37 protein-coding genes and 3 tRNA genes (1 of these 40 only partly in view) are annotated in these 45289 nt (G+C 58.0%); 17 read left to right on the top strand and 23 right to left on the bottom strand.

Features of this window, described 5'->3' with window-relative positions:
• Both ABRP95_RS05115 and ABRP95_RS05120 read right to left on the bottom strand, forming a co-directional pair.
• On the bottom strand, positions 1 to 679 hold the 5' portion of the coding sequence (locus ABRP95_RS05115; RefSeq protein WP_349839051.1) for a D-alanine--D-alanine ligase family protein. 389 nt of this gene lie to the left of the window's left edge; the window shows 679 of its 1068 coding nt (coding positions 1-679); the start codon lies at positions 677 to 679; its stop codon lies beyond the left edge, outside the window.
• 22 nt (positions 680 to 701) lie between these two features.
• Complete coding sequence (locus tag ABRP95_RS05120; RefSeq protein WP_349839052.1) at positions 702 to 1700, bottom strand: NAD(P)H-dependent glycerol-3-phosphate dehydrogenase; 999 nt, start codon at positions 1698 to 1700, stop codon at positions 702 to 704.
• Positions 1701 to 1850: 150 nt separating this feature from the next.
• Between ABRP95_RS05120 and ABRP95_RS05125 the strand changes: the two genes are divergently transcribed.
• Positions 1851 to 2849, top strand: coding sequence for an NUDIX hydrolase (locus tag ABRP95_RS05125; protein ID WP_349839053.1), 999 nt, complete (start codon positions 1851 to 1853; stop codon positions 2847 to 2849).
• Between the two features lie 29 nt (positions 2850 to 2878).
• On the opposite strand, the gene ABRP95_RS05130 is transcribed toward ABRP95_RS05125, so the two are convergent.
• From ABRP95_RS05130 to leuC, 3 genes are all read right to left on the bottom strand, one after another.
• Positions 2879 to 3667: a hypothetical protein gene (locus ABRP95_RS05130; RefSeq protein WP_349839054.1), complete on the bottom strand. Its 789-nt coding sequence runs from the start codon at positions 3665 to 3667 to the stop codon at positions 2879 to 2881.
• A gap of 138 nt (positions 3668 to 3805) precedes the next feature.
• A complete protein-coding gene (gene leuD / locus ABRP95_RS05135) occupies positions 3806 to 4396 on the bottom strand; it encodes a 3-isopropylmalate dehydratase small subunit (protein WP_296088524.1) in 591 nt (196 codons plus the stop codon).
• Positions 4397 to 4418: 22 nt separating this feature from the next.
• Positions 4419 to 5840, bottom strand: a complete 1422-nt coding sequence (gene leuC / locus ABRP95_RS05140; protein ID WP_349839055.1) for a 3-isopropylmalate dehydratase large subunit — start codon at positions 5838 to 5840, stop codon at positions 4419 to 4421.
• A gap of 52 nt (positions 5841 to 5892) precedes the next feature.
• Between leuC and ABRP95_RS05145 the strand changes: the two genes are divergently transcribed.
• The 4 genes from ABRP95_RS05145 to ABRP95_RS05160 all read left to right on the top strand — a co-directional run bounded on the left by ABRP95_RS05145 (position 5893) and on the right by ABRP95_RS05160 (position 12177).
• The gene (locus tag ABRP95_RS05145; protein WP_284770526.1) at positions 5893 to 6576 is read left to right on the top strand and encodes an IclR family transcriptional regulator; all 684 of its coding nucleotides are present in this window, start codon (positions 5893 to 5895) and stop codon (positions 6574 to 6576) included.
• A 215-nt stretch (positions 6577 to 6791) separates the two neighbouring features.
• A complete protein-coding gene (locus ABRP95_RS05150; RefSeq protein WP_284770527.1) occupies positions 6792 to 7085 on the top strand; it encodes a hypothetical protein in 294 nt (97 codons plus the stop codon).
• Between the two features lie 233 nt (positions 7086 to 7318).
• Complete coding sequence (locus ABRP95_RS05155; RefSeq protein WP_284864723.1) at positions 7319 to 9991, top strand: YhgE/Pip domain-containing protein; 2673 nt, start codon at positions 7319 to 7321, stop codon at positions 9989 to 9991.
• Positions 9988 to 12177: a YhgE/Pip domain-containing protein gene (locus ABRP95_RS05160; RefSeq protein WP_284770529.1), complete on the top strand. Its 2190-nt coding sequence runs from the start codon at positions 9988 to 9990 to the stop codon at positions 12175 to 12177. The genes ABRP95_RS05155 and ABRP95_RS05160 overlap by 4 nt, the downstream gene beginning before the upstream one ends.
• Positions 12178 to 12504: 327 nt before the next feature.
• On the opposite strand, the gene ABRP95_RS05165 is transcribed toward ABRP95_RS05160, so the two are convergent.
• From ABRP95_RS05165 to gltX, 4 genes are all read right to left on the bottom strand, one after another.
• A tRNA-Glu gene (locus tag ABRP95_RS05165) sits at positions 12505 to 12577 on the bottom strand.
• A gap of 226 nt (positions 12578 to 12803) precedes the next feature.
• Positions 12804 to 12876, bottom strand: a tRNA-Glu gene (locus ABRP95_RS05170).
• Between the two features lie 38 nt (positions 12877 to 12914).
• Positions 12915 to 12986: transfer RNA gene (locus ABRP95_RS05175), tRNA-Gln, on the bottom strand.
• A 227-nt stretch (positions 12987 to 13213) separates the two neighbouring features.
• Positions 13214 to 14707: a glutamate--tRNA ligase gene (gltX, locus tag ABRP95_RS05180; protein ID WP_349839056.1), complete on the bottom strand. Its 1494-nt coding sequence runs from the start codon at positions 14705 to 14707 to the stop codon at positions 13214 to 13216.
• A 233-nt stretch (positions 14708 to 14940) separates the two neighbouring features.
• On the opposite strand from gltX, the gene ABRP95_RS05185 reads away from it, so the two are divergent.
• The 7 genes from ABRP95_RS05185 to ABRP95_RS05215 are packed head-to-tail and all read left to right on the top strand — an operon-like array spanning position 14941 to position 24574.
• Positions 14941 to 17355, top strand: coding sequence for a choice-of-anchor M domain-containing protein (locus ABRP95_RS05185; protein ID WP_349839057.1), 2415 nt, complete (start codon positions 14941 to 14943; stop codon positions 17353 to 17355).
• Positions 17356 to 17411: 56 nt separating this feature from the next.
• The gene (locus ABRP95_RS05190; protein ID WP_284770531.1) at positions 17412 to 19004 is read left to right on the top strand and encodes a choice-of-anchor M domain-containing protein; all 1593 of its coding nucleotides are present in this window, start codon (positions 17412 to 17414) and stop codon (positions 19002 to 19004) included.
• Positions 19004 to 20509, top strand: coding sequence for an anchored repeat ABC transporter, substrate-binding protein (locus ABRP95_RS05195; RefSeq protein ID WP_284852324.1), 1506 nt, complete (start codon positions 19004 to 19006; stop codon positions 20507 to 20509). Before ABRP95_RS05190 ends, ABRP95_RS05195 begins: the two co-directional genes overlap by 1 nt.
• The gene (locus tag ABRP95_RS05200; RefSeq protein ID WP_284782963.1) at positions 20502 to 21392 is read left to right on the top strand and encodes a choice-of-anchor M domain-containing protein; all 891 of its coding nucleotides are present in this window, start codon (positions 20502 to 20504) and stop codon (positions 21390 to 21392) included. The genes ABRP95_RS05195 and ABRP95_RS05200 overlap by 8 nt, the downstream gene beginning before the upstream one ends.
• The gene (locus ABRP95_RS05205) at positions 21379 to 22113 is read left to right on the top strand and encodes an anchored repeat-type ABC transporter ATP-binding subunit (protein WP_284782962.1); all 735 of its coding nucleotides are present in this window, start codon (positions 21379 to 21381) and stop codon (positions 22111 to 22113) included. The genes ABRP95_RS05200 and ABRP95_RS05205 overlap by 14 nt, the downstream gene beginning before the upstream one ends.
• On the top strand, positions 22110 to 23030 hold the full coding sequence (locus tag ABRP95_RS05210) for an anchored repeat-type ABC transporter permease subunit (RefSeq protein ID WP_284782961.1): 921 nt from the start codon (positions 22110 to 22112) through the stop codon (positions 23028 to 23030). Before ABRP95_RS05205 ends, ABRP95_RS05210 begins: the two co-directional genes overlap by 4 nt.
• The gene (locus ABRP95_RS05215) at positions 23027 to 24574 is read left to right on the top strand and encodes a choice-of-anchor M domain-containing protein (protein ID WP_349839058.1); all 1548 of its coding nucleotides are present in this window, start codon (positions 23027 to 23029) and stop codon (positions 24572 to 24574) included. Before ABRP95_RS05210 ends, ABRP95_RS05215 begins: the two co-directional genes overlap by 4 nt.
• Before the next feature lie 25 nt (positions 24575 to 24599).
• On the opposite strand, the gene ABRP95_RS05220 is transcribed toward ABRP95_RS05215, so the two are convergent.
• A complete protein-coding gene (locus tag ABRP95_RS05220; RefSeq protein ID WP_296088496.1) occupies positions 24600 to 25628 on the bottom strand; it encodes a CE1 family esterase in 1029 nt (342 codons plus the stop codon).
• A 187-nt stretch (positions 25629 to 25815) separates the two neighbouring features.
• Here ABRP95_RS05220 and ABRP95_RS05225 point away from each other — a divergent pair, with 187 nt between their 5' ends.
• Complete coding sequence (locus ABRP95_RS05225; RefSeq protein WP_284782954.1) at positions 25816 to 26919, top strand: isochorismate synthase; 1104 nt, start codon at positions 25816 to 25818, stop codon at positions 26917 to 26919.
• A 10-nt stretch (positions 26920 to 26929) separates the two neighbouring features.
• Here ABRP95_RS05225 and ABRP95_RS05230 read toward each other — a convergent pair whose 3' ends face one another.
• From ABRP95_RS05230 to ABRP95_RS05270, 9 genes are all read right to left on the bottom strand, one after another.
• Positions 26930 to 27448 carry a class I SAM-dependent methyltransferase gene (locus tag ABRP95_RS05230; protein ID WP_410756180.1) on the bottom strand — a complete coding sequence of 173 codons (519 nt, stop codon included), beginning with the start codon at positions 27446 to 27448 and terminating at the stop codon, positions 26930 to 26932.
• Between the two features lie 106 nt (positions 27449 to 27554).
• Positions 27555 to 28367, bottom strand: coding sequence for a fumarylacetoacetate hydrolase family protein (locus ABRP95_RS05235; RefSeq protein WP_284782948.1), 813 nt, complete (start codon positions 28365 to 28367; stop codon positions 27555 to 27557).
• A gap of 115 nt (positions 28368 to 28482) precedes the next feature.
• Positions 28483 to 29502, bottom strand: coding sequence for a 3-isopropylmalate dehydrogenase (locus ABRP95_RS05240; RefSeq protein ID WP_284770541.1), 1020 nt, complete (start codon positions 29500 to 29502; stop codon positions 28483 to 28485).
• A 135-nt stretch (positions 29503 to 29637) separates the two neighbouring features.
• On the bottom strand, positions 29638 to 31224 hold the full coding sequence (gene serA, locus ABRP95_RS05245) for a phosphoglycerate dehydrogenase (RefSeq protein WP_349839059.1): 1587 nt from the start codon (positions 31222 to 31224) through the stop codon (positions 29638 to 29640).
• Between the two features lie 64 nt (positions 31225 to 31288).
• Positions 31289 to 32200, bottom strand: coding sequence for a hypothetical protein (locus ABRP95_RS05250; RefSeq protein WP_237801087.1), 912 nt, complete (start codon positions 32198 to 32200; stop codon positions 31289 to 31291).
• Complete coding sequence (locus ABRP95_RS05255; RefSeq protein ID WP_349839060.1) at positions 32184 to 33974, bottom strand: GmrSD restriction endonuclease domain-containing protein; 1791 nt, start codon at positions 33972 to 33974, stop codon at positions 32184 to 32186. The genes ABRP95_RS05250 and ABRP95_RS05255 overlap by 17 nt, the downstream gene beginning before the upstream one ends.
• Positions 33975 to 34101: 127 nt before the next feature.
• Positions 34102 to 35115 (bottom strand): ketol-acid reductoisomerase, encoded by a 1014-nt coding sequence (ilvC, locus tag ABRP95_RS05260; RefSeq protein ID WP_284853773.1) that lies wholly within the window; start codon positions 35113 to 35115, stop codon positions 34102 to 34104.
• 102 nt (positions 35116 to 35217) lie between these two features.
• Positions 35218 to 35733 (bottom strand): acetolactate synthase small subunit, encoded by a 516-nt coding sequence (gene ilvN / locus ABRP95_RS05265; RefSeq protein WP_349839061.1) that lies wholly within the window; start codon positions 35731 to 35733, stop codon positions 35218 to 35220.
• A 3-nt stretch (positions 35734 to 35736) separates the two neighbouring features.
• Positions 35737 to 37587 carry an acetolactate synthase large subunit gene (locus ABRP95_RS05270; RefSeq protein WP_284782929.1) on the bottom strand — a complete coding sequence of 617 codons (1851 nt, stop codon included), beginning with the start codon at positions 37585 to 37587 and terminating at the stop codon, positions 35737 to 35739.
• A gap of 308 nt (positions 37588 to 37895) precedes the next feature.
• Between ABRP95_RS05270 and ABRP95_RS05275 the strand changes: the two genes are divergently transcribed.
• Together ABRP95_RS05275 and ilvD are read left to right on the top strand one after the other, a co-directional pair.
• The gene (locus ABRP95_RS05275) at positions 37896 to 38438 is read left to right on the top strand and encodes a PH domain-containing protein (RefSeq protein WP_284770548.1); all 543 of its coding nucleotides are present in this window, start codon (positions 37896 to 37898) and stop codon (positions 38436 to 38438) included.
• 51 nt (positions 38439 to 38489) lie between these two features.
• Positions 38490 to 40343: a dihydroxy-acid dehydratase gene (gene ilvD, locus ABRP95_RS05280; RefSeq protein ID WP_284770549.1), complete on the top strand. Its 1854-nt coding sequence runs from the start codon at positions 38490 to 38492 to the stop codon at positions 40341 to 40343.
• On the opposite strand, the gene ABRP95_RS05285 is transcribed toward ilvD, so the two are convergent.
• The 3 genes from ABRP95_RS05285 to ABRP95_RS05295 all read right to left on the bottom strand — a co-directional run bounded on the left by ABRP95_RS05285 (position 40340) and on the right by ABRP95_RS05295 (position 42135).
• Complete coding sequence (locus tag ABRP95_RS05285; protein WP_284770550.1) at positions 40340 to 40651, bottom strand: transcriptional regulator; 312 nt, start codon at positions 40649 to 40651, stop codon at positions 40340 to 40342. The two genes, ilvD and ABRP95_RS05285, sit on opposite strands and share 4 nt — an antisense overlap.
• The gene (locus ABRP95_RS05290; protein WP_349839062.1) at positions 40641 to 41096 is read right to left on the bottom strand and encodes a cb-type cytochrome C oxidase subunit IV; all 456 of its coding nucleotides are present in this window, start codon (positions 41094 to 41096) and stop codon (positions 40641 to 40643) included. Before ABRP95_RS05290 ends, ABRP95_RS05285 begins: the two co-directional genes overlap by 11 nt.
• Before the next feature lie 148 nt (positions 41097 to 41244).
• A complete protein-coding gene (locus ABRP95_RS05295; RefSeq protein WP_296088463.1) occupies positions 41245 to 42135 on the bottom strand; it encodes a DoxX family membrane protein in 891 nt (296 codons plus the stop codon).
• 193 nt (positions 42136 to 42328) lie between these two features.
• Here ABRP95_RS05295 and ABRP95_RS05300 point away from each other — a divergent pair, with 193 nt between their 5' ends.
• On the top strand, positions 42329 to 43426 hold the full coding sequence (locus tag ABRP95_RS05300; RefSeq protein ID WP_284796609.1) for a glutathione S-transferase family protein: 1098 nt from the start codon (positions 42329 to 42331) through the stop codon (positions 43424 to 43426).
• Here the strand turns inward: ABRP95_RS05300 and ABRP95_RS05305 are convergent.
• Positions 43395 to 44267 carry an ArgP/LysG family DNA-binding transcriptional regulator gene (locus ABRP95_RS05305; protein ID WP_284770554.1) on the bottom strand — a complete coding sequence of 291 codons (873 nt, stop codon included), beginning with the start codon at positions 44265 to 44267 and terminating at the stop codon, positions 43395 to 43397. The genes ABRP95_RS05300 and ABRP95_RS05305 overlap by 32 nt on opposite strands.
• 69 nt (positions 44268 to 44336) lie before the next feature.
• On the opposite strand from ABRP95_RS05305, the gene ABRP95_RS05310 reads away from it, so the two are divergent.
• On the top strand, positions 44337 to 45062 hold the full coding sequence (locus tag ABRP95_RS05310; protein ID WP_349839063.1) for a LysE/ArgO family amino acid transporter: 726 nt from the start codon (positions 44337 to 44339) through the stop codon (positions 45060 to 45062).
• The last annotated feature ends 227 nt before the right edge of the window (positions 45063 to 45289 follow it).

The following is a 45289-nucleotide window of genomic DNA, read 5'->3' on the forward strand; positions in this document are numbered from 1 at the left end:
CTTCCACCTCGCGGCCGACGATCTCTGGCTCGACCAAAATCTTGGCATCGTCTTCCAGGGCAATGCGTACAGCTTCTGGGAATTCTGCCCAGTCGCTCACCTTGGATACTCCAATTGAAGAGCCCCCGCGGGCGGGTTTGACGAAGACCGGCAGGCCGAGGCTGTCTTTTTCCTCTGCGGTTAATTCCGTTCGCCCTTGGACAATAACCTCTGGTGCCACTGGCAGGCCCGCTGCGGATAGAATCTTCTTAGTAAATTCCTTGTCCATTCCCACCGAGGACGCCAATACACCAGGGCCCACATAAGGGATGCCGGAGAGCTCAAAAAGCCCCTGCATGGTGCCGTCTTCGCCATAAGGTCCATGGAGAATAGGAAAGATAACGTCGACCTGGGCATACAGCGATCCATTACTAATCGTGCGGATTTCGCCCTTGCGCGAAGGATCCGCAGAAAGCGCCAATTCCGTGCCGCGCTTGACCTCAGGCATGACGCCATCGACGATTTCTAGCCCCTCGGTATCGCCCGGCGTCCACGTGCCCTCGCGCGTAATGCCGATGGGCACCACCTCGAATTTTTCCGGATCGAGGTGCTTCATAATTGCGCCTGCAGATACGCAGGACACGGAGTGCTCGGTACTGCGGCCACCGTAAAGGACGGCCACGCGGGTCTTTTCAGTCATGGGCGATAATTTTACCTTTCTGCTACTCCGACTTCTTGGAGCGACCCATAAGGGCGATAATCATATCGTCTACCGCCATTCCCTGATGGCACACACCGTAGACGGCTTCCGTAATGGGCATCTCTACCCCAGCCTGCTGGGCCAAGCGGAAGATGGAATCCGAAGAAAACACACCCTCTGCCACTTGGCCATTGGTGGCCGCCTTCGCTTCTTCAAGGCTACCACCTTGACCGAGGCGATAACCGAAGGTTCTATTGCGCGAGAGCGTGGAGTTACACGTGGCCACCAAATCGCCCAAACCCGCCAAGCCGGAAAAAGTGAAAGGCTCCGCGCCCAATGCCGTGCCAAGGCGGGTAATTTCCGCTAGGCCGCGGGTGATCATCGTGGCCATGGTGTTATTGCCCAGCCCCTTGCCTGAGGCCATGCCGCAGGCCAAGGCGATGACGTTTTTGCAAGCACCACCGATTTCAGCGCCGATGACATCGGTATTTGTGTAGGGCCGCAAGTAGGGTGCGGCGATGGCCGCCTGTACTGCCTTGGCGCGCTCTTCGTCAGTGCAGGCGATGACCGTAGCCGCAACCTGCCCCTGCGCTACTTCTTTAGCCAGGTTGGGTCCAGATAGCACCGCCACGCGCTGCGGATCCACGCCGGCTGCATCCACGATAACTTCACTCATGCGCTTGAGCGTGCTTGTTTCTACACCCTTGGAAATGGAAACCAGCGTGGAATCCTCAGGCAGTGCGGGCGCCCACCGTTCCACGTTGGCGCGCAGAGACTGCGATGGCACGCCGAAGACCACGATATCCGCGCCGGAAAGCGCCTCTGCTTCGTCGTGTGTGGCGCGCAGCGCCGCGGGAAGGTGAATATCCGGCAAATAATCCGGGTTGGTGTGCGTTTTATTAATCGCGTCCGCCAATTCGGTCCGTCGTGCCCACAGGGTGACATCATTTCCTGCGTCCGCGAATACCTTGGCCAGGGTGGTGCCCCAGGAACCGGCACCCATCACCGCTACATTTACCATGGCTTCCTCCAAACGTTTTTCCTATTATTTCCACCTTAAGGCATTTATCACTCTGGGCGTGGCAAGGATGCGGCAGGGATCTCCCGCGTGGAACAATGATTATGAGGTTAATGCCGATTTTTAACTCACCGAAGAAAGGCACGAAAAGCTATGCCGAGCGCGAAGAAGATGCACGAGACCGATAAAGATAAAAAGTCCGAAAAATTCATTTCCGGCCGGCACCAAGAAATTCCGGTGGATCCCGCCAAAGAATTTCCCCGCACTACCCTTGCCGCCGGCGCAGTAGTTTGGCGCGGCGACGCCGCGAACCCTGAAATCGCACTCATCCACCGCCCACATTATGACGATTGGTCCCTGCCCAAGGGAAAGGTGGACCCAGGCGAATCTCTGCCCACCACCGCGGCCCGCGAAATTGAGGAAGAAACCGGTTTTCACGTGCGCCTGGGCAAGTTGATTGGCAAGGTCACCTACCCCGTGCAGGGGCGCACCAAGGTGGTCTATTACTGGGCGGCGTTCTACCTCAGCGGCACCTATACCCCCAATGATGAGACCGATGAGCTGCGTTGGGTCCCCATTGACCAAGCACAGCAGCTTTTGTCCTATGACGTGGACAACGACGTCGTCGCCAAGGCACAAAAGCGACTGCAGCTCGCCCCCACAACGCGCGTCTTGTACGTTCGCCACGCCCACGCCCATGACCGTAAGAAGTGGGAGGGCGATGACAACCTGCGGCCTTTGGATAAGAAGGGGCGCCGCCAAGCAGAAATGCTCGTGCCCATGCTGGCCGCCTTCCATCCCACCGCGATCTATTCCGCTCGCCCGCATCGGTGCCAGCAAACCGCCGCGCCGCTTGCCGATGAACTGGGTAAAGACATTGCCATTAATAAAGACTTTGGCGACGAGGCGTGGGAAAAGAACCCGGCGGCCGCCAAGAAGGCTTTCCGCCGCGTTGTAGAAGACGGCGGGGTACCAGTCATTATCAGCCAGGGCCAGACCATCCCCGGCATCATCGAGGATTTAGCGCCGCAATTCCTCAAGAAGCCGCAGGACGAATTGAAGTTTAAAAAGGCCTCGGTGTGGGTCTTGTCCTTCAATAATGGTGAATTAACCGGCGCCGATTATCTTCCCAGCCCCCTGCCGGTGCGCTAAATAGCTCGGGCCGCGCGAGCCCCTAGCCCCTAGCCGCGCATGCCGAGGTTGCGGCGCACGAAGAGGGTGGGGGCTAAGGCCATGAGCCCCGGCAGCACGACAACACCCACCACGGTTGAGCCCAGCGCCATGTAGAGGATGATGAGCGCGATACCGACCAGCAAGGTGGTGCCGATGTTCCTCTTTGCGATATCCGTGGAAAGCTTAAAGCAGTCACCCAAGCCTAGGTCTGGGCGCGCTGCCTTGACGGCTGGGACCCACCACCAGAAGAACAGGGCGAAAAGTCCGGGAATTACCAGCAGGACTAAGCCGATGCCGATGACCACGCTGGTGACGAGGTAGGCCAGCATGATGCCGCCCATGCCTTTGAACGTGAAGAAATCCCCGAACATCAAATCCTGGCCATTGACCTGCTTGTTAGCGGCTTGGTACCAGATTGCATTTGCCCACAGATAGACAATTAACAGGGCAATTACCGCGAGGGCGAGTAATAGCAGGCCCAGTACGCCGAGGGAACCGTCCAAGACGGCTGTCTCGGTCGACGCCTCGATGGAAATGGAGCCGCCACCGGCGGCAAGGACTACGGCGATGATGAGGTATGCGACGAAAAGGACGACCATTTGCACTAATGGGGCAAAAAGCCACTGCACCCAATTGCGGCCGAAATAGCGGAAACTATCGCCAAAAATGCTGACGGCATCGATGCCGCCTGTAGCGGATGGCTCACTAAAATTCCCTGGTTTCCCACCTGAGTAGGGCTGTTGGGAGTAGTGATTGTATCCATCATGGTCGCGTGACCCAGAATAAGGCGAAGTCATACCTCAGAGCATAATGGATAAACCCGGCTTTACGCTTTCGCCGCTGATATTTGTCACTCGTCCATTGCCCCACCGCTACCCCAGTTCACGGGTGCGGTGGTGTGCGCCCCCGCCAAAGTATGGGGCGCACCTGCTGGATTATTCCGCGTGCACCGCGGGCTTGAAGCTGGCGCGAGAGTTCTCGAAACTCGTGATGGCCTCTTCATTGCGCAAGGTGATGCCGATGTCATCGAGGCCTTCCATCAGGCGCCAGCGCGTGTAGTCATCAATGTCGAATGAGTAGGTGTTTTCACCAACCTGAACGGTGCGTGCCTCCAGATCGACCGTGACTTGGGTTTCCCCGGCTTCCAACTGCTTCCAAATAAGCTCGATGTCTTCTTGTTCCATCAGCCCGGTAAGCAGACCAGACTTTCCTGAGTTGCCGCGGAAGATATCCGCAAAGCGGGAGGAGAAGACAGCCTTGAAGCCGTATTCGCGCAAGGCCCATACTGCGTGCTCTCGGGAGGAACCGGTACCGAAGTCGCGGCCGGCAAAGAGGACGGAGCCGTCTTTGAACTGCTCTTGGTTAAGTACGAAGGTGGAATCAGAGCGCCAGTTGGAAAACAGGCCTTCCGCAAAGCCTGTGCGCTTGACCGATTTGAGGTAGCGCGCGGGAATGATTTGGTCCGTATCCACGTTGGACGCCCGCAGCGGGACTCCCGTACCGGTATGGGTGATAAATTTCTCCATTATTTCAACCTTTCTCGCGTGCTTATTTCAGGTCAGCCGGGCTGGACAGGTATCCGGTGACGGCGGTAGCGGCGGCAACCTGTGGGGAAACGAGGTGGGTTCGCCCGCCAGGGCCCTGTCGGCCTTCAAAGTTACGGTTGGACGTGGATGCGGACCGCTCCCCTGGCTTCAGTTGGTCAGGGTTCATGCCCAGGCACATGGAACAACCCGCCGTGCGCCACTCTGCACCGAATTCCCGGAAAATCTGGTCAAGGCCCTCCTTTTCTGCATCAGCCTTGACCACCGCGGAGGAAGGAACCACGATCATGCGCGTATTGGCGTCGATGGTGCGGCCCTTGACCACCTCAGCTGCGGCGCGCAGGTCCTCGATGCGGGCATTGGTGCACGATCCTACGAAGACGGTGTCGATCTTGATATCGCGCAGTGGGGTTCCTGGTTGCAGGTCCATGTACTCCAAGGCTTTTTTCACCGTGGCCTTGGAATTATCATCGCCGCAGTCTTCCGGATCCGGTACGGTTTCGCCCAGCGGCAAGCCTTGGCCCGGGTTCGTTCCCCACGTGACGAATGGCGTCAGGGCTGATCCGTCGATTTCTACGACGCGATCGAATTCGGCGCCATCGTCAGTAGGCAGCGTCTTCCAGTAATCCACCGCTTTATCCCAGTCGGCGCCCTTTGGGGCGAACTCGCGACCCTTGACGTACTCAAACGTCGTTTCATCGGGTGCGACCATACCGGCACGCGCACCGGCCTCGATGGACATATTGCAGATGGTCATGCGGGCCTCCATGGACATCTTGCGGATAGCTTCACCGCGATATTCGATGATGTAGCCTTGGCCGCCGCCGGTGCCAATCTTGGCGATGATGGCCAGAATAAGGTCCTTTGCGGAGACACCTTCCTGCAATTCGCCGGTGACTTCGATGGCCATCGTCTTAAATGGCTTCAAAGATAGCGTCTGGGTGGCCATGACGTGCTCTACCTCCGAGGTACCAATGCCCATGGCAATGGAGCCGAATGCACCGTGGGTCGAGGTATGCGAATCGCCGCACACAATAGTCATGCCGGGCTGGGTAATGCCCAGCTGTGGGCCAACGGTATGCACGATGCCCTGCTGCTCATCACCCATTAAGTGCAACCGCACGCCAAATTCTTCGCAGTTCTTACGCAGGGTAGAAACCTGGGTGCGCGATACCTCATCTTTAATCTCTAAGAGGTTGCCGGATTTAATACCCTCCGTCGGCACGTTGTGGTCCTCGGTGGCCAGGTGCAATTCTGGGTGTCGCATTGTGCGACCTTGCAAGCGCAGCCCATCGAAGGCCTGCGGGCTGGTAACTTCGTGCAAAAGTTGAAAGTCAATATAGATAAGGTCTGGTGCGCCCGCGTCGCCCTGCTGGACAACGTGGTCACGCCATACTTTTTCTGCCAAGGTCAGCTTCTGGTTCATAAACATCACTCCACACTTGAAATCTCATAATTTGGGACGTAGATTTCATTATATGGGAGAGTATAGCGCAGTTTCCGGCATTAAGGTACTAGATCGTGCAATGGCCATCATGATGGCCGCGGCAAACCATCCATCGACCCTTAATGAGTTATGCGAAACCACGGGACTACCTCGAGCAACGACACACAGGCTAGCCACCGCGTTAGAGGCACACCGCATCCTCGTGCGTACCCCTGAAGGAAAGTGGAAGGCCGGTCCCGCGCTTCCCGGCAACCGCGATCACATCTTAGAAGTCGCAGGCCCCATCATGGACCAACTCCTCAACCGTACCGGTGAGTCCATTCAGCTCTATGAATTCACGGGAACCACCCGCACCTGCATTGCCACCCGCGAGCCCAAGTCCGGCCTACACAACGTGGTTCCGGTGGGGAGACAGCTACCACTAACCTCCGGCTCTGCAGCACGCATCATCGCCGGCTTCGTAGACTTCCCCCTCGACGCCGCGCAATTCAGCTCCGCCGATGTAGAAGCCGCCCGCCGCCAAGGCTATGCAGAATCCATCGAAGAACGCGAAGCGGGCCTAGCCTCCATTTCCGCTCCCGTCTTCGATTCTTCCGGCGTTTTTCGCGCAGCGTTATCCATCTCCGGTTCCGCTGAGCGGTTCCGCCCCTCGCCCGCCAAGAAATACGCCCACCTGCTCACCTCCGCCGCCCAAGAACTTTCAGAGCTGCTCTAACTTCCCCAACTCCCCACCAATGCCCTGGACCTCCCACCGGCTCAGGGCTTTAATCGCGTCTTACCCCTGTATACCCAACCCCGCCGTGGCCTATTGAAAAATATCGAAAATTTCCGGCACGCTATTGAAACCGAACTGAAAACATGATTTAATGAAAACAGAGTGAAAACGAGAAGGTCACTCCTTGACCTAAGGCACAGAAAGGATTCATGATTATGACTCACGCTACCCACACTGAACACGAGCACACCCACGGCGAAGGCTGCGGCCACGTCGCTTTCCCGCACGAGGATCACACCGACTTCGTACACGATGGCCACATCCACCGCGAGCACGAAGGCCACTGGGACGAGTGCGAGACCAACGAGCACATTGAGGCCGAAACGCACAGCGACCACACCCACGGCGAGGGTTGCGGCCACGTTGCTGTCCCTCACGGCGACCACGTTGACTACATCCACGACGGTCACCGCCACGCCGCTCACGGTGACCACTACGACGAGCACTAAGCCTCGCCAGTAAGCGCCCTGCAGCGCCCTAACGCCGCGATAATCCACCGCTATGATGCATAGATTATCGCGGCGCTTTTCTATGCAATGGACCGGCGTGAGTTAACCTTTTATTAACCCTAGCCACATTCCTGTGCGGTGCGCGATGGCCCAGGGGTGACGAAGCTGTCAATTTCACGGAAACTGCCTGCTTGACTATTAGTTAACACCGTTTCGGTGCTACGGTCTTTCGAGTGATTACTAGTTGGAAGCTTTTTCTCCAAGACTTCGTCCGCCTGTGGCGGACGCCGCAAGTCTGGGTAATTCTCATCGGATTGATGGTTACCCCTGCCTTATATTCTTGGGTCAACGTCTCCGGTTTTTGGGATCCTTACGGCAATACCGAGCACCTCAAGGTAGCCGTGGTGAACGAGGACAAGGGTGCCTCGTCAGATCTCACCGGCGATATTGACGTCGGCGGGCAGATGATGGAAAAGCTGCACAACAACGACAAGCTCGGCTGGCAGTTTATGGACCGCGGCGAAGCCGAGCACGCCGTGAAATCCGGCGATGTTTTTGCATCCATCATTGTGCCGGAGGATTTTTCTTCCGACTTTGTCAGCCTGTTCCAAGGCACGTACTCTCAGCCCACCTTGGAGTATCAGGTCAATGAAAAAATCAATGCCATCGCCCCCAAGGTCACTGACACTGGTTCTTCTACCCTCGAAACCACGATTAGCGCAACCTTTAATGAAAACGTCGCGAAATCGGTTTCCACCGAGTTGAGAAACTCTGGCGGCGACCTCAGCGATAGGATCAATAGCACCGCGGGCAATACCGCGAATTCCTTCTCAGAGACCGCCGATACTGTGGCTAATTCGCGCAATTCCTTGGCGGATGTCAACGCCACTATCGATGATGCTCGTCCCACCATCGCACAGGCGCGCACGGCGCTAGGCTCCGTGCAGACCACGATTGATGACGCGCAGCAGGCCTTAAATCAGGTCACCTCCTTGACCGACGAGGTGCAAAAGGAAGTTACTTCCTTCGCCGACGATGCCACCGCCGCCTATATCCAAGGCACGACTGCGCTTGCCGATGGCACCGCAAACGCCAATGCCAATATCGGTTCTGTCACCGGCCGGTTAAACGGCGCTCTCAACCGCGTCGATGCCGCCACCGACGGCGCCCAAGGCATCCTTGGTCAGGCTGATAAAGCCATCGACCAATTAGCCGGTGTCGCTGCCCTGCCAGCCCTTCCCCCAGAGATATCGCAGCAGATCAACCAGTCGGTTTCTGATCTGCGTGACCGCAACAATCAAAACCGCGCGGTATTAGGAGAGCTGGATTCCCTTAATAGCGATACCAACGCCACCCTTGATTCGCTGAATAAGACCTCGGAATTGCTCAATTCCATGGCCTCCCAGGCCCGCGATGATTCCCACGGACTGCGCGATGACGTGGCCAACGGCCTACCTAAGCTGAATTCTGCACTTTCTAATGTCTCCGCTACTGCTGGGCGCCTATCTGCCTCCCTCAACAGCCAAAAGGCTCTGGTTGGGCAAACGGACGGGCTTCTCGGGGGCGTCGACGGGCAGTTGACCCACGCCCAAGAAGTGGTAAAGCGCTTCTCGGTTGATCTGGATCGCGTTGAGGAAGGTCTTCGTTCCGCACGCACCGATGTTATTGCCTTGAGCAACACAGCCAATAACAACACCGTGCTGAAGTCCGTCAACGGTCTTGATACAGACCACGTGTCTTCCTTCCTCTCCTCGCCCGCAGAGATGGAAAGCCATGCAGTATTCCCTGTCACGCACTACGGCTCCGGCATGTCCTCGCTGTTTATCAACCTCACGCTGTGGATCGGTGCCTTCATGCTCCTGATCATTTTCCGCGCCGAGGTTGACCCGCAGGGCCGCCGGGATCTAACCATCAATAAGGCGTACTTCTCGCGCTTCTTGCTCCTCGGCTTTTTCGCCATTGCGCAGGCACTTATCGTTTCCATCGGTAACTTAGTCATCGGCGTTGAGCACGTCAGCGCCACCGCTTATGTCCTTACCTCTGTATTTATCAGCCTGTGCTACCTCAGCATTACCTATGGCCTCGTCTCAACATTCGGCCACGTGGGCCGCGGCATAGCGGTGGTCTTGGCCTTCATTCAGATTCCCGGGGCATCGGGCCTGTACCCCATCGAGATGACGCCGGACTTCTTCCGCGCCGTCCATCCCTTCTTGCCCTTTACTTACGGCATCGATGCCATGCGCGAGACGGTGGGCGGATTCTACGGCACCCATTACATCCGCGATATCGCCGCGCTGACTGGCATGGCGGTTGTTGCCTACCTCGTGGGCACTCTCTTAAGGCGCGGGTTGTCCAACGTCACCATGCTGGTCAATGACGAGCTGGCCAAGGGCGGGCTCGTTATCAACGAGCAGGTCCACCTGATTGGCAGCCGCTACCGCTTCACCGATCTTCTGTATGCCTCCGCGGACCGCGAGGGATACCAAAAGAGCTTGGATACCAAGTGGATGACCGCTCGGAAGAATTATTCTCAGTTGATGAAGCTCACGATCGCCATCGGAGTAGCCTTGGTGCTCGCGCTCGTGATTTGCTCCCGATTCATGCCGGACCAGAAGGCGATCCTTTTCGGCATTGCGTGCCTCGTTGCGCTGATTGCGGTCGCGGTCATTTGTTCGCTGGAATACGTAAAACAAAGTATTGCGCACGATAACCGCCTGGCGGATCTCAGCGATGAAGAAATCCAGCAGCACCTAGAGCATCAACGCCAAAACCCCAATCAGTATCGGCTAGAAGATGTCCAGTCAGATAAGCACGCGGAAATATCTTCTACCCCACAATCGCAGGGCGATACCACAGATAAGCCCGCCGTCGACGGCGAAGAATCCGGAAAGGGAGATAAGTCATGAACAATATCCTGACCATTCTCCGCGATGACCTCAAGGCCATCCGTGGCAACGTAATGACCGCCGTCATCATTTTCGGCCTCGCCATTATCCCGCTGCTATTTACCACCTTTAACGTGCTCGCCAGCTGGGACCCATTTGCCAATACCAAACAACTCAAAATCGCCGTCGCCAGTGAGGATGAGGGTCACCAAAGCGACCTTGCTTCGCTCAAGCTCAATTTAGGCGATGAAGTTTTATCCCAGCTCAGCCGCAACGACGAAATCAACTGGGTTCTTACCAATAGCGATGATGCCGTAGAGGGCACCAAGTCCGGTGAGTACTACGCTGGCATCGTCTTGCCCAAGGATTTCAGCTCCAACCTCCTCACCTTCTACGTGGAAGGCACCGAGCCAAGCAAACTTAATCTCTATACCAATGAGAAGAAGAACGCGCTGTCGACCACGATTACTCAACGCAGCGCTACCGGTGTGATTGAGAAGATCGACGAGTCCTTCACCCGCGTTGTGTCCAATGTGGGCCTTGGCGTCATTTCCTCGCTGGACCAGTACCTTGATGAGGGCGATACCCAGGCCGCGCTCAATAACGTTCACAACCGAGTCAATACCGTACAGTCGCGCCTCGATGCAGCCTCTGGCACGGTCATGGCGCTGAGTAACCTGGTAGATTCCACCATTCCGCTCACCCAGGCAGCCAATAATATCCTGAATGAAGCGGGAAACCAGGCTTCCAGCACGACCAATGACAACGGCGAGTCACCCATCGATATCCTAAAGTCCACGCTGGATGAGTCCACTGGTTCCTTGGATGCGTCCCTTGCCGCGACGACGCAGAGCTACGAGGTCCTATCCTCACAAATCGAGGAATTGCTGAACAATGCTAGCGCCACCTCCGCGCAGACCGCCCAAACCTTCCGCACTGCCGCGGACCGCGTGGGACAGCAGACCGCAGCCTTCCAGGGCGTAAAGGACAGTATCCAGAAGGAAGCCGATAAGGTCGATCTTCCAGGCCCTGTAGCGGCAGGTTATGCGGCCGTGATGGGGCAGCTGGATGCCAGCATCGCCCAGAGCAATGCGTTGCACGATTCTTTGACTTCTACGGCCGATAACATCGAAAACGGCGGGAATTCCCAGGAGTCCAAGCAACAAACGCAAGCTGCGATTGCCAGCGCCAAGCAGGCAGTCGAAAACGCCCGCAACTCCTATAACTCCAATCTGAAGCCACAACTAGCGGCTCTGGGAGATAGCGTGGGCACGGTTGCCAACGATGTTGATGCGGTCAAGCACGATATCGCAGGCATCCGCAATACCATCTCTAATGACAACGATGCCCTCGTGCGGGCGCGCGATCTAACCGCAAGTCTATCCGGTACCTTGCAGCATCAGGCGGGTCGCTTTGGCGAACTCAGCCAAAAGATCGATGAGATCCGCGACGGCGGTGACCTAAGTCAGCTCGCCGATCTCATTGGCGATGACCCCGAGCTTCTGGCCTCTCGGATCGCTTCGCCGGTCAATGTGGACCGCCAGCCCATCTACGATGTTGCTTCTTTCGGTGTTGGTATGACGCCGTTCTACCTCACGCTTTCGCTGTGGGTAGGCGCCCTGCTCGCCTGCGTGCTGGTGCACACCAACGCCGAGCGCAAGTACTTGAAGAAGAACGAAGAGCTCGACAAGAAGGATCACTTCACTAGGAACCAAGTCTTCTTGGGCCGCTTCCTTACCTTTGGTCTCATCGGCATCGCCCAAGCCACCTTCGCCGTCCTCAGCCTGATTTTCTTCGTGGAGATCGAGCCCGAGCACCCATTCATGATGCTCTTTGCCTCGTGGATAATCTCACTGGTGTTTATGTTGATAATATATTCACTGGTTATCACATTCGATAGCGCGGGCAAGGCCCTCGCGGTTCTGCTCTTGGTTATCCAAGTCTCCGGTTCTGGCGGCGCCTATCCCCTGCCGCTTCTTCCGGAGTGGTTCCAAAATGTCAGTCCGTGGCTGCCGGCCACCTACGGCATCGACGCGTTCCGCAGCGCCATCGCCGGCATTTATGAGGCCGACATCCTCCGAGAGCTCGGCATGCTCCTCCTCTTCGCCATCCCGGCGCTTATCCTCGGCCTGTTCTTGCGCCCCGCCATGGATAACTATCACAAGCGCCTCCAGAAGGCGATTAAGAAGACGAAGGTCATGGCATAGCCTTCCCCACCTTCAAACAACGCCCAGTGCAGCCTGAGAGGCTCTCTGGGCGTTCTTTTTGTAGTGACAGGCCCATCCCCCCTTCCCTTGGCGCTCACGGGGAGCACAACCCAGCCCCATTCCCGTTGACCCCGTGAGCGCAAAGGGCGGGCTGCAGCTACAGCAGGCGCTTTCCGATGCCTCCCTCGCTGCGCCGCACTTTTCCCAATGCGGCGCAGCGAGAGCCGTTTAAACGCCGCTTAATCTAATTCTCTAGCCCCGAGAAGCGCAGAAAGAAAATGCCACAAGAAAAGGCTGCGAGCGTTAAAGCTCGCAGCCATTAATATGTACCCCGTACGGGATTTGAACCCGTGTTACCGGCGTGAGAGGCCGGCGTCCTAGGCCGCTAGACGAACGGGGCTCGTTCGCACGTAGCATGCAATTCAAAAGCTGTGCTGCTTAAAGCTTGCTTGCTGCGGACTCGTTAAACAGTAAACGATGGGTAAACACAATACAAATCAGCAGATAGTACGGGGATTCGTGCCGGTAAATCCCCCAGTTAAGACCCACTTTGGTCCCGATTAAGCCGCAAGCGCACATACGGAAAATTCCTCCAACCGCAGTGGCTGGAGGAATCTTTTTATTTGTACCCCGTACGGGATTCGAACCCGTGTTACCGGCGTGAGAGGCCGGCGTCCTAGGCCTCTAGACGAACGGGGCATAGAACTAGTGAGCCTGCTTTAAAAGCATTTTCACTGCTGGCCTACCAGGACTCGAACCTAGAATGGCGGTACCAGAAACCGCTGTGTTGCCAATTACACCATAGGCCATTTGCTCACTCGCTTGGAATCGCATCCGTATCGGCGGCGCTCCCTTGCTCGCTGCAACGTGTTATAACTATAATGATCGTTGTCCAATGTGCCAAATCGCCAGCGCAACTGGCATTTTAAGGCATTTTTCTTGAGCTAAAATAAAGCGGCGGATAACATCTGTGTAGTTCGATGTTCATCCGCCGCTTTAACGGGCTGTGCCCACCATTGTTCTGGTGGCGCCAGCCTTACTCGGTCGCGGGAACGTACGGAGTTACCTCGCGGGCGGCACGCAGGCGCGCCAAGGTGGACTCTTTGCCCAGAAGCTCCATGGACTCAAAGAGCGGCGGCGAAACCTGGGCACCGGAAATGGCGACGCGCAGCGCGCCGTAGGCCTTGCGCGGCTTTAGCTCTAGGTCCTCAATGAGCGCTTTGGATAGTGCTGCCTCGATAGCGTCGGTCTTCCACTCCTCTACCGCTTCAAGGGTGTCAATGCCTACCTCGAGGGGTTGGACGGCATCGTCCTTCAGGTTCTTCTTGGCCGCCTTTTCATCCAGGGTGAGCTCAGCATCGGGCGTGATGAGGAAGCTGAGTAGCCCATAGGCATCGGCAAGCGTCTTAATGCGCGTTTGCACCAAGTCCGCAGCGAAGGCGAATTTCTCGCCGTCATAATCGGCTGGGAAGTCCGTGTACTCCGTCAGGTAATTGCGCAGGCGGAAGGCAAACTCCTCCGGCTCGAGCAGTCGAATATGATCGGCGTTGATGGCCTCGAGCTTCTTCTGGTCAAAGCGGGCGGGGTTACCCAGAACATCATTGACATCGAAGTTCTCAATCAGTTCATCCATGCTGAAGATGTCCTTATCCGCCGACAGGGACCAACCCAACAGCGACAAGTAGTTGAGCATGCCTTCTGGGATGATGCCGTTATCGCGGTGATTGAAGAGGTTAGACTGCGGGTCACGTTTGGACAGCTTCTTCTTCCCCTCGCCCATCACGAAGGGAAGGTGACCAAACTCCGGGGTAAATTCCGCGATGCCGATTTCCTTCAGCACGTCATACATGGCCAGCTGGCGCGGGGTGGATGAGAGAAGATCCTCGCCGCGCAGTACGTGGGTAATGCGCATCAGCGCGTCATCTACCGGGTTAACCAGGGTATATAGCGGAGCTCCGTTGGAGCGCGCCACCACGTAGTCAGGCTGAGTTTCAGATTTGAAGGACATCTCGCCGCGCACAAGGTCGGTCCAGGCCCAGTCCTTGTCTGGCATGCGCAGACGCCAGACGGGCTTGCGACCTTCAGCCTCAAAGGCATCGATCTGCTCTTGCGTCAGGTCGCGGTCGTAGTTGTCATAGCCCAACTTGGGATCGCGCCCGGCTGCCTTGTGCCGTTCTTCTACCTCTTCCGCGGTGGAGTAGGCAGGGTAGACATGTCCGGCATCGATAAGCTTATTGAGCACATCTTTATAAATGTCCATGCGCTGGGACTGCCGGTACGGTTCATGCGGGCCGCCCACATTGACACCCTCGTCCCAGCCCAATCCGAGCCAGGTCAAGGAATCAATGATGGCCTGATAGGACTCTTCCGAGTCACGGGCAGCATCGGTATCTTCGATGCGGAAAATCAATTTTCCGCCGGTGTGGCGGGCATAGGCCCAGTTAAACAGGGCCGTGCGCACCATGCCAACGTGCGGGGTACCAGTGGGAGAAGGGCAAAATCTAACGCGAACTTCAGTCATGGCCACCATCGTAGTGGAGCCACAGGACACAGTCCGCACCAGCCCAAACCAGCGCCTCACCCTACCACCCAAAAGTGCGTCCCCATTTACTTTATTACACGCAAAAAGGGGTAGATGATAACGAGTTCCATTATAAACACACTGGTAAAAGGGGACGGTTTTCAAAAAATTATCCAGTATTGGGAATCATTTTCTATAGTTTCGAGGTGAACTACTGACAACTGCAGAAAGGTAACGCGCTGGTGGCTTCTCCTCGTATCCGCTTCATCGCCGCATTCAGCACGATCGCGCTGATTGCCCCGGCTACCGCCTACGCCGGTCCAGACGATGGCAAACACATCGCGACCCAAACCCACGTCGATTCTCCCAAGAGTTTTTGGGAAAACGACAACTTCCTGCTGCGATCCGAATTTCCCGGCCAAACGCCGCCGCTCATCGATGACACCGTTGCCTGGATTGGCAAAGGCTATACCCGCGAAGACGAGAACGGTAAGCGCCACCAGAACTTTATGTATTCCCTGCCGCAAAACGGTACGCAGGATTACATCGGCGCCCCAGGCACCACGTACTACACTGCCCCGTCCCAAGCCTCCGCTAACCAAGAGCCCATCTGGATCGGATTCGGTTCAAAGGGGCTTCCCGTGGAAAATTTCCGCAACAACATCGCCTACCTCGATCTGTTGAGCGTGGATGGCCCAGGTGACGTGGAGCTTTTTACCAATAAGGACGATAAAGACGGCACTAATCTCAATCGCATGCTGGGTTCGTTCGAGAACTCACCACACTCTGCTTTTCTCGAACGTGGTAGCCACACTCACAACTACACGCTCTTTACCAAGCCCGGCCGTTATCGCTTGACCTTTCGCACCACCGCGCGCACGGCGGATGGCCAACTCGTGGCTAGTGAGCCGCAGACCACCAGCTACCAAGTGGGCGGGCAAAAGCCAAAGGATGAAAAGACCCCAAGCCTCAAAGAGCGCTTTGATAGCTCCTCCTCCGGTGATGCCGCCGCTGCTGGCTACAGCCTGAGCCTGGACAAAAAGCAGAACCCGGAAAAAGACGGTGACGATAAGCTCACCACCATTTCCTTCGATGCAAAGAACAAGGCATCCGGCACGCTTACGCTGCTTATCGATGGCTATTTCCTCACCGATCTGCCCGTCACCGACGGCCACGCCAAGTGGGATGAGTACATGGGCCCAGAATCGTCCAATATCCAGGCCGTCTTTACCCCAGAAGGCGATGCCCCGCGCTGGATTTCGCAGCAGGTGGAATTTACCCCGGGCTCCCCCTCCCAAACCGATTCTTCTACTACCGAAGAGAAGTGGGAAGAAGCCGAGAATCCGCGCCAGCTGGCACCCACCGAAGAGGTAACGCTGCAAGAAACCGGCTATACGGTGCGGATGCGCAAACAAGGTGAAGAAGGAACCAAAATTATCATCGACATGGATGATAAAAACTTCAGCGGCGTGATGACTGGTGGTCTCTACAAAAACAAGAACGACGAGGAATCCTCTACTTCGGTGGAAGCAGCGATTACCAAGGGCCACGGAGAAGCCACTTTTACCTACGGTAGGTACTCCGAAAACTACACTGCCAAAATCAACGTCTTCCCGCACTCCACGGTCCAGGCCGGCCACGGAAGCACGGTGCTGACCGAGTCCTACAAACTCGATGAAAACTACGAAGTAAAAGACGAGCTTTCTACCAGCGCAGAGGATAACACCGCTACCCCAGGCGGAAAGCCTGAGTCCGGCGATACGCCCGCGCCCGGCGATACGCCGGCACCATTTCAACCGCCACAGGACGAAGAAGCTCAGCGCTGCAGCGAAAAGCAGGTACTTGACCGCGGGCACGTCGATATCAAGGCACTTCCTACGGACGATGGTTTCCGCACCGTCCTGCGCGATGACACAGGACAAATTGATAAGAACTCGGTAGACCGCTCGTTGGATGACGTCGTGCTTGGCGTACACAAAAACGCGCTTACTCCTCGCGGTCAGCAGCTGGGTGATAAGAAATTCGATTTCCTTGGCAACATCGGTGACCGCTTCTACCACCTGCCACAAACGCAGAACCAAGCCATCATCTGGCCGGGGTATAACACCGAAGAATTGGATTACTCCAAGATGAAAAATGGCAAAGTCAATTTGAACCTTAAGCCCACGCACACGCCAGAGGGCGCTGAGTGGGGCGCATATATAGATAAGGCCAGGGGTGTCGGTTACGACGTCCTTGCCAATTCTGCCGAAAACGACCACACGATCGAGACCACCTTCGCATCGCACAGGCATACCCACTGGGCTTTTACCAAGCCGGGCATCTACACGTTCGAGGCAACCTATACGGCAACTACCACCGATGGCAAGGAACTTGCCTCGGAGCCACAGACGTTGACCTTTGCCATTGGTGATGACGCGGTGAAGTCCTGTTCTACGGCTGCGCCATCCGATTCCTCATCGGAAAAACCTTCCGAGAAGCCGTCCAAGCCCTCGAAACCGTCCAAGCCGTCCGAGCCGTCAGCTCCCGTAGGGTCATCGTTTAATCCTTGGACCCTGGTCTTGCCTGCGGTTCTTGGCATCACCTTCAAGGCCTTCTACAACTTCTTCCGCGACAACCAAGATCTCATTCGTGAGCGCTTTGGCTGGCGCATCTAACTAATAATCCACTGCTCAGGGGACCCCACCCCAGGCGCTTTAAAGGAAATTCAACCATGGATACCAACACCATTTCGCGCACCAGAGCCCACCGGCCTGGCAGCCGCATCATCGCGGCGGTGATTACCGCCCTTATCGCGTTTTTCGTTCCAGCCTCACCGGCCTTGGCCTTCGATGAGGTCTTTGATTCTGGCCATATCGACGCATTCTATGTCACGGCACCGGATGGCCAGCTGCACCTATCCATGCAGGAAGATGTCACCGGTTCGCACGTCCAGCGCCCTGGCGATGACGTATTGCTCCAAGTAGTGGAATCCGCATGGTCCGATGCCACCGAGGGCGTTCCCGAGATTGGCGAATCGACCTACTTCCTGCCCCAAACCCAGGACCCAAATATCATCTGGCCGGGCTGGGATACGCAGCCGGCACGCGATGGTGGCTTTACCAGTGTTGACTTCGAGTTCACCAATATCTCTGGGCCGGGCTCGGTCTATGTCTTTGAAACCTCTGGGTTCGGCAACGTCGGTGCCGTGACCAATTCCGGTTCGATGGAGCTCACCAGCGGCGAGGTTATTAACCAGCCGAGTCCTGCACACCGCCACGTCAACTGGGCTTTCAGTGAGGCTGGTACGTACGAGATGACCGTCCAAGCCTCCTCCAACGGACAAACCAGTAACGCAGTGACCTATACCTGGCAGGTGGGCGAAGGCGGCGGTGCAGGCTCCGCTCACCGCTCTGCGGGCGGTGCTGGCGATGCAGACAACTCCGGCAATGACGCTGGACATGGCAATTCCGAGGGTGGCCAAGGCGGCAACGCTGCAAACGATGGACAATCCACGGATCCAGAGTGCCGGCCGGGAATTATCCCGCAGATTAAGGACGATACAGCCTCGCCACCGCAGTGGCGCGATGCCGACGGCGCGACTTTTTACCTCTCCGATAATTCCGGCGTAGAACTGCCAGAAGATGTTGGTCCCGTATCTGCCGGCCAAGCGTGGATGATCGGTTCTACGCAGGTCGATGGCGTGCCGTGGCTCGGTGCGAATACCCAGAGCCCTTCCATGCGCGAGCACATTCCGGGTGATGTTACTTGGGAGCTCGTTGATATGAAGGGCCCTGGTGCCATGATGGTCTACAGCCAGGGTGGCCTGGGCAAGATCGTCGGCGATGAATGGTTCCGCGGCGCCAACGGTGCCGTCGAAGGTAGCTACAATATCGCGCCCAATACCCACGTGCACCCCAACTGGGTCTTCGAAAAGCAGGGCACCTACGACGTCACCATTCGCCAGGTGGCCCAAACCTCTGCCGGCAAGCAAGTAGCCGGCCAGGCAACGCTGCACTTTGTCGTGGGCGGTGGCAGGCCAGAGGGCTCCTTCGATAATGGCCACTTTGACCTGGGCGCGGAAGTAAACCCAGATGGCGGAGACTGTGGTGTTGGCGCCGCAGCCGGCGCGGGCTCTAATGGCTCCGGCGCTGGCCAGGATGGCACCAGCGGTTCCGGTGCGAACGCATCCGGTAAGGGTGGCAATGCGGCTCTCGCCAATACTGGGACCCCCACCATGCCGCTCGGAATTGGCGTGCTCGGACTGGGCATGCTGTTCCTTGGTCTGGGCATCGCACGGCTCGCTGTCGCGAGGGCAAAGAATTAATGCCAGTGCCCCACTACCGTTTCGTACCGCGCGGGCTGCAGACCGTCGGGGCGCTCTTTAGCGTCTCCCTCCTTGCGGCAGGTTGCACGACCTCGGCAGCGGTGGATACCTCGGATCGCTTCAGCGTGGTGGCGACGACGCCGATTTTGGCGGATATGGCCCGCCACGTTGCAGGCGAGGATGCCTCGGTCACCGGTCTTATCCCCAGCGGAAAGGACCCGCACACCTTTGAGCCGACGCTGCGCACGGTGCGCAACGTGGCCAATGCGGATCTTGCCTTGAGCAATGGATACCTCCTGGAACCGCAATCCCTGATAGATACCTTGCACGAATCCACGGATGCGCCCGTGGTAGAGGTCGCTGACTCGGCCTCCACCCGCGGTGCCGCCCTCGTGCCGCTGGTAGAAGATGTCTCCCTGGATGCCATCTGGTTGGGCCTGCGCATCAGCGGCGCCGAAATGCGCAACTCCGGCGTCGACTTCCGCATGGTCTCTGCCGAGGGGCCAGGCGATGTCGCTGCCTACGTGGTCTCGACCTTCGGCACGCCGGAGGTGCTATTTAATAGCGCCGATGGCATCGACGCCGGCGATGATTCGGTCACCCTCCCGGCTAATGCGCACACGCACGTCTCGTGGGGTTTTTCTGAGCCGGGCATATATAAGCTTGGCTTTCAGGCCGATGGCACGGAGGTAGAGCACCTCACCGTCGCGGTAGGCGTGAACCCGCCGGAGGATATGGATGTCATTGATTCCGGCCACGTGGATATTGCCGCTGATGTGGCAGAGGGATCTATTGATTTACGCGATCAAGACCAGCATTTTGATCCCGCGCATACCACGGTAGCGGTCCCTTCCTCGGTCCTGCAGCCCATTCCGCCGGATCCCGCTTATCGCTTCTTGGGCACCCCCGGCGCGGATACGTACCTGCTCCCCCAGGCAGTCCTGGGCAAACATATCCACGGCGAAGTGGATCCACACTTGTGGCACAACGTAGACAATGCCATTGCCTATGTCGATGTCATTGCTGAAGAAATGGCGAATGCGGATCCGTCGCACGGCGCCGATTACCGCGCCCGTGCCGAGTCTTATATCGCGGAATTGCGCGAGCTGGACGAGTATGTGGACCGCGCGATTTCTTCTATCCCGCAGAGTAATCGGCACTTGGTCACCACCCACCACGGTTATGCCTACTTAGAGCAGGGCTACGGCCTTTCGGTGGCCGGGTTTGTTACCCCTAATCCCGCCATTGAGCCTTCGCCACGCGAGGTCATTGCCCTGCGCCGGACGCTGGAGAACCTGCACCTTCCTGCGGTCTTTGTGGAGCCGGTGGAGCAAGCCAGCGCCAGCACGCTGAAGGAAGCCGCCGCGCAGCAAAACGTGGAGCTGTGCCCCATTTACGGCGACACGCTTGATGATGCCGTGCCTACTTATATCGATCTCATGAAATTCAATGCTGACTCGCTGCAGCGTTGCCTACATCCTTCGAATGGAGATAACCATGCTTAACCTTGCCTCTCGTACCGTTACCCGCGCGGCCACTCGCACGGCAGCCTGCATTGTCACTGCGGGCCTCGCCCTATCCGCAACGCCCGCCTGGGCCGGCGACCTCGCGCAAGTGGTTGGCGCGGATGAAACCGTTGCGCCAGAGGGCGAAGAAAAGGTCATCGATGCCGGCCACGTTGATATCGGCACGCTGTTAGACGGCTCCGATGTCGAGCTTTTGGCCCGCGATGATGCGGGCGACTCCCCGGTGTGGCGCCACCTCGATGACCTCGTATTTTCGGTCAGCGATGCGGCCCAGCAGACGCTGCCGGATACCGAAGATTTCAGTTTCGTCGGTGCCCAATCCGGCGAGGATGTCTGGGTGGTCCCGCAGACTGAGCAGGTCGGCGTCCCGTGGCTGGGGTGGAATACCCAGGCGCCTTCGCTTGTCGATAACGCCGCTCGCGGCGTTACTATGGAATTCCTCGGACACTCCGGCCCAGGGGATTTTTCCCTCTTTTTGCAAAACGGTGGCTTTGAGGCACCCCAGCTGCTGTGGTCAACGGCAGAAAAAAGCGAGTCTGAGTTCTGGGTAGATCTCAATACGCACACTCACGCCAACTGGACTTTCACGGAGCCGGGCACCCACCAGGTGGGAATCCGGATTAAGGGTGAAACCACAAACGGCGAGGAGTTTAGTACCGACGGCGTGCTGACCTTCGCTGTGGGCGACGGCGCAGATATCCAGGCAGCCCAGGATGCGGAGTGGAGCCCAGCAGAGGCCACGACCGAGGATTCTTCCCTCCCGGTATGGGTTTATGTTTTGGTCGGCGGCGGAATCATCGTGCTGATCGCCGGTGTTGCCGTGCTCGTGAAATCCCGCAAGCGGGGCGATGGCCATGCCTAAGCCGTGCATTCAGGTGCGCGGATTGCAGGTAGCACTATCTGGCCGCACCGTTATTGAAGATGCCAATCTCGAGGTAGGCACCGGTGAATTCATTGGGCTCTTAGGCCCCAATGGTGCGGGCAAAACCACGCTGATGCGCGCCATTTTGGGGCTTATTCCTTCCTCTGGCACGTGTACCGTCACTGGCTCCGTGGGCTATGTTCCGCAGCGCCACGAGGTGGAATGGGGCTTTCCCATTAACGTGTACCGCACCGTGCTCAGCGGGCGCACCGGGCTCATCGGGTGGTTTAAGCGCCCTGGGAAAAAGGACCATGCGGCCGCCGCGGAGGCGCTGCGCTTGGTACATATGGAGGAATTTGCCTCCAGACCCATCGAGGAGCTTTCCGGCGGCCAGCGCCAGCGCGTATTGATCGCCCGCGCCCTGGCCATTCAGCCGGAAGTCTTACTACTCGATGAACCTTTTACCGGGCTCGACGCCCCGAATACCGAAGCCCTATTAGAACTTTTCGCCGAGCTTGCGGCGCAAGGGAAATCCATCGTGATGTCTACCCATAACCTGTCTGAGGCGGCGCACACGTGCAAGCGCCTAGTGCTATTTAATCGCACGGTTATTGCAGATGGTCCCGCCGATGAGCTTTTGGCCGAGAAAAATCCGTGGACCCGCGCGTTTGGTGTCAGTGCCTCTTCCCCGTTGCTCGCTGCGATTGGAGTAGCTGCGTGATTGATATCTCATTTATCGATTTCTTGCGGGATTTGACTAATCCCCACCTCGATTTCCTCGCCAGGGCGGTGGGCATTTCGCTCATCGCCGCCATCGTGTGCGGGGTCATCGGCTGTTATGTGGTGCTGCGTGGCATGGCCTTTATTGGCGATGCCGTCTCGCACGCCGTGTTCCCAGGCCTGGCCATCGCCTTTGCGCTGCAGACCTCGGTCTTGCTGGGCGGGGCGGTTGCCGGTGCGGTCGTCGCGGTGCTCATCGCCGCGTTTTCACAACGCAACCACGTGCGCGCGGATTCCATCATCGGCATCTTTTTCGCCGCCGCCTTTGCCTTGGGCATGGTGATTATTTCGCGCACGGATGGCTATAGCGCCTCGCTCACCAGCTTCCTCTTCGGATCACTGACCGGCGTTTCGCGCACGGATATCACCGTCGCCGCAAGCGTCTGCCTGGTCGTCCTAGCCGTGGTCGTGGCCTTTGGTCCGCAGCTAAACGCCACCTGCTTGGACCGGGAGACCGCCCGGGCCATGGGCCTGCCGGTCTTCGCCCTGGATATCATCCTCTACCTGTGCGTGACCGCCGCGGTGGTCATTTCCGTAAGCACTATCGGCAATATTTTGGTTCTCGCCCTGCTGATTACCCCGGCAGCCACGGCGCGCCTGCTCACGGCCAACCTGACCACAATGATGCTCCTCTCTGCCATCATCGGCGCCGTCTGCAGCTTCTTCGGCATCTATTTGGCGTGGGCCATCGATCTTCCCGCGGGCGCAACCATCGTGCTCACGCTCACCGTCCTCTTCCTCATTGTCTGGGCCCTGCATCCCTTCTTGCGCTCCCGCCGCACACCCGGCCACTTTTCTCCTCGCGTGCCAGCCGACGCTTCCGAAAACTCCCCACGAAAGGAAACCATCGAATCATGAAACCCTTGTGCCGTACCGCTCTTGCCCTAGGCGCCGCCGGGTTCCTCAGCGTGGGAACCCTCACCGGTGTGGGTCTGCCCTCTTCCGTTATGGCCTCCGCGTATGCCGCAGAGGCCTGCAGCGCCGAGGACTTTATCCGCATTACCGAAGGCCACCAAGACATGGCGCTCAAGGATGAAAACGGGGATATCAGCTTTGTGGTCAAAGATGACCAAAAACGCAAAGAATACCAATCGGAAGAATTCGTGGTCGAGGTAGCGGAGAAGAACAAGCAGCCAATTTCAGCTCTCAACGTCCCTTCCCTGCCCGAGGAAGGATGGGTGCTACCGCAAACCCAGATTGAGGATGTTCCGTGGCTAGGTTTTAATACTCAGGAACTCTCCGAGGACTACCTCGGATCCAAGCAGACCGCGACGCTCAGCATGGCCATCGCATCTGGCCCCGAGGATGGCCGCATTGTGGCGTTCCAGAATGAGGGCATCGGCGAGCTCAAGGTGCGGATGGATACCGAGGACGGCACCGCCTGGGATTATCCCGGCAAGTCCCACGCCCACCCTGCCTTCGCTTTTACCAAGCCAGGCACCTACGCCGTGAGCTTTACTTTTGAGCTTCCCGATGGCTCCCGCCACCACTTGCATGCCGGATTCCTCGTCGGCGATGACGCGGATGCAGCGGAGCTGTGCGGTGTCGACTACGAAGAATCCGACGATGCTGAGGCCAGCGTCCCTACGGGCGGAACCTCCCGCCCAAATCAGCTAGCCAAGGATATTAAAGGCGTAGATAAGGCCATCGCGGGCCTGGATAAGGAGCTGGAAAATACCCTGAAGGAAGGCCAAAAATTCCTCGAGGGCGATAAAAAGAAAGACAAAGGCGCCAAGGATAAATCCGGCGATAAGCCAACTAAACAGGGCCAGTCCGGAGGCTCGAAAGAAGTCAAGAATTCTGGTTCGAAGCAGGGGTCCAACCAAGGCTCCAAGTCTGGGTCGAAGTCCGGCTCCACCAAGGGCTCTGCTCGCGGTTCTGGCCAGAGCAAGACTAACCAAGCCCACGGTTCTGGGGCCGGCTCTGGTGCTGCGTCGCGCAAATCGGGTGGGGGCTCGTCGAAGGGAGCATCGGCAAGCAGCGGCTCTCGCAGCGGTTCTAAGGCTGCACAATCCAAATCCGGCGGAAGTTCTGGCCAGAAATCCGCGGGCAAATCCACCCCGAAGTCCAAGAGCAGCAAGGCTAAGGACAGCAAATCTAAGGGCTCTAAATCTGAGAACCGAAGCACGGCGCCGGTGCCCAACGCATCTGCGGGTGGCAAGGACCACAACAATGAGGCGCTTGCCGGTGCCGCCTACACCGCCTCACTGACCAAGAGCAGCTTTTGGGCGGGCATCTTGGCGGGGCTCGGCGCATTCGCGCTGGTGCTAGGAATTGGTCTTTTGGTCTATGTCCAATTCTTCCGCAAAAAGAAGCTAGCCGGCGAACAGCCTGAGCAGCCAGAACAGCCAGTGCCGCCGCAGGCCGATGATGCCACGACGCAGATCCCGCGCATCGATTAGAGGCCTGAAAAAGTACCGTCTAGGGCTACACGCGTGTCTTGGTGGAAAGGAAGTCCCACACAACATTCGGGGTATCCGGCTGCCAAAACCACGTGTGTTCGGCAGGCACCTTGATCAATTCCACGTCCTTCTGGCAACCGTTGAAGTTCAGGCGCTCGGCACCTCCAATATCCGCTTGGGATTGAAAGGTCATATCGCAGCGATTGCGGTTGAGATACCCTCCCAAGACGGTGCGCACGGGAAGATAACCAGCTTCGTGCCGGTCGCCGCCTTCATAGGTCATCATCTGATCGTGGGTGCCGTGCATGATGAGTGTATGCATTGGCGCATCGCCGCAATTGGTTTCAACGGGGGTATAAAAAGCTCCAGAGACCATGGCAACCGCAGCAAATGTATCTTGAGCGTGACAGCCTAATACCGAGGTAAAACCTCCGCCATTGGACATTCCCATGGCGTAGACGCGGTTGCGATCCACGTGATAGTCCGCATCCACCGCATCCAAGATGCGCCTGATGAAGCGGATATCTTCGCCGTCATGGGTTTTGGCATATGGAGCTGCTTCCCAAGCGCGTTCGTAGCCCTCCGGGTAAATGATGATGGCCTCATCGGTGGCTGACGTATTGCCCATCCGTGCGTAACTAGAGAAATTTTCCGGGGAATCTCCCCAACCGCCAAATCCAAAAAGCACCGGGGATGGTTTTTCGGGCGAGTAATTATCGGGGATACGCACGAGGTAGCGGCGCTGTTTTCCTTCGTGTTCCATCTCGAGCGATTCCATAGTTCCCGGTGCAATGGCCGGATCAGGATTAATGCTGGGATCAGCAGAAGGCACAGGTGGAGTCGGCTCGGGATTACCCGAAACTGGTGGCTCACCGTCAGTAGACGGGTGCGCCTCAGCATCGCGAGGCGTCGATTCAGTGACACCTTCAGGGAGCAAATGCGAGCCGTCTGGTTCTGGAATCACGGGCTCGCCGGAGTGGTGGTCTTGTTCTGGCACAGGCGCCGGGTGCGTCGGTTCTACCGGTGATCCGGCACCTTCTTGTTCCTGCGCCATTGCCGGCACGCTTAAAGCTGCGCCTATCACTAGCAGTGAGGTCAAGAGATAGGTGAATCGAAGAAAAACTTTAGCCACAATAGCCACTTAAATAACAATAGTTACATCGGTTGTGCCAGCAGGTGTCCACACGCTTGGCGGAGGGTAATTTCTACCAACTTTTAACGAGGCACTAAGCTAGATCCCCATGCACGAAGACAGACCAAGCACCGCCCCCGATTTCTTGCTCTCCCGGGCAACGGGGTCTGTCCGTACCCAAGGTGCGCGGGACACCTTTAGCAGTGCCGAGGCCGCGGTTGACGCCTTGCGCCGAGGCGGGGCCGAGATGGTCGTAGGTGCCATCCCCTTTGATTCCGATACTCCCGCCGCGCTGACCGTTCCAGAATCAATCATCCGAGAAGACGGCCCGCTAGAACCACATGCGTTCTACCGCAATCAGACCCTCAATTCCCGCGTCGTGGGCTTTGACCCAGAGCCAGAAGAACACCTGCGCCGCGTTGAAGCGGCCATCGGCACCATCGAAACCTCAAAGCTAGAAAAGGTGGTTTTAGCCCGCGCGGTCGATATCGAATTTGCTTCCCCCATCGATCCCCGGCTGGTGGCCGCGCGCCTAATCGATCTCTCCGTCAACCGCGATGGCTTCATTGCGGATCTCTCCCCTGCAGGCCGCCCAGGGGCCATGCTGGTCGGTTCTTCGCCAGAGGTGCTGATCAAGCGCCAAGGCTCGACCGTGTCTGCATTCCCGCTCGCCGGCTCCACCCCGCGCCGAGCCAATAAAGCGGCAGACCACATTGCCAGCCAAGACCTCTTGCACTCCGCAAAGGATCTGCTCGAGCACTCCTTTGTGGTAGAGCACCTGCGCAGGGTGCTAGAGCCGCTGTGTAGCAGCCTCAATATCCCCGATACCCCGCAGCTCATACACACCAATGAGATGTGGCACTTGGGCACGCCGGTTACCGGTACCCTGCGGGATAAAGACCTCACCGCCCTGGAATTGGCAGAAGTAGTCCACCCCACCCCCGCAATCTGTGGCACGCCGACGGAAGCTGCGCAGGCGCTTATTGAGACCGCCGAGACCGACCGCGGCTTCTATGCCGGCACCGTCGGCTGGTGTGATAGCTCCGGCGACGGTGAATACATGGTAGCTATCCGTTGCGCAGAGGTTGCTGGCGATGGCCTCTCCGCCCGCGCCTGGGCCGGCGGCGGCGTGGTCGGTGCCTCCAATGCCCAGGCGGAGCTGGAAGAAACCACCGCCAAGCTCCAGACGATCTTACGGGCGCTGAGCCTTTAAACGGTGCGGATTAGTACCGCTTTGCCACGAGAACCACGTCGCTGGTGTGGTGAGCGCCTGCGCCGCTAGTTACATGGCGCGGCGATCGCCGCAAGGTCTGCACCGTCAATTCGGTCAGGTTTTCCGCCAGCCATTCCGGCATGGCGATCTCTTCTGACTCCATATCATGGTGAACATAGAGCAAGGTTCCGTCCGTGGCGACGAGCTTTTCTAACAGTGCTACTTCCCGTGAGTTGGCACGGACACTGCCATAATGCACGGTGACCAAATCAAATGGGGCGTGGCTGAATTCATCAAAGGTGGCAACCTCCGCGGCTACTCCTCGCGCCCTAGTCCGTGCCACGGCAGTCGGAGCAAAATCGATGCCGAGTACCTGCCAGCCGTGCTCGTGCAGCCACTGGGCATCGGCGCCTTCCCCGCAGCCGATATCGAGCGCGGTACCGCCTGGAAGGTCACTAACATAGTCCACCAGCGTGGCATTCGGACTCCCCGACCACACCTGCACAGCGGAGCGATAGCGCTCCTCCATTTCCTGCGCGCTGGGCGCAGACCCGCGGTGGCCTTGATGCGAATGTTCCGGCACGCCGTTCTCCTTCTAGCAAAACCTCACCAGCGGCAGCTGCTGTGGGATGAATCTACTGCGCCCTAGAGATGGTATTGCGCAGAGTACCAACCCCTGGGATCTCAATTTCAATGGTATCGCCCGGCACCATCGGAGCGGTTCCCGCGGGCGAGCCGGTAGTGATGACATCACCAGGCAGCAAAGTATATGCGGCAGAAATCTCTTCCAAGATGCCGCCCATCTTGACGATCATCTGATCCGTATTGGAATCCTGCTTCTGCTCACGGGAACCATCATGGGTCAGGTACGCATTGATCTTCTGATCATCAAGATCCAAGCTATCCAGGTCCGTTTCAATCCACGGACCCAGCGGGCAAAAGGTATCAATGCCCTTGGCGCGCGCCCACTGACCATCCTTGAACTGGAGGTCACGGGAGGAAACGTCGTTGCAGATGGTATAGCCCAGCACGTGGTCTTTCCAGTTCTCAGCCTTGATATTCTTCGATGGCTTGGAAATAACTACGGCGAGTTCGCCCTCAAATTCCACGTTGGTGGCATAATCGGGAATCTTGATGGCCTCATTCGGGCCGATAACCGCAGTCGAGGGCTTCAGGAAGATGGTGGGCGGCAGCTTATCGGAGGACTTCTTAAATACCTCCGCCACGTGGTCGGCATAGTTGCGCCCGAGCGCCACCACCTTGGTGGGCAAGGTCGGCGCCAAGAGGCGCACCTCGCCCAGCTTCCATTCCCGGCCGGTGGGCTCCGGCGGGGTAAATGGAGTGCCGGAGATTTCTTTAGCTACAAGCTCCTCCATCGGGGCGTCTTGTGGCCCGTCGATGATGGCAAAGCAAATTCCTTCTGGGTGTGCAATTCGTCCTAAACGCATAACGGCCATCCTACTAAAAGGGAGCCTTTACATGTGTGCAAAGTTTGCGGTGTTAATATGCAAAGATTATTTAGTTCCTTGCCAACACCGCATTCGTACAAAGGACTTCTTGCGCTTAAGCTTGCAGGCTCGCTGCGATCCGATCCCCTACCTCGACGGTCTTGATTGGGGCATCGCCCCGCTTGGCGATGTCCTCCGCCACCGCCTTTTCAATCTTCTGCGCATTGTCTTCATCACCCAGCTGCCGCAAAAGCATCGCCGCCGACAAGATAGCCGCGGTGGGATCCGCGATGCCTTGTCCGGCAATATCAGGTGCCGAACCGTGCACTGGCTCAAACATGGAGGGGTTCTCGCCCGAGGCATCGATATTGCCCGAAGCAGCCAACCCAATTCCGCCAGTAATAGCGCCTGCTAAGTCCGTTAAGATGTCTCCAAAGAGGTTATCGGTCACAACGACATCGTAACGGGAAGGATCCGTCACCATGTAGATGGTCGCGGCATCGATGTGGTTATAGTCCACCTCCACCTGCGGATATTCCGCCGCAACCTCTTCCACCGTGCGGTGCCACAAGTCGCCGGCGTTGACGAGGACATTGGTCTTGTGCACCAGGGTCAGGTGGTTGCGGCGCTGCGATGCCCGCTCGAAGGCATCGCGCACCACGCGCTCTACCCCGAAGCGGGTATTTTGCGAAACCTCGCTGGCTACCTCGTGCGGCGTTCCTTCCCGCAGCGTGCCACCATTGCCGCAGTACAAGCCCTCGGTGCCTTCACGCACCACAACGAAGTCGATCTCGCCCGGGTTAGCCAGCGGCGAGTGGGCCGTGGGATACAAGATAGAAGGGCGCAGGTTCACGTGGTGATCGAGTGCAAACCGCATCTTCAATAACAGGCCGCGTTCCAAGACGCCTGGGGGAACCTCACCTGGCGCACCAATGGCACCCAGCAAAATGGCATCGTGCTCGCGCAAGCTGGCCAAGTCTGCATCCGTTAAAAGCTCGCCATTACGCAGGTAGCGCCGCGCGCCCAAGTCATAATCGGTAGTTTCAATATCGCTGCGCACGGTGCGCAGCACCTTCAGGGCTTCCGCCGTTACTTCCGGCCCAATGCCGTCGCCGCCAATAACCGCTAATTTCATTAGATAGGATTCCTTTCTCACATAGTGGATTAGGGATTAGCCTACCAAAGGAAACCCGCCCATCGCAGCATAATTCTGCGCGATGGGCGGGCACGAGTACGCGGTTAGGCCAATCCGTCCTAACCTGCGCTGAGATTATTCATCCATGTCGAATTGCTGGCACGTAGCGCCAAGGGCGGAGTTGATCTCCTCGATGAGAGAATCTGGCACCTCGGACTCCACGCGCAAGATCAGCACGGCATCGGATTCCTGCTTGCCCTGCGTCAAGGCTGCGGCGATGATGTTGATGCCCGCAGCACCCAGCTTGGTACCCACGGTACCCAGCGCGCCTGGGGCATCGGCATAGCGGAAGAACAGGTTGCGGCCCTCGGCCCGCATATCCACGCCACGACCGTTAATACGGACAAACTTTTCGGTCCCGTCAATACCGATGAGCGCACCGGTAAGCGAGGAGGTCACACCCTCCGCGCTAATGACCTTGACCTGCAAGGAAGAACGGTGGCCCTTGGATTCTGGGTTGGTGGATACCGAAACCTCGACCCCGCGGCTTTCGGCAATCTTCATCGCGTTGACGAAGGTAACCGGCTCTGAGGTCACGCCGCTAAACAGGCCACGGACGGCGGAAAGGCCCAGCACGTCCACATCCTCAGTGGACAGCTCGCCGCAGGCCTCAATCTCCACGGCGACGGGAGCCTGATCAAGCAGGCGCCCTGCGGTAAGGCCCAGCTTGCGGGCAAGGTCGAGCCACCCGGCTACCTCTTCGCCTACCGTACCGCCAGAGACGTTGACCGCATCAGGAACGAACTCGCCGGCCAAGGCCTTGAGCACCGAGGCAGCGACATCGGTACCAGCGCGGTCCTGTGCCTCCACGGTGGACGCACCCAGGTGCGGCGACGCCGTGACCTGCGGCAGCTTAAAGAGTGGGGAATCCGTGCACGGCTCCGTGGAGTACACGTCAAAACCCGCACCGCGGTGGTGGCCCGAGGTAATAGAATCTGCCAAGGCCTGCTCGTCTACGAGGCCGCCGCGGGCGGCGTTGATAAGAATCTGGCCTTCCTTTGCCTTGGCCAGAAGCTCCGCATTGAACATTCCGGCGGTCTCCGGCGTCTTGGGCAGGTGAATGGTGACAAAATCTGCCTGCGCCATCAGCTCTTCCAGCTCGACCAATTCCACGCCAAGCGCTGCCGCACGCGCCGGATTGGCATAAGGATCGTGGGCAATAATCTTCGTTTCAAAGGCACTCAACCGCTGGGCAAAGAGCTGACCGATGTGGCCGAAGCCGACGATACCAATAGTCTTGCCGTAGACCTCCACGCCCTTAAAGGAAGAGCGCTTCCACTCGCCCTCGCGCAGAGATTGATCCGCCGCTGGAATCTGGCGGGCAGTGGCCAAAAGCAAGGCAATCGCCTGCTCGCACGCAGAGTGGATATTGGAGGTGGGAGCGTTGACCACCATGACACCCTTATTGGTGGCGGTGTCAATATCCACGTTATCCAGTCCCACGCCCGCGCGGCCCACAATCTTGAGCTTGGGCGCTGCTTCTAGAACTTCAGCGTCGACCGTGGTGGCAGAGCGAACGAGCAGCGCATCTGCTTCTGGAACCGCCGCAAGCAATTCCTCGCGGTTCGGGCCATCTACCCAGCGCACCTCGACGGAATCCCCCAACGCCGTCACTGTGGATTGGGCCAATTTATCGGCGATAAGAACTACCGGCTTCGACATATCATCCTTCGTTTCACTTCGTTGTGCATTACGCGACAATAACCGCGTGTGAAGGAAGTGTAGTTCAGTTTGGGGTGCCCTGCCGTATTTTTTCCTTAAATTCTTTCACGTGACCGAATTCCGGGCCCAAAGCGATAAGCGAGCCCTCATCGAGCCCTGCCACCATGGCCATACTCCGCTTATCTTCCAGCGGATCCGCCGTCGGCATCACCAAAACCGAGCCACCATAGGCCGCGGCAGTAATGACATTGGCTACCGGACTATCCGCTGTGGCCACGATATTGGGGGCCATCTGGCCATCGCGCCGCGACTGTGCCGGGACGGCCGGCAGCTTTTTGCCATCATCGTCAGGTTCGCCCTCATAAGGAATCCAGGCAGGACGCAACTCAACGTAGGGTGTTTTATCCAGCCGCGCGATGTCCTTGACCACCTGGTTCGGCGAGGCAACCACCTTGGACTCGTACTGGAAGGCCGTAAAATCCCCCAGCGCTTCATGCGTTCCCGGATCCTTGATGACAGTGAAATCACCGCTGGATTGCGTCCACGGGATATCGCCCACGATGACGAGTCGTTTTACCTCCAAGTCTCCGACCAAGTTGAGGATGTCACCGCGGCGCGAGCGATCATATTCCACGGCCGGCAAGTGCTGGTTAATCGCCAACGTTGCCGCGCGCAACACGGATTTATCATCGGGCGCAAAGAGCACCATGGAATCTGAATCATCGAAGAAAGTCCGCGCGGCCTCGATGCCACTCGGATCGTCGATGATGTCCAGTTTGCCGGCGAATTTGGGATCGATAAGGCGGTTTTGATTCTCTGACTTGGCGCGCTCGAGCTCGACATCGGACTCGGAGAGATCCGACAGACCTCGCTTGACCAGTTTGGGTTCCTGCAAGGCATCACCGCAGCCAACAAGTACGAGGGAGGCTGCGATAACCACTGCAGCCGCCCGATACCTCTTAGCGGCCAAACGCATGTGGCCCCTCTTCACCGTCGGCCAGGTTTGCTTCATCGACATCTCGAATGACGGGAATGCCTAAGGTTTCTTCCACTAGATCCACGAAGCGATGGCGACGATCAGCCAAGAATTCCTGAATCTTTGACTCCCTTAGGTTAGCGACATCGAGGTCGTGCGATGCCAGGACGGCATCAAATTCCTCGTCTTCCATGATGGACTTGGACTGCACGCGAGGCAGGTAGCGGTTCGGCGCGAACCCATCGAGGACGACCTCTGTGCGCTTGCCCATCGGGGTGTAGTTCATGACCGAATGGGCCAAGACCGAATCCACCCCGTGGCGCTGGCACCAATTCAGTGGGAATACCGGGAAAAACCCGGGCTTCAACTCTTCAAAGGTGTGGCGAGTAAATTCACTGCCCGTCCGCCAATCCTTCGCGCCGCGGGCCATAAGCAGGGCATAGATTCCGTGCCATACCCCATCGTTTTCATCGACCGAGAGCAGGCGGGATTCCCGAAATCCTGCATCCGCGACCGTCTTGGGAACATCATCGGTGGCCCCGGCAACCCACTCGGTCACCTCATCCACATCGCGGGCAGCGCGCAGCGGCACCGCGGAAGAACCGTAGAGCTCGCCAAAGACGCCACACCAGAACCACTGGTCAATGCGATCCCATGCCTGCTGGCCGGAAAGGGCCCCAGGCCGCTTGGCCAGCCGAGCGATGATGACCGCCAGCGGCACGATCTGTTCCGTATACGGCACCTGATCCAAGCTTAAAATGCGGCGCTGCGCCAAGAATTCGGCAACCTCGTGGAAGGTGATGCGCAGGTCGTGCGCGGCCGCCTTGTACTCGGACAGGGACAACTTCAAAATGTCTTCGCGCTGGCCGCCGGCATTGCCCTTCTCCCCTGTGACCAAGAGGGATACTGCGGAGAGGAATTCATTACGTCCGATGCCATCGAGCGCAGGAGAATCCCGCAGATCCTTTTCCACCTGCTGCCAATCGTTGGCAAGGTGGAAGGTCGGATCTTCGGAGGCAAAGACGGCGGTTAAGAGATCGAAGACATCCATCTGTAAACCTGCGGAATTTGCCTGGGCAAAGATGGAACCGATTCCGGAGCGCTCCGTTTCGCGGGATAGCCGGATCATCGGGATGTCATAGCCCGCCAAGGGGCGCACGATGCGGTTATTGAACGCGGCAAGCTCGGCGCTGCATTGCTCGTGTGTGGCGGCGAGCTCGAAAAGCATGCTGGTGCCTTCCTCGCTGAGTAGCGAGGCCACGGGGATGCACATATTGTCCAGCCCATCCTGGCGGCAGGTAATAGCCCCATCAACGTCGGGGCCGAAGTGCGAGCAGATCTCGCCGTTTTGGTCGACGGCGAAAATGGCGTCATCGGCAAGCAGGTCCCCGCTTACCGCGGCGCGGACGTCGATGAAAAAGCGGCGGTGGACCTTCTTTTTCCGGAAGTCAGTGGTCTTGACAAAACCCTCGCCATTAAAGCAGTGGTACAGGGAGGTAAGGCGCTGTTGGCCGTCCAAGAGCAGCAACCCGGGCTCGACACCAACCTCGGGCGCACCCGCCAGCACCCTGGGGCGGAAACGCATCTTTTCATTGCGGGTATCTAGGGCCATCAGCGCGCCGATGGGGTATCCACGCAGGACCGTAACGATAAGTGAGCGGATGCGGTCTTCATCCCAGGCGTAGCTGCGCTGGAAATCCGGAAGCTGGATATCGCCCCGGTCAATCCGCGAAAAAAGGTCCCTGAGATCATAGCTTGGCGTCGTAAAACCCATAGGGCCAATACTACCCGCAACACCTCCGCGGCACCTCACAGACTTAGGTGCTGCGACAATGCTCAGCAAAGGCACAAAAGCGGCCCACGGGGAGTTTCCCGCGGGCCGCAGTGACTTCAGCTAGTGACTAGGCAGTAGCGTCCAATGGGTTCTTGACCCAGCTCATGAGATCGCGCAGCTTGGTGCCGGTCTTTTCGATCTCGTGCTGCGCAAATTCTTCGCGCATGTCTTCCAGCTCCTTGTTGCCGCCCTCAACGTTGGCGAGCAGGCGCTTGGTGAAGGTGCCATCCTGGATATCGGACAGAACGTCCTTCATGCGCTGCTTGGTATCAGCGTTGATGATGCGTGGGCCGGAGATGTAGCCACCAAACTCAGCGGTATCAGAGACCGAGTAGTTCATGTTGGCAATGCCGCCTTCGAACAACAGGTCCACGATGAGCTTCATCTCGTGCAGGACCTCGAAATAAGCCATCTCTGGCTCGTAGCCGGCCTCGGTGAGGACCTCAAAGCCGTTCCGGATGAGGAACTCGACACCACCACACAGGACGGCCTGCTCACCAAAGAGGTCGGTAACCGTCTCTGCCTCGAAGGTGGTGGGGATAACGCCGGCGCGGGCGCCACCGATGGCAGCGGCATAGGACAAGGTCAGGTCATGGCCCTCGTTCTTCGGGTCCTGTTCGGTGGCGATCAAGCAAGGAACGCCCTTGCCGTCAACGAACTGGCGGCGGACTAGGTGGCCTGGGCCCTTGGGCGCAACCATGCCGACGGTGACGGACGCAGCCGGCTCAATCAGCTTGAAGTGGATATTCAGGCCGTGACCGAACAGCAGTGCATTGCCGTCTTCCAGGTTCGGGGCGATGTGCTCTTCGAAGATCTCCTTCTGGGAGGTATCCGGCGCCAGCAGCATAACGACGTCGGCCCACTTGGATGCCTCCGCGACGGACTTGACCTCGAAGCCAGCCTCCTCTGCCTTGGCTGCGGACTTAGAGCCCTCGCGCAGACCGATAACAACCTCAACGCCGGAATCGCGCAGGTTCTGGGAGTGGGCGTGGCCCTGGGAGCCGTAGCCGATGACCGCTACCTTGCGGCCCTGGATGATCGACAGGTCAGCATCGTCGTCGTAGTAGGTATCAATAGCCATTTCAAATCCTCAATTCTTTGGTAGGAAAAGCTGTAATGAAGCGTCCTAACGCAGAGTATATACCACTGCGCGGGACAATGTGTTCACATCGTGAGATTTTATTTACTTTTTGGGAGCCGTAACCTTCGGGCCGCGCCCCAAGGCTACGTGGCCCGATTGCACGAGTTCGCGAATACCGAAGGGCTCGAGGACTTCAAGCAGCGCCGCGAGCTTGCCCGGCGTACCGGTAGCTTCCACGACAACCGATTCCTTTGCCACGTCGACCACGCGGGCGCGGAAGATATTCACCGCATCCACCACCTGTGCGCGGTTGGAATTATCGGCCGCTACCTTCACCAGCATGATGGCGCGAGCAACCGTGGAATCTTCCTTGAGTTCCACGACCTTGATGACCGGAATGAGCTTATTGAGCTGCTTCGTTACCTGCTCAATGATCACTTCAGAGGCATCCACAACGATGGTCAGCCGGTTAATTCCCGGGGTTTCCGTGTGCGCGGAGACCAGGGACACCAAGCTGTAGCCACGGCGACTGAACATTCCCACCACGCGGGCGATGATGCTTTCTACATCCTCAACTAATACCGATAAGGTATGCCGAGTTACCTCGTTTTGCGTCATGGTTTATGCCTCCTGAATGGTTTCGTCGATCTCAGCCGGGGTCTCCGCGGCGGATTCAGCTTCATCAAAAAGCGGGCGCAGGCCGCGGGCGTACTGGATTTCCTCATTGGAGGCACCGCCACCGATCATCGGCCACACCTGCGCATCTTGGCCGACGATGAAGTCAATGACGACTGGCTTATCGTTAATTGCCTGCGCGCGCTTAATGGCCGGAACGACTTCTTCTTCGCTCGTGACCCGGATGGCTTCACAACCGAGCGCTTCGGCCAAACGGACGAAGTCCGGGGTGAAGGCGTTTTCTTCGCGCAGCTTGGTGTGCGAATAGTGCTGATCATAAAACAGCGTCTGCCACTGCCGGACCATTCCAAGGTTGCCGTTATTAATGACGGCAACCTTAAACGGGAAGCCTTCCAAGGCTGCAGTGGTAAGTTCCTGGTTGGTCATTTGGAAGCAGCCATCACCATCGATGGCCCAGACTTCCTTATCTGGACGCGCTGCCTTTGCACCCAAGGCAGCGGGAACGGCATAGCCCATGGTTCCAGCGCCACCGGAGTTGATCCAGGAACGCGGGTGTTCAAAGTCCAAGAACTGCGCGGACCACATCTGGTGCTGGCCCACGCCCGCACAGTAGATAGCTTCCGGCCCCACGGTTTCACTGAGCTTTTCCAAGACGAATTGTGGATTCAGCAGGCCATCATCGGTGGGCTCATAACCGCGTGGGAAACGCTCTTGCATGCCGCGCAGGTAATCGTGCCACTGTTTCACCTCGGTGGCTGGCTGCACATCCTTCTTGCGGTACTCCTTGCTAAGCGCGGTCAAGCACTTCTTGGCATCGCCGACGATGGGAACTGTAACTTCCCGGATCTTGCCAATCTCAGCTGGGTCAATATCGGCGTGGATGACCTTCGCATTTGGCGCGAATGTTGAGGTATCGCCGGTCACGCGGTCATCGAAGCGGGCGCCGATGGCAATGATGAGGTCAGCACGCTGCATCGCCGCGACGGCCGGAACTGTGCCGTGCATGCCCGGCATCCCCATGTGCAGCGGGTGAGAGTCCGGAAAGGTGCCCAGCGCCATCAGGGTGGTAACCACCGGGATATTCGTGAGCTCCGCAAACTCCAGCAGCTCTTGGGAGGCATTAGCTTTAACGACTCCGCCGCCGACATAGAGCACGGGCTTTTCCGCATGCGACATCAATTCCACGGCCTGAGCTACCTGCCGGTGGTGTGGCTTGGTGACTGGCTTATATCCTTGCAGGTCAAGCGTTTCCGGAAAGCGATAATCCAAAAAGCCGTTTTGCACGTCCTTAGGGATATCCACGAGCACCGGACCGGGGCGGCCAGTGGAGGCCAAGTGGAAGGCAGCCGAAATAGCAGAAGGGATCTCTGAGGGATCCGTCACAATGTAATTGTGCTTGGTAATCGGCATGGTGACACCGCGGATATCGGCCTCTTGGAAGGCATCGGTACCCAAAAGGTTACTGCCCACCTGGCCGGTGATGGCGACGATGGGAACGGAGTCCAAGTTGGCATCGGCAAGCGCCGTAACCAAGTTGGTCGCACCGGGACCGGAGGTAGCGATGCACACACCCACCTTTCCGGATGCCTGCGCATAGCCCTCGGCGGCGTGGCCGGCGCCTTGTTCATGGCGGGTTAGCACGTGGCGAAGCTTGGTTGAACCATGCAGTGCATCGTAGAGCGGAAGCACGGCACCGCCTGGAATACCGAATACGAGATCGGTGCCCAGATCTTCCAGCGTGCGGACAATTGCATGAGCCCCACTCATTCGCTCCGCTGACGCAGCTGTCTTTGCAGCGGCCGCGGAAGCAGGCGTGGGCGAGGATGTCGTTACCACGGTGTATGTGCTCCTTGGGTTGGTCTGTCATGGAAACTGATCATCGAAAACGCCCTAGTTACAACTAAAGCCCCCGCGGGCCGGTGGTCTGCGGGGGCGAAAGCGTCGACGTTCAGGAAACGTCGCGGTCACCGCCGCGCTCGTACCACCTGAAGTCGAATCATGATCATATTTCCAACTATATACCGATAGAATTATATCTGGAAGCCGTTACCCCCCCCCCCTTTTGGGAAAAGTTTCTCATATGATGAAACGTGGCGAAAAAATGGTTCGCTTCCCCACCACATGGTCAATTAGGCTGGCTGACTATGACCCCACCAGCACAGGACAAACAACCTCGTCAGTCCACCACCCAGGCAGAGGTCTTCACCCCTTCCCGCGACCACATCTTGGGCATCTTAATTTTGTCCACGATCGCCTTATTAAGCATTGGCTGGGCGCCCAAATACCTGGGGTGGCTGCTGATTATCCCCGTAATCGGCCTCTGGTGGGTCATCAAGGCCCGCACGCGGATCTCTGAGAAAGGCATTTCCATTTCTTATGCGTTCCGGAAAAACGTTTCCATCGCATGGGATGATTTCGCCGGGATTGGCTTCCAGCGCGCCCGGGCCTTCGCGCAGACTAAAAATGGTGCGAAACACAACCTGCCTGGCGTAACCTTCAACTCACTGCCCCGCTTGGCACAAGCATCCCGCGGGCGCATTCCCGATGCCCTCACCCAGGGCCGCGAGGCAGCCGACGACAAGGTCGTCATCGTGCACCGCGACGGGCAGCAGATCCTCTTAAGCAAAGAGGAATATGCTGCATACCTAGAAAAGCACCCCGAACTTAAAGATTCGGCAGAAAACTAAATCTACTTTCTCCCCCATTTGACCAATCCATAAGGAATAGTGACTTAATCCATGTTCCCACTGCGCTCTAAAGTAACTACCGTCGGACGCCAAGCCTCCGGTGCGCGTGCCTTGTGGCGCGCTACTGGCACCAAGGAAAACGACTTTGGCAAGCCCATCGTCGCTATCGCCAACTCTTATACGCAGTTCGTCCCCGGCCACGTGCACCTAAAAAACGTTGGGGATATCGTCGCCGATGCCGTCCGCGAAGCCGGTGGCGTACCCAAGGAGTTCAATACCATTGCCGTGGATGACGGCATTGCCATGGGCCACAGCGGCATGCTGTACTCCTTGCCCTCGCGCGAAATCATCTCCGATTCCATCGAGTACATGGCCAATGCGCATACTGCCGATGCCCTCGTCTGCATCTCTAACTGCGATAAGATCACCCCGGGCATGCTCAATGCCGCAATGCGGTTGAATATCCCCACGATCTTTGTCTCGGGCGGACCTATGGAGGCCGGCAAGGCCGTCGTGGTCGATGGCGTTGCCCATGCGCCGACTGACCTGATTACCGCTATCACCGCATCCGCGAATGATAGCGTTTCCGATGCTGGCTTGGCCCAGGTGGAAGAATCCGCCTGCCCCACCTGCGGTTCCTGCTCCGGCATGTTTACCGCTAACTCCATGAACTGCTTGACCGAGGCGCTCGGTTTGGCGCTTCCTGGCAATGGCACCACGTTGGCCACCCACAGTGCTCGCCGCGATCTCTTTGAAAAGGCCGGTTCCACCATCGTCGATATGTGCCGCCGCTACTACGGCGAGGAAGACGAGTCCGTCCTGCCGCGCAATATCGCGACCAAGGAAGCCTTTAGCAATGCCATGGCCCTCGATATGGCCATGGGCGGATCCACTAACACCATCCTGCACACCCTTGCCGCAGCGCAAGAGGGTGAAGTGGACTTCACGCTGGATGATATTAATGACATCTCCTACCGCGTCCCCTGCTTGTCCAAGGTCGCGCCCAACGGCACCTACCACATCGAGGATGTACACCGCGCCGGCGGCATTCCGGCTATCTTGGGCGAGCTGCGCCGCGCGGGCCACCTCAACCTCAAGGTGCACACCGCGCTCTATGACAATGCGGAGCAGTGGCTCGATGATTGGGATATCCGCAATCCTCGCGTAACCGATCAGGCCCGCGAGCTCTACTACGCCGCTCCAGGCGGCGTGCGCACCACGGAGCCGTTCTCCCAGTCCAACCGGTGGGATGAACTGGATACGGACGCGGTCAATGGCTGCATTCACGATGCTGACCACGCCTTTTCTTCCGACGGTGGACTGGTGGTCCTGCGCGGCAACTTGGCGCCGGACGGGGCCATCGTCAAGGCCGCCGGCGTGGAAGAAGAGCTGTGGACCTTCTCTGGCCCAGCCCGCGTGGTGGAGTCCCAAGAGCAGGCCGTGTCCATCATCTTGAATAAAGAAGTCCAACCTGGCGATGTGGTCGTCATTCGCTACGAGGGTCCGTCCGGTGGCCCCGGCATGCAGGAAATGCTGCACCCGACGTCCTTCCTCAAGGGTGCCGGCTTGGGCAAGGCCTGCGCCTTGATTACCGATGGCCGCTTCTCCGGCGGCACCTCCGGGCTTTCCATTGGCCACATTTCTCCTGAGGCCGCCCACCAGGGACTCATCGGGCTCATTGAGAACGGCGACACTATTTCCATCAATATCCACGAGCGCGAGCTCACGCTCGACGTGGACGATGATGTTCTGGAGCGCCGCCGCGCCGCGCAAGAACAACGCGAAAAGCCATGGACGCCTGTAGACCGCAACCGCCCCATTACCAAGGCGCTGCGCGCCTATGCCGCAATGGCGACCTCCGCAGACCGCGGCGCGGTGCGCGTGGTAGACGGCTACGTGAACTAACGCGCCATCTCTTGAATGGCCGCGAGGTGGGCATCGAATGCTGACTTGCCAGTAGCAGTCAGCATGACCCACACGGTGTCCTTATCGCGGGAAGACCCGTACTCGCGAAACCGGCTGATATAGCCTTCCTTTTCTAGGGCGGTTAATTGTTTGGATAAGGTGGCGGCCGATTGGTCTACTTCTTCCCGCAGCGCCGCGAAGCGCATCTCGCGGCGCACCTGTCCCTCCACCGCACCCCGCGCGTTCAAAACTGCGCAGATTTTGAAGCGATTGAGCGGATAGATAACCGGGTCAATGTCACTGAGCACTGCGGCCCTCTCCTTGCCGCGCTGCAACGTCCAAGGCACGAGATTGCAGCACCCAGACCATTGCCGCTGCCCACAAGACCATGAAGATTACCAATGCCCACGTGTGCTCACGCAGCATGTTCGTAACAAACATCGGGACAAGTATTACTGCCATCCCCGCGTAGTATTTCTTATCAGCCTTGGGCTGGGTATACGGATCCTGGCGATAGCTGGTCCGCACCTTATTTTGGTAATGAAGCAGCGCCCACACCAAGAGTCCTATAAGAACAAAGTAGAAAATGAGAAACGCGACGGGGTGCATCACCTCCGCGAATACGGTCATTCCCACATAGAACGCTGCCAATGCAATCACTAGGAGGATATTTTGCACCAGCCGCTTACGCTCAGCCCCTTGATCCTGCAGGCTGTCATTAAACTCGAGCGACTTCTTTAGCTCATCTTCCATCTTTTCTGCCACCATCTCAAAATCCAGCTTTGCTTACTTTCCTTTATGGCAATCCTTTCACTTTCCATAGTGGAAAGCAAGGGTACAAAGAAAATCCCCACCGCATTGACTGCGGCGGGGATCCACTCACGCGGTAGCGAATAACAGGCTAAGCAATGGGGTTTACGGCCGCGCCGAAGAACCACACGGCGACCAGGATGGCGATGCCAACCACCACAAAGACCCACGACGTGCCCAGCGGGCGCCGCGCCCAAGAGCGGCCAAAGTCCAAGGAAATGAAACCAGGACCGGTAAATTGCAGGCCAATCGCGATAACGAAAAGTACCAGGGACAGCCATACCGAGTCCGGCCAGTCAAAGACTTGGAGACCGGCGCCTGAATCCGCCAGCTCGTGCAAGGCGGCGAAACCGGTAACGACCAAGCCAAGCATTGCTGCCAGCGGGCTAATCAGACCCAACAGGAGAAACGCGCCGGCAATCAGCTGCACGGTCGGCACCGCAAGGGCAAACGAATTGGCCCAAGCGTACTCAGAGTAGTCGCCTTCTAGCCCGGAGACACCCGCGCCATCGCCCAGCGAGAAGAAGGTGGATACTCCGGCAATAATGAGGTAAGCACTCATAGCCAATCGGACGAAGAAGAGACCAAAGTCAATGGTGCCGCGGCGCCCATAGTGCTTATAGCCCTCTTTGTCCTCTTGCTCCTGCTGTAGCTTGCGCTCTTGTTCCGCCTGCTCCTCTGGGGTCAGGGCAGCACCTTCAGCCGCGAAACCTTCGGTCTGCGCCGCCGCCGAGGGATCTAATACCTGGGTATCCTCACCGGTAGATTGATTGCCCCCTTCCTGTCCAGCCTCATTAGCGGCAGGATTGGGCATAACTTCCGTCTCCGCCGCCTCCTGCTTCTGTGGCCGAATCTCTTGCGGTTCGGCGCGCCCTGCGCGCGCGAAGACATCGGGGTTATCCCGCTGCACAGAATCGTAGGCTGGGACGTTGAGATCCTCATCTAAGGGGTTGGCTTTATCCGGTTGCTGCTTATCGCTCATATGACCAATTTAAGACACTTGCCTGCAGTTTTGCGGTACCGTTAACGGCGCGCCGCAATTGTTCCCCCACCTCCCTTCCCCTGGCCCGCAACCTGTTGTAACATCAACAATGTCATGTAGTTGACATATAAACATTAATTGCCGGCGGGACACTTCCCCGCCTTATCAATCCACCAGAATTGGGAGTGAATCGATGACTTCACACGACTCCGATTGGGCAGGAGATGCCCGCAATGCTTCACCAGACGGCGAGTTTATTCGCGATACCACCTATATCGAGGATCGCATTTCACCTGAGGTATCCGAAGTAACCGCACAAGATGATGGCACTTTTTATTGGCCGATGGAGGCTGGCCGCTACCGCTTGGTTGCCGCCCGCGCGTGCCCGTGGGCACACCGCGCGGTCATCGCCCGCCGCTTATTAGGTTTAGAAGATTCCATTTCCCTAGCCCTCGCCGGGCCCGTACACGACGCGCGGTCCTGGACATTCGACTTAGATGAGGGCGAGGTAGACCCGGTTTTGGGCTACAAGCGCCTGCAGGAAGCCTACTTCGAGCGCTTCCCGGACTATCCCCGCGGTATTACCGTACCCGCCCTGGTAGAAGAATCAACGGGCCGCGTGGTCACCAATGATTACCCCTCTATGGTGCGCGATTTTATTGAGCAGTGGACGGACTTCCAAGCAGAAGGCGCCCCGGATCTCTTCCCAGAGCAGCACCGCGAGGAGATGGAAGAGCTCAATGAGTACATTTTCCACGGCATCAATAATGGCGTGTACCGCTGCGGTTTTGCCGGTTCGCAAGAAGCCTACGAAGAGGCCTATGACCAGCTGTGGGATGCACTCGATTGGGCCGAGAAGCGCCTAGGCACCCAGCGTTATATGGTCGGCGATCACATTACCGAGACCGATATCCGCCTATTTGCCACTCTTATACGCTTCGACCCCGTGTATTACTCGCACTTCAAATGCTCGCGCCACAAGATTCAAGAACTGCCCAACCTGCGCGGCTACCTGCAAGAACTTTTCCAGTTGCCAGGTTTTGGTGATACCACCGATTTCACCGAAATCAAGCAGCACTACTTTGCCACTCATTCCGAGATCAACCCCACCCGCATCGTTCCGGTGGGGCCGGATATGTCCTGGTTAGCAGAGCCGCACGACCGCGACCGTTTTGGCGGCCAGCCCTTCGCTCCTGGCGTGCAACTGCCAGGTCCCATCCCCTCCGGCGAGGAAGTAAAGAACCCAGAAGACTTCCAACTTAAGCTCTTCCCAGCGCCGCAGCCGCGTTAATCACCGACCGCGTCAGATCGCTTAAGACCTCGGATTCTAGGCGCCAGCGCTGCCAGTAGAGGTCGATGTCGAGCTGGTGGTCATCGAGAAGCAACAGCTCTTGCGATTCCACCAGCGGCTGGGCCTGGGCCTGCGGCAATAGCCCCCACCCCAGGCCCACGCGCACGGCCTCCAGGTAGCCTTCCGAAGAGGGAATCTGCGAAACCCGGGCGCGCACAACATGGGAATCAATAAAGCGATCCCGCATAGCATCATCAAGCACCTGGTCATTGGGGCCATAGCCCACCAGCGGCATCGTCTCCCAGGTCAGTTGGCCCGCGTGGAAGTGCTCCGCGATGTGCGGGGCGGCGACGGCGAAATAGCGCATGGTTCCCAAAAACGTGGAATCGCACCCGGATACCGGCGAATGTTCCCTCGTCACGGCGCCTAGAACATCGCCGCGCCGCAACATCGCCAGGGTGCGTGCCTCATCCTCAATGCGGATGCGCAGTGCAACGTCACCCCGCTGCGCGGTATCGCTTAATACCTGCGTAAACCACGTGGCCAGCGAATCGGAGTTGATGGCCACCGACAGGGGCACGCGCGCTAGGCGCTGGCCTAACCGCGCATCGGTTTCTGCCTGCACCAACGCCATACGCCGGGCCGCTTGCACCAAGATCTCCCCGGCCTCCGTCGCCCCCACCGGGTTCGCCCGCCGCACCAGCACGCGACCGGTACTCGCCTCCAATGCCTTAATGCGCTGGCTCACCGCAGACGGAGAAATTCCCAGGACCGAAGCGGCAACCTCAAAGCTTCCTTCTTCCACGATGGCCAGCAAGGTTTCCAAATGTACGGGGTTCATGAAGCTATTCTAAACCATATGAAGATGGATTAACTGGACTAATTTAAGGCTTGGATTCACACTAGAGGCATGTCCATCGTGCTAGCTGGTTTTGTGCTTGGTTTATCGCTCATTGTGGCCGTCGGCCCCCAAAATGCGATGCTGTTGAAATACGGCATCCGCCGCGATCACATCGGGCTCATCATCGTGGTGTGCGCGCTTTCCGATGTCATCCTTATTACCTCCGGCACCGCCGGTGTCGGCTACCTGGTGGAGCGCTTTCCCACTGCACTTGAGGCGCTCAAGTACATCGGCGCAGCCTACCTCGCCTTTTTCACCTTCACCTGCTTCCGCGATGCCTTTAAAACCAAAGGCGAGGCCATCGACGTGGAATCCACTTCCCCCAATTCCACCGAGGAAGTCGCGACCTTCGACGGCGACAGCGACTCCTCGGGTGGAGCCGGCACCGAGCATGGCTCTGTAGCCACCGCTATCACCACCCAACGCCAAGAGATCAAGCGCTCGCCCTCCTGGGTCAAGCCGCTGCTTACCGCGCTGGCACTGACCTGGCTCAATCCTGGCGCCTATGTCGACGTTTTGGTCATGCTCGGCGGCATCGCCAACCAGTATGGAGACCCCGGCCGGTGGCTTTTCGCCGGCGGTGCGATTGCCGCCAGCTTTACGTGGTTCCCCGTCATTGGCTTTGGAGCAGCCCGCTTCTCCCACGTCCTCTCCCGCCCCGAGGTATGGCGGTGGATTAACGTTGGCATCGGCGTCATCATGATTGGCCTGACCCTCAAACTCCTCCTGCTTTAACCCCCAGCCCAGCTCCAGCCCCAAGCGTTAAAAGGGGGCATCGGCAAGCACAAGGTATAGAAAATCCCTCCCCCGGGAAATGAACTGCTCCCCATTAGTTGGACTGAGAAATCAGTTACCGACTAGTAGGGAGTAGTTTTCTTTGAGAGCACGAAGTTCGTTGAGCGAATATCAGCGCGAGCAGTTGGTGGAGTGTTTCGAGCAGGGCATGGGGTGTAAAGCAGCTG

Source organism: Corynebacterium sp. KPL2895 (genome assembly GCF_040225815.1).
In the GTDB taxonomy this organism is placed as follows: domain Bacteria; phylum Actinomycetota; class Actinomycetes; order Mycobacteriales; family Mycobacteriaceae; genus Corynebacterium; species Corynebacterium rhinophilum.

Excerpts from the sequence above, each read along its gene's own strand:
- ABRP95_RS05220 (WP_296088496.1), bottom strand. The coding sequence starts at position 25,628 with ATGGCGCAGGAACAAGAAGGTGCCGGATCACCGGTAGAACCGACGCAC.
- ABRP95_RS05160 (WP_284770529.1), top strand. The coding sequence starts at position 9,988 with ATGAACAATATCCTGACCATTCTCCGCGATGACCTCAAGGCCATCCGT.
- ilvN (WP_349839061.1), bottom strand. The coding sequence starts at position 35,733 with ATGACGCAAAACGAGGTAACTCGGCATACCTTATCGGTATTAGTTGAG.
- serA (WP_349839059.1), bottom strand. The coding sequence starts at position 31,224 with ATGTCGAAGCCGGTAGTTCTTATCGCCGATAAATTGGCCCAATCCACA.
- ABRP95_RS05195 (WP_284852324.1), top strand. The coding sequence starts at position 19,004 with ATGCCAGTGCCCCACTACCGTTTCGTACCGCGCGGGCTGCAGACCGTC.
- ilvC (WP_284853773.1), bottom strand. The coding sequence starts at position 35,115 with ATGGCTATTGATACCTACTACGACGACGATGCTGACCTGTCGATCATC.
- ABRP95_RS05150 (WP_284770527.1), top strand. The coding sequence starts at position 6,792 with ATGACTCACGCTACCCACACTGAACACGAGCACACCCACGGCGAAGGC.
- ABRP95_RS05190 (WP_284770531.1), top strand. The coding sequence starts at position 17,412 with ATGGATACCAACACCATTTCGCGCACCAGAGCCCACCGGCCTGGCAGC.
- ABRP95_RS05125 (WP_349839053.1), top strand. The coding sequence starts at position 1,851 with ATGCCGAGCGCGAAGAAGATGCACGAGACCGATAAAGATAAAAAGTCC.
- leuD (WP_296088524.1), bottom strand. The coding sequence starts at position 4,396 with ATGGAGAAATTTATCACCCATACCGGTACGGGAGTCCCGCTGCGGGCG.
- gltX (WP_349839056.1), bottom strand. The coding sequence starts at position 14,707 with ATGGTGGCCATGACTGAAGTTCGCGTTAGATTTTGCCCTTCTCCCACT.
- ABRP95_RS05145 (WP_284770526.1), top strand. The coding sequence starts at position 5,893 with ATGGGAGAGTATAGCGCAGTTTCCGGCATTAAGGTACTAGATCGTGCA.
- ABRP95_RS05130 (WP_349839054.1), bottom strand. The coding sequence starts at position 3,667 with ATGACTTCGCCTTATTCTGGGTCACGCGACCATGATGGATACAATCAC.
- ABRP95_RS05215 (WP_349839058.1), top strand. The coding sequence starts at position 23,027 with ATGAAACCCTTGTGCCGTACCGCTCTTGCCCTAGGCGCCGCCGGGTTC.
- ABRP95_RS05230 (WP_410756180.1), bottom strand. The coding sequence starts at position 27,448 with ATGGAGGAGCGCTATCGCTCCGCTGTGCAGGTGTGGTCGGGGAGTCCG.
- ABRP95_RS05250 (WP_237801087.1), bottom strand. The coding sequence starts at position 32,200 with ATGCGTTTGGCCGCTAAGAGGTATCGGGCGGCTGCAGTGGTTATCGCA.
- ABRP95_RS05290 (WP_349839062.1), bottom strand. The coding sequence starts at position 41,096 with ATGGAAGATGAGCTAAAGAAGTCGCTCGAGTTTAATGACAGCCTGCAG.
- ABRP95_RS05225 (WP_284782954.1), top strand. The coding sequence starts at position 25,816 with ATGCACGAAGACAGACCAAGCACCGCCCCCGATTTCTTGCTCTCCCGG.
- ABRP95_RS05200 (WP_284782963.1), top strand. The coding sequence starts at position 20,502 with ATGCTTAACCTTGCCTCTCGTACCGTTACCCGCGCGGCCACTCGCACG.
- ABRP95_RS05295 (WP_296088463.1), bottom strand. The coding sequence starts at position 42,135 with ATGAGCGATAAGCAGCAACCGGATAAAGCCAACCCCTTAGATGAGGAT.
- ABRP95_RS05255 (WP_349839060.1), bottom strand. The coding sequence starts at position 33,974 with ATGGGTTTTACGACGCCAAGCTATGATCTCAGGGACCTTTTTTCGCGG.
- ABRP95_RS05310 (WP_349839063.1), top strand. The coding sequence starts at position 44,337 with ATGTCCATCGTGCTAGCTGGTTTTGTGCTTGGTTTATCGCTCATTGTG.
- ABRP95_RS05300 (WP_284796609.1), top strand. The coding sequence starts at position 42,329 with ATGACTTCACACGACTCCGATTGGGCAGGAGATGCCCGCAATGCTTCA.
- ABRP95_RS05240 (WP_284770541.1), bottom strand. The coding sequence starts at position 29,502 with ATGAAATTAGCGGTTATTGGCGGCGACGGCATTGGGCCGGAAGTAACG.
- ABRP95_RS05235 (WP_284782948.1), bottom strand. The coding sequence starts at position 28,367 with ATGCGTTTAGGACGAATTGCACACCCAGAAGGAATTTGCTTTGCCATC.
- leuC (WP_349839055.1), bottom strand. The coding sequence starts at position 5,840 with ATGAACCAGAAGCTGACCTTGGCAGAAAAAGTATGGCGTGACCACGTT.
- ilvD (WP_284770549.1), top strand. The coding sequence starts at position 38,490 with ATGTTCCCACTGCGCTCTAAAGTAACTACCGTCGGACGCCAAGCCTCC.
- ABRP95_RS05275 (WP_284770548.1), top strand. The coding sequence starts at position 37,896 with ATGACCCCACCAGCACAGGACAAACAACCTCGTCAGTCCACCACCCAG.
- ABRP95_RS05305 (WP_284770554.1), bottom strand. The coding sequence starts at position 44,267 with ATGAACCCCGTACATTTGGAAACCTTGCTGGCCATCGTGGAAGAAGGA.
- ABRP95_RS05120 (WP_349839052.1), bottom strand. The coding sequence starts at position 1,700 with ATGGTAAATGTAGCGGTGATGGGTGCCGGTTCCTGGGGCACCACCCTG.
- ABRP95_RS05205 (WP_284782962.1), top strand. The coding sequence starts at position 21,379 with ATGGCCATGCCTAAGCCGTGCATTCAGGTGCGCGGATTGCAGGTAGCA.